This is a genomic window from Nocardioides sp. BGA-UO-ETr-FS32 (assembly GCF_059567905.1).
This window is the reverse complement of sequence record NZ_JCAQOX010000016.1, coordinates 1-56549: the sequence shown is the minus strand read 5'-3', so window position 1 is coordinate 56549 and position 56549 is coordinate 1. Positions and strand designations below refer to the sequence as shown.

Sequence of the window (56549 nt, the reverse complement as noted above, 5' to 3'; positions counted from 1 at the left end):
AGGTCAGCTCGGTCTGCACCCAGCCCGGCACGTCGGCCTCGCTCCACAGCCCGCAGGGCACGACGCCGCGCTCCTCGACGAGGGCGACGACACGCTCGTTGACCTCCTGGGGCGTGCCGGGCGCGTAGGCGAGGAAGGTCGCGATGTGCGGGACCTCGGGGAAGGTCCGGATCCCGCGCTCGCGGAGCGCGGCCGCGAGGTCGATCGCCCAGGCGCGGTAGGCGCCGAACCGCTCCACTCCGTCGCGTAGGCCCATCAGTCCGCCGACGGCGGCGGTCGTCATCGAGAAGATCGTGCCGCCCATCCGCTGGCGCCACGACCGCAGCTCACCGGCGAGGTCCTCGGGGCACACGACGAGCGCGCCGCTCGAGGCGCCGAGCCCCTTGTAGAGCGAGACGTACATCGAGTCGAACAGGTCGGCCGCTTCCGCGAGCGTGCGCTCCCAGTGGGGCACCGACTCCCAGATCCGGGCGCCGTCGGCGTGCAGCGGCACCCCGCGCTCGCGCGCCGCTGCGGACAGCTCGACGAGCTCGTCCCACGTCGGGAGCAGGCAGCCGGCGTCGCGCAGCGGCAGTTCGACCAGCGCTGCGCCGAGGCGTCCGCCGATGCGGGCGAGGGCCTCGGCCGTGGGCGTCTCCCGACCGGTGGTCAGCCACTCGAGCTCCAGGCCGAGCACCCGGCGCGGGCCGTCCTGCTCGTGGTGGACCAGGTGGGACAGGTCCGGCAGGGCGACGCGTCGCGAGCCCGAGCGGTCGCACCACGCGCGCAGGGCGGCCTGCTGGGCCATCACGCCGCTGGGGAACATCACGGCGGCCGGCTTGCCGAGCAGCTCGGCGACCTCCGCCTCGAGCTGCGCCACCGCCCCGCCCTCGCCGTAGCGGTCCCACGCGACGTCGTGCTCCTCTGCGTACGCCGCGAGGTCGCGGAACATCGCCGCGGGCGTCGACGGCGCGCGCCAGAAGATCGCCTCGGCGGAGGCCGATGCGGCACGGAAGCGGTCGCGGAGCTCGCTCACGCGGACGTCAGGCGTGGCGCTTGAACCAGTACGTCGTCTCCGGACCGGGGATCACCTGCACCAGCTCCCAGCCGTTGACCCCGAGGGTGGACAGCAGGTCCTCCCACGACTCGGTGCCCTCGACCAGCGCCTCCGGGTCGGCGTTGTAGCCGCCGACCTCCACGTTGCCCTGGTCGTCGACGGTGATCTCGAGGTGCGCCCATGAAGCCATGCGGCGATCCTGCCATGCCGACCCTCGGGCCGGTCAACGACCGAGCTGCCACTCCCCCAGCACCTGGCAGCTCCCCCACTCCCACCACGCGAGCTGGAGCCGGTCGAGGACGACGTCGACGGGCACCACGTCCGCGAGCAGCCGGGCGGTCGAGGTGAGGTCGACGGTGGGATCCACGGCGTCCGAGGCCGCGTCGACGGTGAGGTGCGGGCGTACGTCGTCGAACTCCCCGCCGTACGGCGGCCAGTCGGGAAAGGCGGCCACGAGCCGGGCGGTGAGGTCGCGCAGCGCGTCGTCGGGGTCCGGGACGAGGTGGATGATCCCGTTGGGGAACTGCGCGAGACGCTCGAGGCGTACGGCGACCGGTGCCGTCGCTGCGGCGATCGCGCCGACCCGGTCCAGCGTCTCCCGCGACGGTGCCGGGTCGAAGGGTCCGAGCGCGGTGATGTGCGCGTGCCCGAACCGTGGGTCGCGCGACACGAACCCACCGTCGTAGTGCGCCGTCCGGGCACGCACCCAGACCTCCAGCGCGGGCACCGGGAGCTGGAGGACGGAGTGGCCGGGCACGCGGCAAGACTGGCAGGCCCGCCGTGGACGGACGTCACTAGGCTGGTCCGGCCATGGACCAGTCGTCGCGCATCGCCCCGCCCTCACCCGACATCGCCGCCCTCGCGCGGCAGCGCCTGGCCGCGCTCGCCACGCCCCCGGGAGCCCTCGGCCGGATCGGTGAGATCGGCGCCTGGGTCGCCGCGGCGCAGGGCGAGGTGCCGCCGCGTCCGCTGACCGACGTACGCCTCGTGGTGTTCGCCGGTGACCACGGCGTCGCCGCGCACGGGGTCTCGGCCTACCCCGCCGCCGTCACCGAGGCCATGGTGCGCACGATCGTGGCGGGACAGGCCGGTGTGTCCGCGCTGGCCCGCGAGCACGACGTACGGGTGAGCCTGCTCGACGTCGCGGTCGACGCGGACCTGTCCGACCTGCCGGCCGAGGTCACGGCACGCAAGGTACGTCGTGGCTCGGGCGCGATCCACCTCGAGGACGCGCTCACCCGCGACGAGGTCGAGCGCTCCCTGGCGCTGGGTGCCGTGGTAGCGGGCGAGCACGTCGACGACGGCGCACAGCTGCTGATGACCGGCGACCTAGGCATCGGCAACACCACGCCGGCCGCCGCGCTCGTCGCGGCCCTCCTCGGCCTGCCCGCCGACGAGGTCACCGGCCGCGGCACCGGCATCGACGACGACGGCTGGATCCGCAAGCGCGACGTCGTGGCAGCCGCCCTGACCCGGACCGAGGGCCGCGCCGAGGACCCGGTCGACCTGCTCGCCGCGCTCGGCAGCGCCGACCTCGCCGCGGCCGTGGGCTTCCTGGTCGAGGCGTCCGCCCGGGGCGTGCCGGTGCTCCTCGACGGTCTCATGTCCGTGGCGTGCGCGGTCGTCGCGCAGGCGGTCGCGCCCGGTGCGGCCGCCTGGTGGGTCGCCGGCCATCGCTCGACCGAGCCCGCGCAGGCCCACGCCCTCAAGTCGCTGGGCCTCGAGCCCCTGCTCGACGTCGGCATGCGCCTCGGCGAGGGCTCCGGCGCCGTGGCTGCGTTGCCCGTCCTCCGCTCGGGCGTCGCCGTGCTGCGCGACGTGGCGCTGCTGTCCGACATCCTGCCGGGCTGAGGACGTGCTCCTGCGCGACGCGTGGCTCTTCGGCACGGGCACGCTGACGGCGGTACGCGTCCCGCCGCCCAGCGTGGTGGACCGCAGGGTCGCCGGGCTCGGGATGGCGCTCGCGCCGCTCGCCGCGCTGCCCCTCGGGTTCGCCGCGGCGGCGATCGTCGTGCTGGCCGACCTGGTCGGCATGCCGCCGCTCCCCACGGCGTACGTCGTCGTGCTCGCGCTCGCCCTCGGCACGCGGGCGTTCCACTGGGACGGGCTCGCCGACACCGCCGACGGGCTGACCGCGTCCTACTCCCCCGCCCGCTCGCTCGAGGTGATGCGCACCGGACCGGTTGGTCCGGCTGGCGTGGTCGCCGTCGTGCTGGTGGCAGGCCTGCAGGCGGCGGGCCTGCAGGCGGTCGTGCGCCACGAGCACGCCTGGTGGGTGGTCGGGCTGCTGGTGTGCGCCTCGCGCGCATCGCTGGCCCTCGCATGCGTACGCGGTGTGCCCGCAGCGCGACCCGACGGTCTCGGCGCCACCTGCATCGGCGCAGTGCCCGTCGTCGGGGCGATCGCGACGCTGGTGCTCGCCGCCGTGGCGGTGGCCCTCTCCGGCCGCGGGCTCGACGCCCAGTGGTCGCTGCTGCTGGGGCTGGTGGCGATGGTGGCCGTCGTGGTCGCACTGCTGCTGCGGTGCGTACGCCGTCTCGGCGGGATCACCGGGGACGTGCTCGGCGCGGCGGTGGAGGTCTCCTTCGCCGTGCTGGTGCTGGCAGCGGCGACTGCCTGAGCAGGCTCTGACAGGATGCGCGCCATGCGGATCCTGGTCACCGGCGGCGTGCGGTCCGGCAAGTCGACCCACGCCGAGGAGCTGATCGGCGGTGCCCCCGCCACCTACGTCGCCACCGGTACGCCGCCCGACCGCGAGCAGGACCCCGACTGGGCGGCCCGGATCGACGCCCACCGTGCCCGTCGCCCCGACTCGTGGGGAACCGTGGAGACGCAGGACCTCGCCGGCGTGCTGGCCGGGGCCCGCGACCCGCTGCTCGTCGACTGCCTGGGCACCTGGCTCACCGCGGTCATCGACGCCGCGGACGCGTGGGACCACGACTCCGATGCCGTCCACGACCTCGTGCTCGCCCGTACGGACGAGGTGGTCGACGCGCTCGGCCGGTGCGAGCACGACGTCGTGCTGGTGACCAACGAAGTGGGCCTGGGCGTGGTGCCCGAGCACCGCTCCGGTCGGCTCTTCCGCGACCTGCTCGGACTGGTGAACCAGCGCGTGGCGGCCGCGTGCGACGAGGTCCACCTGGTGGTGGCCGGCCGCGTCCTGCGGCTGTGACCGACCACGACGAGGTCGTCCGCCTCTACGGCCCGTGGCGTCCCCGTACGCCCCGCGACGCCGCCGCCCTGCTCGAGGGCTATCCGCGCCAGTGGTGGATCGCCGGCGGCTGGGCGGTCGAGGTGTTCACTGGCGTTCCTCGGCCGCACGACGACGTCGACCCGAGCATCCTGCGCTCCGACGTCCACGACCTGCGTCGTCACGTCGCCGGGCGTCTCGACGTCTGGCAGGCGGACAGCGGCACCCTGACGCCGGTCGTCGACGACTCGGACTCCTTGACCGAGACGTGCGAGAACCTCTGGCTCCGACGGAGCGGCGGCGACCCGTGGGAGTACGACGTCATCCTGATGAGCGCGACGCCGACGACCTGGACCTACAAGCGCGACGCCAGGATCAGCCGCCCGCTCGACGACATCCTGTGGACCCTCGACGGCATCCGCTACCTCCGGCCCGAGGTGCAGCTGCTGCACAAGGCGCCCGGCCTGAGGCCGAAGGACCAGCTCGACTTCGAGGCGTGCGCGCCGATGCTGGACGTCGAGGCTCGCGGGTGGTTGCGGTCGGCGCTCGAGCTGGCGCACCCCGGGCACGCCTGGCTCGCCGGCCTCTAGCCTGCCGGGTCGCTCGTCGAGCAGCTCGTCCCTCTTCGCTGGTCGAGCAGCTCGTCCCTCTTCGCTGGTCGAGCAGCTCGTCCCTCTTCGCTGGTCGAGTAGCCCGCGAGGAACGAGCGGGCGTATCGAGACCCACCCGCTCGCTGGTCGAGTAGCACGCGAGCGCAGCGAGCGGCGTATCGAGACCCCTCGACGTCCTGTTCGAAATCAGTTCTCCACAACCCCGTCTGCGCAGGTCAGAGTGTCGGTGGCCCCATCTAGAATCAACCCATGACCACCGACCTCACCGACCTCGACGCAGCCGGCCTCCTCGCCGCCGCGACCGAGGCCCAGCGAGCCGCCCGGCTCGCCGAGGTCCACACGCTCGACGTCCTCGCAGCCTGGGCCGCAGCCCACTCCACCGACCCCACCGACGGCCCCGAGGGCCACATCGCCCGCCGCGTCGGCAACGTGCTGCGCCAGCTCGGCGGCGACGGCACCCCCGGCATCCAGGACTTCAGCCTCGCCCGCAGCACCGGGGTCACCGCGACGTCCAACGCCATCGCCGACGTCCTCGACCTCCAGCACCGCCTCCCCCTTACCTGGGCCGTCTGCCGCCGGGGCGAGTGCGAGCCCTGGGTCGCCCGCCGGATCGCGAAGCTCTCCCGCCACCTGCCCCTCGCGGTGGTCGGCGTGGTCGACTCCGCGGTCTCCCGGATGATCGCCCGAGAGGCCCCCGGCCGCGTGCTGCAGGTCGCCGAGGCCAAGATCATCGAGGCCGACCCGGACCTGCACGAGGAGCGCTGCGAGGCCGAACGCTCCCGCCGCTACCTCGGCCTCGGCCGCACCGACGAGCACGGCCTGCGCACCCTCATCGCCCGCCTCGAAGCCGGCGACGCCGCAGCCGTCGACGCCGTCGTGCACCGCGTCGCCGAGATCATCGCCCCAGCCCACCCCGAAGCCGGTCCCGACGAGCTCCGCGCCCTCGCCTTCGGCTGGCTCGCCCGCCCCGCCGAGCTCTTCGCGTTGCTGCTCGAACACGCTGAGGCACCCGCTCCCACGACCGACACCGAGCCCGACGTCGAGCCGGAGCAGGCGGACGAGTCGGAACCCGAGCGGGACCAGGCGGCCCCGTCGAGGGCGTACGCGTTCCCCGCCGACCTCCTGACCGCCCTGCGCGACATCGACCTGACTCCGCTGAAGCCGAGGGCCGTGCTCCACGTCCACCTCCACGAAGCAGCGCTTGCGAGTGACGGGGTGGCCCGCGTCGAGGGGCTCGGGCCCGTCACGATGACCCGGCTCGCGGAGCTCCTGCGCCACCACACCGTGCAGGTCCAGCCCGTCAAGGACCTCTCCAACCGGGTCCGCTACACCGCCTACGAGCACCCCGAGACCCTGCGTGACCAGGTCCACCTCGTCACCGGCGGCGACTACTGGCCCTGGGCGACCTCGACCAACCGAGCAGTCGACCTCGACCACCCCACTCCCTACCAGCACCACGGCACGGGCGACGACAGTCGAGAACCGCCGCCGGGACAGACCGGCCCCCACAACTCCGGCCCACTCGGCCGACGCCACCACCGCTGGAAGACCCACGCGGGCTACCAGTCACGCCAGTGCGGCGAAGGACGCTACGTCTGGCTCACCCCACACGGCCTCGCGTTCCTCGTCGACCACACCGGCACCCGACGCGTCCACCCCGAAAAGGCCCGGATGATCCTCGAAGCACCACCCGGTGTGGACCTCTACATCGGGTAGGCGTCGACTTCGACGAGGACCGGCAAGGGGCATCGCTGGAGATGTCGGCGTCCTCAGTCACACCGAGGCGTCGGCAAGTCAGCTCAGAAGTAGCAGCGGCGGACGCGCCGAAGACTCGACACCGCTCAGCGACCGATCCGCGTGCATCGCGGCGAATACGATCACTGAGCCCCTCATCGTCTGCCTCGGCTCAGCTGTGCGGTGGCCGTGACGCATCAGGCGCATCACAGCGATCGCACTGATCGCGGCAGATCCGGATGTGCAGCGGGGTCTGCGGGACGGGCGAGACAGCCGCTTGACTCTCGCAACCCGACGAACGCCGACAACTAACTATGAGGTCGGCGCGTCTTAGCAAGGACCGTCGCACGCGACGTACCGTCACCGACACGCTGCCCACCATCATCGGGTGGCTCACCCAAGGGGGAACCGTGCTTCGACGTTCGACCACGCTTGTTGTCACCGCGCTTGTTACGGGGGCGCTGAGCGCACCGTCGTCGGCGGCTTCGGACACTGCCCAGACCTGTCAAGGCCGCCCGGCCACGATCGTCGGGACTGGCCCGGACATTCAGGGCACGCCGGGTGATGACGTCATCGTCACCGGCACCTCCCAGGTCGCCTACGCTCTCGCTGGGAACGACCTGGTGTGCGTGAGCCCGACCGCCTTGCGCGTGTACGCGGGCGACGGCGATGACGTGGTGGACGCGTCCGAGGCTGGGACACAGATTGGTGCCTTTCTAGGTGCTGGTCTCGACCGCTACCTCGGGGGACCTGGCAACAACGGTCCCGTCTCAGCCGCGCTCAATCAAAACGTGGTGTACGCGGACGGCACGGATGACACCGTGACAGACGCCGACTGGGCGATCCTGACCGTCACCGCGCCGGTGACCGGGACACCCGGCACCTACACCGGTGGCGGGATCGCCGTCTGGTCGGCCGACCATGACGTAGAGATCGACCTGGAGACCAACATGGTGACGGTCGGCGGGGTCCATGCGGTCAACCTGTCTGGCATCGACGGCGCGAGCGTAGTCGCGCCGCGCGCGGTGTTGCGAGGCAACGCCGAGGACAACCTCCTATTCGGTTTGGGATGCGATGTGCTGTTCGTCGGAAAGGGCGGAAACGACCGCCTCAGCGGTGGAGATGGGAACGAGGACGGCCCCGAGGCCCAGCTCAAATCGGAGTGCGAGGGCATGAAAGCCACGATGCGTGGTGGATCCGGCGACGACAACATCAGGGGGTGGCTGGGCCGCAACCGGCTGGTCGGGAACGCAGGCAACGACGAACTCCAAGGTCGCTCCCGATCAGACGTGCTTCTCGGTGGCAGCGGCCGCGACGACCTCAGGGGCGGCGATGGGTCGGACATGCTCCGCGGAGGCGGCGGTCGCGACACCGCCGACGGGGAGATTGGCCGCCAGGACCGCTGCGTTGCCGAACGCGAGCGTCGCTGCGAACGCTGAAGCCACGAGGGCTGACGATCGCCCTGGGCGCTCATCGGCAGATCCGAGCGGTCGCCCGAGCCAATGGCTTGTCGGAGCGGCCCACTGCGAGATGAGCCCGATCGGGCGCGAGGGGGCGAGAGAAGCCCCCTCCTTCCGGGTGGCGTGGCGACTGGGACGACCAGATCGGGGAACTAGGTGTGGGACCGGCAGGTGATGCCGGCACTCAGCCACAAGCCAGTGACACAAGAAAGGGGTGACCGATCATGATCCTGGATCTCATCGTGCTCATCATCATCGGAGCGATCATCGGTCTGCTCGGGAAGTTCGTCGCTCCGGGCGACAAGGACAACATTCCGATCTGGCTCACGATCCTCTGCGGCATCGGCGGCGTGCTGCTGGGCTACTGGATCTACTCGTTCTTCGGCGGCAACGGCTCGGGCGGCGTCGACTGGGTCCGTTGGATCGTCGCGATCCTGACTGCTGCCGTCCTGGTCGTGATCGCCTCGACCGCCACCGGTCGCAACACCGGGACCCGCTCGCGGCTCTGAGGCGAGCGAGCTGTACCACGAACGAGGCCCCGCACCTGAACAGGGCGGGGCCTCGTTGCGGCTCGCCGCGACGAGGCCCGGTCGACGTCCCTGCATCCTGCGCACGGCCTCGACAGCCGCCCGCTCACGACACCAGGACGAACGCCCCCAACGCCACCAGCCACGACGCGAACGACCCGAGCAGGAAGTACTCGGTCATCTCGTGGACCGTCTGCTGCTCGTCGCGCGAGGACAGCTCGGGGAAGCGCAGCAGGCCCTTCGCCGCCACGACCACGCTGGCCGCGGTGACCTGGCCACCGAGCGCGAGGGCCAGGATGAAGACCCGCTCGAGCGGGCCGAGCAGGCGGCCGCCCTTGAGCTGCGTCGGCGGCATCTGGCCGTCGGCGCGTGGGTTGATGGTCCCGGTGGACTTGAGGACGAGCCGGACCAGCACGTTGCCCGTGGACAGCTGGATCATGAAGGCGCCGAGCAGCAGCAGGAAGCGGTCGGCCTCCAGCCCTTCGAGCGCAGGTAGGGACACCGAGCCGAGCCAGCGCCCCAGCTGCCCACCCGACTCGGGCGCGAGCCCCGAGCACGCCACCGCCGCGAGGAGCGCGACGACGAACAGCGCGAGCGGCACGCGCGCCGGCTTGGGCCCGGGATGGCCGAAGCCCCACGTCACCGTCAGTCCCCACAGGAGGACGACGACCGCGATCACCAGCAGCGCGACCACGTCGCGACCGGAGGTGAGCCCGGCGAGCACGCCCACGACGAGCGCGGCGAGCGCGCCGACGCACTCGGGCAGGTAGCGCGTACGGCGCACCGCGTGGGTGAGGTCGGTGACGGCGAACCCGATCAGCAGGATCCCGAGCCAGCTCATCGGTCTCCTTCCGGGGCGAGCAGGTCGTGGGCCGCGACGATCGCCGCCAGCCCGTCGGCGCGCACCCGCTGTGACACCGCGGACGCGCTGATCCCCAGCGCTTCGGCGAGGTCGCGCTGGGTCTCGTGGGACAGCAGACCACGCAGCACCGACACCGAGCGCTCCGACAGGCCGCTGACCCGTTCGTCGCGCAGGACCAGGCCGGCATTCACCAGCGCGGGGTCGGCACCGCCCTCCGCGCCGTCGGCCACGACGTACGCCGTACGCAGCCACCTCTGCGCCGGCGTCTCGGCAGCCCGCTCGGCCGCGTCGATCGCCGCACGGGCGGCCCACCAGCCCGGGCCGTCCTCGATGCCCGCCTCGTCGAGCACGGTGGTCTCGCCCCAGCCGATGCCGTGGCGCACGTCGTGGGTCGGCCACAGCCGCACCCGGACGAGCAGCGTGGCGCGCACGGCCTCCCCCACGGTCGCGAACGTGCCCTGGTACTCGTCGCCCGCGGTGATCCAGAGGCCGCGTACGGGCGAGACCAGGTCGTTCACCTCGGCGAGCACGCTTCCCAGGCGCTGGTGCAGGTCGCCCCGATCCAGCGATGCTCGCGAGCCCACGAGGTCCCCGATGACGGTGGCGACGGCGGTCATCACCCCATCGTGAAGGTTATCGCTTCATTTGTCCAACATGAAGGTCATTGCTTCATCTCGTCGCGAGTGAAGTCATGTGCTTCACTCCCAGAACACCCGCTCAACCACCGCGTGCGCCCGGCGCGTCGTGCGGAGGTAGTCGTTGACCATCTGGTCCGACGAGCCCTGCGGATAGCCCAGCACCCCCGCGACCGCGGCCCGCTCCTGCGCGTCGCGCGGCAGCTGGTCGTACGGCTTGCCCCGCACGAGCGTCACGGCGTTGCGGACCCGGCTCACCAGCCGCCACGCCTCGGCGAGCGTCTCCGCGTCCTCCGCGGTGATCAGCCCGGCCGCGGCGGCCGCCTCGAGGGCCGGGAGCGTCTGCGGCGTCCGCAGCTCCACGACCCGTCCCGCGTGGCGCATCTGCAGCAGCTGCACCGTCCACTCGACGTCGGCCAACCCGCCACGGCCGAGCTTGAGGTGCGTGTGCCGGTCGGCGCCTCTGGGCAGGCGCTCGTCGTCGACGCGGGCCTTGATGCGCCGCACCTCGACCACGTCGGCGTCCGGCAGTCCGTCGACCGGGAAGCGCAGCGGGTCGATCAGCTCGGTGAACCGGGCGCGCAGGGCCTCGTCGCCGGCGACCGCGTCGGCGCGCAGCAGGGCCTGGAACTCCCACACGCTCGACCACTTCGCGTAGTAGGCGGCGTACGACTCCACCGTGCGCACCATCGGACCGTTCTTGCCCTCCGGCCTCAGGTCAGGGTCGACCTCCAGCGGCGGGTCGCTGGCGGGCAGCGACAGCAGCCGCCGCAGTTCCGAGACCACGGCCGTCGCGAAGGACGACGCGGCCTGGGCCTCGACCCCCTCGATCGGCTCGTGCACGAACATCACGTCGGCATCGCTGCCGTAGGACAGCTCGAACCCGCCGTAGCGCCCCATCGCGATCACCGCGATCCGGCTCGGCGCGGCGTCGAGGCCGCGCTGGCGGCGAACGGACTCGGTGGCGATGTCGAGCGTGGCCTGGAGGGTCGCGTCGGTGAGCCGGCTCAGGCCCTGCCCGACCAGGGCGACGTCGGTGCCGGCCACGAGCTCACCGCACGCGATGCGCAGCAGCTCGCGGCGGCGTACGGCCCGCACCGCGACGGCCGCGGCCTCGGGCGACTCGGCCCGCTCGACCAGCGCCTGCATCTCGGTGAGCACCGTCTCGGCGCTCAGCGGGACGAGCGACTCCCCCAGCATCTTCACGCCCTGCGGCTCCCGCTCCAGCAGGTCGGTGGCGTAGCGCGACGTGCCGAGGATCTGGGCGAGCCGCTGGGCCACCTCCCCCTCGTCGCGCAGCATCGTGAGGTACCACGGCGTACGCCCCAGGCTCTCGCTGATCCGGCGGAACCCGAACAGCCCGGCGTCGGGGTCGGGCGAGTCGGCGAACCACTCCAGCAGCACCGGCAGCAGGGTCCGCTGGATGTCGGAGGTGCGCGAGACCCCGCTGGTCAGTGCCTCGAGGTGGCGCAGCGCCGCCCGCGGGTCGGCGTAGCCGAGCGCGGCCAGACGCTCCTCGGCGGCCTCCAGCGACAGTCGCGCCTCGGTGCCAGCCAGCTTGGCGACGGCGCCGAGCAGCGGCCGGTAGAAGAGCTTCTCGTGGAGGCGGCGCACCTCGCGGCGGTGGTAGCGCCACTGCTTGTCGAGCTGCGCTGCCGGCTCGGCCAGGTGGCCCAGCGAGCGACCCAACCGCCGCAGGGAGGCCTCGTCCTCGGGGACGACGTGCGTACGCCGGAGCTGGTACAGCTGGATGCGGTGCTCCAGCGTGCGCAGGAAGGAGTACGCCTCGTGGAGCCGCTCGCCGTCCTCGCGACCGACGTAGCCGCCCTGGGTCAGCGCCGCGAGCGCGCTGAGGGTCGCCCCCTCCCGGAGGGAGGTGTCGGCGCGCCCGTGGACCAGCTGGAGCAGCTGCACCGCGAACTCGACGTCGCGCAGGCCGCCCGACCCGAGCTTGAGCTGGCGCTCGGCCTCGTGGGCCGGGATGTGGTCGACCACCCGGCGCCGCATCGCCTGGACGTCGGCGACGAAGCCGTCCCGCTCGGCCGCGCTCCACACCAGCGGGGCGACCATCTCGCAGTAGCGCCGGCCGAGGTCGGGATCACCGGCGACGGGTCTGGCCTTGAGCAGCGCCTGGAACTCCCAGGTCTTGGCCCACTTCTCGTAGTAGCCCTGGTGGCTGGCCAGCGTCCTGACCAGCGGCCCCTGGCTGCCCTCGGGGCGCAGGTTGGCGTCGACCGGCCAGATGGTGCCCTCGCGGGTGTGGTCGGAGCAGATCCGCATCAGCTGCGAGGCGAGCTGGGTCGCCGCCCGCAGCGCGGTGCCGTCGTCGACCTCACCGGACTCCGAGGGAGCCGGCTCGTAGACGAAGACCACGTCGACGTCGGAGATGTAGTTGAGCTCGTGCCCGCCGCACTTGCCCATCGCGATGACCGCGAGCCTCGCCGCGCGCGCGGTCTCGCCGACCCGCGCCCGGGCGATCGCCAGGGCGGCGTCGAGCGTCGCGGCGGCGAGGTCGGAGATCTCGGCGGCGGCGTCGTCGATGCCGACGTGGTGGGCGAGGTCGCGGGAGGCGAGCCGCAGCAGGATCCGGCGGTACTCCACCCGCAACGCGTCGACCGCCTCCGCGTCCGGCAGCCCCGCGACCGGCTCGGTGGCGTCGGGGTCGGCGCCGACCGCGGACAGCATCGCCTGGCGCACGGCGTACGCCGCGGGGCGTGTGGTGCCCAGCGTCGGGTCGGTCAGCTCGCGCCACTGCTCGGGGTGGCGGACGAGGTGGTGGGTGAGGGCGGTGCTGGCGCCCAGCACGCTGCACAGCCGCATGGCCGTGCCCTCGTCGTCGGCCACCTCGGCGAGCATCTCGCGGCCCGCGCCCTCGGCGTCCTCGTCGAGCACCTCGGCGAGGCGCAGCAGGCCCTCGAGGGCGGCGTCGGGGTCCGCGGTCGCGGCGAGCTTGTCGGTCAGCGGGCGGCCGGCGTCACCGAGCCGCTCGATGCCGCGCGCGGCGGCGGCGCCGTCGACGAACCCCTTGCGCACGTACGAACCGCTCGAGCTCATCGCGCCTCGTCCTCCGTGTGGGCTGCCACGAGGGCCGCGAAGCGTGCGGCCAGCGGTTGCCAGTGCGCCGCCAGCTCGGGGCCGGCCTCCTCGATGGCCGCGAGCACGGCCTGCTCGTCGAAGCCGCGCGCCACCTCGTCCTCCCGATCGGTCTCGACCCACCGCCGGATGATGCCGGCGTCGGCCTCGGGATGGGCCTGGATGCCCCACGCGCGGGGGCCGAAGCGTGCGACCTGCACCTCGCCGTCGGGCGAGCGTGCGAGCACCACGGCACCTGCGGGGAGCGTCACCACGACATCGTTGTTCCAGTGGATCGCCCGCTCGCCGCCCCGATGCCCACCGACGTGCCCACCGACCCAGTCGTCCGACGCCGCCTCCCCGGTCCAGCCGACCGGCTGGAGCCCGACGGTCTGCCCGCGCGGGTTGCGCTCGACCACGCCTCCCAGCGCGGAGGCGACGAGCTGGTGCCCGAGACAGATCCCCAGCAGCGGCGTCCCGGCCGCGACAGCCTCGCGGATGACCGCCTTGAGGGGCGTCAGCCACGGGTACGCGTCGTCGTCATTCGCCCCCATCTCGCCGCCGAGCACGAGCACCCCGTCGTACGACGTCAGCGCGGGCAGCGCGTCACCGGCGTACGGCCGGCAGACCTCCAGCACGCATCCGGCCCCGACCAGCCAGTCCCCGAACAGGGCGGGCGGGCAGGAGTCCTCGTGCTCGACGACGAGGATGCGGGGTCCCGCCATCTCAGAGGACCGGCAGCATCCGGTCGCGCTCGTAGGCGGAGACCTGGGTGCGGTACTCCTCCCACTCGGCACGCTTGTTGCGCAGGAAGAAGTCGAAGACGTGCTCGCCCAGGGTCTCGGCGAGGAGCTCGGAGTCCTCGGCGATGCCGATCGCGTCCCACAGGCTGCGGGGCAGCGGCGTGATGCCGAGGGCCTTGCGCTCGCGCTCGGTGAGCGACCAGACGTCGTCCTCGGCCTCGCGCGGCAGCTCGTAGCCCTCTTCGATGCCCTTCATGCCGGCACCCAGCACCACGGCGAACGCGAGGTAGGGGTTGCAGGCGGCGTCGATGGTGCGCAGCTCGATGCGCGTCGACTGGCCCTTGTTGGGCTTGTACATCGGGACCCGGACCATGGCGGACCGGTTGTTGTGGCCCCAGCACACGCCCGACGGGGCCTCGCCGCCGCCGAGCAGGCGCTTGTAGGAGTTGACGAACTGGTTGGTGACCACGCTGATCTCGCTGGCGTGGCGCAGGATGCCCGCGATGAACTGACGTCCGGTCTTCGACAGCTGGTACTCGGCGCCGGCCTCGAAGAAGGCGTTGCGGTCGCCCTCGAACAGCGACACGTGCGTGTGCATGCCCGAGCCCGGGTGGGTGGTGTAGGGCTTGGGCATGAAGGAGGCCCAGATGCCCTGGCCGAGGGCGACCTCCCGGATGACGGTGCGGAAGGTCATGATGTTGTCGGCCGTGGTGAGCGCGTCGGCGTAGCGCAGGTCGATCTCCTGCTGACCCGGCCCGCCCTCGTGGTGGCTGAACTCCACCGAGATGCCCATCGCCTCGAGCATCGTGATCGCCTCGCGGCGGAAGTCGGCGCCGCGCGACTGCGCGGTGTGGTCGAAGAAGCCGCTGCGGTCGACCGGCTGCGGCTCGTCGCCCTTCCCGGGCATGTCCTTGAACAGGTAGAACTCGATCTCGGGGTGCGTGTAGAAGGTGAACCCGCGGTCGGCGGCCTTGCTGAGCGTGCGCTTGAGGACGTGGCGCGGGTCGGCGTACGAGGGGCTGCCGTCGGGCATCACGATGTCGCAGAACATCCGGGCCGTCGCCGGTCCGCCGTCGTCGCCGGTGCGCCACGGCAGGATCTGGAACGTCGAGGCGTCGGGGTGGGCGAGCATGTCGGACTCGTAGACGCGGGCGAAGCCCTCGATGGCCGACCCGTCGAAGCCGATGCCCTCCTCGAAGGCGTTCTCCAGCTCGGCCGGGGCCACGCTCACGCTCTTGAGGAAGCCCAGCACGTCGGTGAACCACAGCCGGACGAACCGGACGTCACGCTCCTCGAGCGCGCGGAGTACGAAGTCCTCTTGCTTGCCCATGGCCACAGCCTAGGGGTCGGGCACGGCCGTTCCCGTCGGTGGTTGAGGTGTGAGCCGAGCGAGCCTCGAAACCCCAGGACGCATCAGCGACAGATGTTGACGTCCTGCGAGCCGAGGACGCCGCCCCAGACCTCGCGCATCGGCGCGAGCCAGCCCTGGGTCGTCGGGACGAAGGCGATGCTGCCGTCGACCCTCTTCCTCACGCCGTCCACGCGGACCTTCTCGACCGCGAGGGGGACGGTGACCTCGCTGCTGCGTACGCCCTCCCAGCAGGCGGACGCCTTCTTCTTCGTCACGGCCTCCTCGAGGGTGACGGTGTCGCCGACGCCCTCGCCGTTGTAGCGCCAGGCGACGGTCGTGGCGTAGCCGGTGTGGCCCTCCCACGGCGCGCGGACGGTGACGGACATCCCCCAGGTACGCCTGGTCGCGACGCGGAAGGTGACCCGGCCGTCGCGCACCTCCTTGGTCCGCGACTGCCAGACGTGGACGACGTCGGCGTCGAGCGTGCTGCGGGCGTTGACGAGCTGGACCTCGCAGCCCTCGCAGTCGTCGACGGTGAAGGTGAGGCTCGTACGCGCCGCCGCGCGGTCCACGACCTGCGCGTGGGCGGACGGCGCCGTGGCGGCCAGCGATCCCGCGAGCAGGGCGGCGCCCGCGATCGTCGACGTGAGCTGGGTGGTGCGGATGGTCATGTCTCTCTCCCCCTGTGGTGTCTGTCGCTGACTGGACGCACCTCGGCACGGGGAGGTTGCACCGGATCTCGCAGAGTCCCCGCTCAGGCGGGGAGTCCGTCACTTCGAGGCCTCTACAACCCCCTGCAGGTGTCGGACTTCCCCTCCAGGTGCCGTCAGGAGGCGGGCACGTCCCGCTCGATCTCGGCCAACCAGGCCGTGCCCTTGGCGTCGCTGGGCATCCGCCAGTCGCCGCGCGGGCTCATCGTCCCGCTCGGGCTCACCTTGGGACCGTTGGGCAGCGCCGAGCGCTTGAACTGGTTGGCGAAGAACCGCTTCACGAAGACCTGCAGCCAGGTGCGCACGGCCTCGAGGTCGTACGCCACCCGCGCGTCGGCGGGGAACCCGGGCGGCCACTCCCCCGCGTCGGGGTCCTTCCATGCGTGCCAGGCCAGGAAGGCGATCTTGCGCGGCCGGAAGCCGTGCCGGACCACCATCGCCAGCGTGAAGTCCTGGAGGTTGTAGGGGCCGACCGTGTCCTGCGTCGCCTGCGGCTTCTTGCCCTCCTCGGTCGGGATCAGCTCGGGCGTGATCTCCTGCTGGAGGATCTCGACCAGCACCTCGTTGGCCGCCTCCTCGAACTCCCCGTGGCTGATCACCCAGCGGATCAGGTGCTGCACGAGCGTCTTCGGCACGCCGGCGTTGACGGTGTAGTGCGACATCTGGTCGCCGACCCCGTACGTGCACCACCCGAGCGCCAGCTCGGACAGGTCGCCGGTGCCGACGACGATGCCGCCGCGCTGGTTGGCGAGGCGGAAGAGGTAGTCGTAGCGCAGACCGGCCTGGACGTTCTCGAAGGTGACGTCGTAGACCTTCTCGCCGCGGCCGTAGGGGTGGCCGAGGTCCTTCAGCATCTGCTCGGCCGCCGGCCGGATGTCGAGCTCCTCGAAGGTGACGCCGAGCGCCTCCGACAGCCGGGTGGCGTACGACTTGGTGGTCGCCCCGGTCGCGAAGCCGGGCATCGTGAAGGCGAGCACGTCGCTGCGTGGCCGGCCGAGCCGGTCCATGGCCTTGCACGCCACGATCAGCGCGTGCGTGGAGTCGAGGCCGCCGCTGACGCCGATCACGGCCTTCGGCGCGCCGATGGCGTTGAGGCGCTGCTCGAGGCCGGAGACCTGGATGTTGTAGGCCTCGTAGCAGTCGAGCTCGAGGCGCTCGGGGTCGTCGGGGACGAACGGGTAGCGGTCGACCTTGCGCCGCAGGCCGATGTCACCGCCGGGCGGCTCGAGCTCCCACTCGACCGTCCGGAACCGGTTGGTCCGCTCGTGGTGCGTGCGCCGGTTGTCGTCGAAGGAGCCCTGCCGCAGCCGCTCCTGGCGGATCAGGTCGAGGTCGACGTCGACGACCGTACGGCGCGGCCCGTCGGGGAACCGCTCGCCCTCGCCGAGCAGCGAGCCGCACTCGTAGACCAGCGTCTGGCCGTCCCAGCTGAGGTCGGTGGTCGACTCGCCCTGACCGGCCGCGGCATAGACGTACGCCGCCGCGCACCGCGCGCTCGCGCTGCGGACCAGCAGCCGACGGTCCTCGGCACGCGCGACGGTGATCGGCGAGCCGCTGAGGTTGGCGAGCACCGTCGCCCCGGCCAGCGCGGCCTCGGCGCTGGGCGGCACGGGCACCCACATGTCCTCGCAGACCTCGACGTGGAGGTCGAGGCCGGGGACGTCGAGGCAGCGGAAGACCAGGTCCGGCCCGAAGCGGACGTCCTGCCCGGCCAGCGTCACCCACTCCAACTCGCGGTCGTCACCGGGCGCGAACCAGCGACGCTCGTAGAACTCGCGGTAGTTGGGCAGGTAGGACTTCGGCGCCACCCCGAGTATCGAGCCGCGGTGCACCACGACCGCACAGTTGTAGACCCGGTTGCCCTGCACGACCGGCGCCCCCACGACGAGCACCGTCATCAGGTCGGCGCTCGCCGCGACGATCTCGGCGACGGCCTCCTCGGTCGTCGCCAGCAGGGTGTCCTGGAGGAACAGGTCGTCGACGGAGTAGCCGGTCAGGCACAGCTCGGGGAACACCGCCACCGCGACGTGGTCGTCGTGGCAGGCGCGGGCCTGCTCGATGACCTCGGCAGCGTTGGCGAGCGGATCGGCGAGGTGCACCGGCAGGGTGACGGCCGCGACGCGGGCGAAGCCCTGCGCATAGGCGGAGTAGAAGTCCACGCGCTCACTCTAGGGAACCGTCGGGACGCTCCCCACCGCCAACCGGGCGGCCTTGGGGAACCAACGGCACGCGAATCCGGGCTACGGGGGTGCTGATCGTTCCCCGAGCGGTGACATCAGTCGATCGAAACCCCATGGACCAATCCGCACGTACGGCGACACGATGCCTCCATGGCGCTCGACATCAGCACGTGCACGACCGACGAGGACTACGACGCCTGGCGGCAGGTGCGGATCGCGGTGATTCCCTACGAACGCACCCAGTCCGTCGCCGAGCTCCGCGAGCACGACACCCCCGAACGGCTGCTCGTGCTGGCCCGCGAGGACGGCGTCGTTGTGGGCTCCGGCATGGCCAATCGGGCCGAGAGCACCGGCTCGGGCAGCGTCATCCCGCGGGTCCTTCCCGAGCACCGCCGGCGCGGCGTCGGCACGGCGCTCCTGGACCGGCTGGTCGCGCACGTCGAGGAGCTGGGCTACCCGATGCTGCGCTCCGGCGCCGACGACGACGAGTCCCTCGCCTTCGCCCGGCACCACGGGTTCGAGGAGGTCAACCGCGAGGTCGAGCAGACCTTCCGGATCGACGGCCCCGTGGAGCCGACACCTCGGCCGGCCGGCATCGAGGTCGTCACCGAGCAGGACCGTCCCGGCCTGTGGGAGGCGGCGTACGAGCGCTTCGGGCTGGAGGCGCTGGCCGGCTTCGCGGTCGACACGCCCCTCGACGTCTCCCCCGAGAGCTGGGTCCGCTCCTGGCTCGGCGACCCGATGTTCCTCGCCCTCCACGACGGCGAGGTGGTCGGGTGCGCTGGCCTGGGCCTCGACCCCGACCAGCCGACCCGTGCCGAGAACGGCCTCACCGCCGTACGCGGTGACTGGCGCGGCCGCGGACTGGCCGTGCACCTCAAGCTCGTCACCCTCGCGTGGGCGGCCGACCACGGCATCAGCGAGGTCTACACCTGGACCCAGGACGGCAACGCCGCCATGCGGTCGCTCAACACGCGCCTGGGCTACGCCACGACGCGGGTCGGGATCCAGCTGTCCCGCCCCACCCGCCGCGGCTGAGCGACCCTTTACCGAGCGCCCGCCCGCCCGTAGCGTCACGCTCGTGCGCCCCACACTCCGCACCACCTCGGTGTCCCTGTCCCTCGCCGCCCTCGCCTGTGGCCTGCTCGCCGGCCTGCCGCCGTCGGTCGCCGACACCGGCGGCCGGGTGGCCGACGTGCGTACGGAGGCGCGCTCGGACCCCCGCGTTGCGACCGCCGTCCCGCGGCTGCGCGTACGCACCGTCGCCCGCGGTCTCGAGCACGCGTGGGACGTCCAGCAGGCTCCCGGCGGGCGCCTCGTCGTGTCCGAGCGCGACCGCGCCCGGCTGAGCGTCGTGCGCAAGGGCAAGCGGCGCACCCTGGCCGACCTGTCGCGGCAGATCTGGGTCTCGGGCGAGACCGGCCTGATGTCGATCGCGGTGGACCCCGACCGACGGACCCTGTGGGCGTGCCACGGTGCGTCGCCCCGCGGCAGCAACGAGGTGAGGGTGACCCGCTGGAAGGTCGACCGCAGGTGGCGCTCGCTGTCGAGGCCTCGCCTGGTCCTCGGCGGCCTGCCCGCCACGTCGGGACGCCACGGCGGCTGCCGGTTGATGCTCGACCGCGACAGCGAGGCCCTCTACGTCGGCACCGGTGATGCCGCCGTCGGCACCAACCCGCGCGACCTCGACTCGCTGGGCGGCAAGGTGCTGCGGGTGCACCGGCGCACGGGTGCCGCGATGCCCGGCAACCCGTTCGCCGACGCCGGCGGCGACCGGCGGCTCGTGTGGACGTACGGCCATCGCAACGTGCAGGGCCTGGCCCAGCGGGCGGACGGGTCAGTGTGGTCCGTCGAGCACGGCAGCTTCCGTGACGACGAGGTCAACCGCCTGGTCGCCGGGGGCGACTACGGCTGGAACCCCGTCCCGGGCTACGACGAGTCGGTGCCCATGACGGACCAGTCGCTGCCCGGCGAGCAGCAAGAGGCTGCCTGGTCGTCGGGCGAACCGACCCTCGCCACCTCCGGTGCCGCCTGGGTGAGCGGGCCGCAGTGGGGTCGGCTCGACGGCACGCTCGCGGTGGCGGCGCTGAAGGCCTCCGAGGTGCTCTTCCTACGTTTCGACGCGTCCGGCGAGCTCCGCTCGGTCACCCGCCCGCGCCGGCTGGCCGGCCTGGGCCGACTCCGGTCCGTCACCTCCACCCGCAACGGCGACCTGCTCCTCACGACCGACAACGGCGGCCGCGACCGCGTGCTGCGCGTGTCCCCTCGCTGACCCGGCTGCTGGCCGTCGTCCGACGCGGGAGGTTTGAGCGGGCGCCGGTCACGGAAGAAGACCCCCATGACGCCTCCCGCGACCGGCCCGGGTGCCCCTGATCCGCTCCAGGCCGACCCGATGCTCCGCGTGCTGCGCGAGCGGCACCCCGAGGTCGACATCGTCGTGCTGCCGCAGGGTGCGCCCGCGCGCCGGGCTCCCGAGGTCGATCCGCCGGGTCGTGACGCCCTCGCCGGAGACCTCGAGCGCGACCTCGACGACCTGCTCGAGCGGCTCGAACGGCTCGGGTCCGACGCCCCGCTCGGCTCGGTCCAGCGCGACCACCGCTGGCACACCGACGAGTGGGACCAGACCTGGTACGAGGCCGTGGCGGTGGTCGAGGACCTGGCGCCGGGCGGCAACGTCGCGCTCCTCCGGGCGACCGGCCAGGCCCTCGTCGACCTCGGCTGGCAGGCGCGACCCGTCCCCGGCGACCGGCCCCGCCTCGTCGCCCGCCGGCGCGACGGCGCCGAGGCCGCTGCCGCCGTGCGGCCCACCTCGCTCGTCCTCACGCTCCGGACCGCGAAGGTCCGCGCCGTCGAGGAGGTCACCCGATGACGCTCCAGATGTGGACCGCCACGCTCCAGAGGGCCCGTACGGCGTGGGAGGAGCAGGCCGAGGGCCTCGACGGCCCCCGCAAGAACCTCGCCCAGGCCGACCCGGCCCTCCTCGGCGATGCGGTGCAGGCCGCGGCCGACGCCTTCCTCACCACCTGGGAGCAGCGCACCGTCGCGCTGCGTGACCAGGCGTCCGGCCACGCCGACGCGCTGGCCCAGACGATGTACGACTTCCTCCTCACCGACCAGGACAGCGTGCAGGCCACCCAGCAGCTGCTGCTGTGGGAGGACCGCGGCACCACGCCCGTGCAGGCGGTGGGCCCGTGACCACGATCGCCGTCCCGGCCTGGCTCCCGACCGAGCCCGAGCTGCGGGTGACGGAAGCCTCCGGCGCCGTGCTCACGGACGTACGCGCTGCCGCGACCGCGGTCGACGACGTCGCCGACTGGGCCCGCGCCAACGGGGCGCCCACCGACTTCAGCGGCAGCGCGGCCGACGCCGCCGACCACGCCGTCACCCGCTTCGCCCGCGACACCGACGCAGTGGGCGCCGCCCTCGAGCGCGGCGCGCTCGCGATCGACGAGTTCCTCACCCAGATGCGCCAGCGCCGCACCGAGCGCGAGGAGCTGATGGAGCGTCGTCAGCGGCTCAACAGCGACCGCGAGGCACTGCTGCAGCGCATCGAGACCGCCACCGAGGACCAGGTCCCGGCCCTGCAGGCCGAGGCGGCCCAGCTGCGCGCGGCCTTCGACACCTACCACCAGGACCTCCAGGCCTGGCGCGACCGCGTCGACGCCGACGAGCAGCGCTGCGTACGCGCCCTGGCGGCCGTCGACGAGCTCGCCGAGGGCCGTACTGCCGCCGCCGACCCGTCCCGCGCCGACACCGCAGTGCTCGCCTCGGAGCTGCGCCGCCTCGGCACCGACGCCGACGCGGTCAACGCCTGGTGGAACGGCCTCTCCCAGGCCGAGCGCAACGCCCTGCTCATCAGCGACCCGGGACTCGTCGGCAACACCAACGGCGTGCCGACCGGCGACCGGGACGAGGCCAACTCCGCCGCCGTGCAGCGCGACCTCGAGTACCTCCTCGCCCGGCAGGCGGCCGGCGACACGCTGAGCTCGTCGGAGCAGCGCTGGCTCGAGAACGCCCAGTCCATCCAGGAGGCCGTCGACCAGGCGTCGTCCCCCACGTGGGCAGGCCTCGGTGTCGACGCCTTCATCATGGCCTACCAGCCGCACGCGTTCGGCGGCGACGGCATCGCCGCCGTCGCCTACGGCGACCCCGACACCGCCGACCACACGGCCGTCTACGTGCCGGGCATCATGCAGGACGGCACCCAGATCGACGAGAACGGCAGCCAGGCCCTCAACCTCTACGAGGAGACGGTCAACCAGATGGCCGCCGAGGTGCCTCCCCGCGAGGGCTCGGTGTCGACCATCGCGTGGATCGGCTACGACTCCCCCAACTTCAACCCCGAGTCGTTGGGGCCCCTGGACGTCGGCGACTCGATCGGCGACGTGTCGCACACGGTCACCGAGGCCAACGCGGCGGCGGGCGGCCTGGCGCTCTCGCAGTTCGTCGACGGCCTCAACAGCACCCACAGCAGCGGGGACCAGCCCCACCTGACGGTGATCGGCCACAGCTACGGCTCGACCACCTCGTCGTACGCCGCGGCCGGGGGCATGGACGCCGACAGTCTCGTCCTCATCGGCAGCCCGGGTGCCAGCGAGGGCGTGGACCACGTCTCCGACCTCGACATGCCGACGGGGCAGGTGTTCGTGGGTGCCGCCGACCACGACCCCGTCTCCTGGCTCGGCGGCGAGGACGGCGTGTTCCCGGGGACGTGGGACGACAGCCTCGGCCTCGGTGCCGACCCGGCCCAGCACGACTTCGGCGCGATCAACTTCGCCGTCGACAACGGCCAGGAGTTCCACGGCACCGGGTTGTTCACCACTGGCTTCATGGAGAACCACGTCAACTACTTCGACGACCCCAGCGCCACCCACGACAACGCCGCGCTCGTCAACATGGCCAACATCGTCTCGGGCAACACCGACGCCGTCGAGGACACCGGCGGTCGCACCCAGGAGGCCCACGACTACCTCTACGACTGGGTCGGCGGCGAGGTGCAGCACCACGTGGTCGACCCCGTCGTCGAGACCTACGAGGGGGTCCGCGACGGCGTGGTCGAGACGTACGAGGGGGTCCGCGACGGCGTGGTCGAGACCTACGAGGGTGTCCGCGACGGGGTCGGTGACGCGGTGGACGGCGCTCGCGACGCTTGGGACGACCTCTGGCCGGACCACTGGCCGTGAGGGCTACGGTGACTGCCATGCGCGCCACGCTCACCGTCCTCACGCTGGTCGCCCTGGTCGTCGGCGCCACGTCCTGCAGCCTGGGCTCCGACGAGGTTCCGGCCCGCGACCGGGAGAAGCAGGTGGTCGACGCGGTCTCCGAGGCCGTCCCGCTCGTCGAGCAGGCGCTCGGCGCGACGAAGGTGGAGGTCGGCGGCGGCTGGGGCTCCTGCCCGAGCGGGGTCGGGCACGTCTACTCCGGTGGCGGCACGATCACGGCGCCCGCGGGTGACGCCGCCACGCAGCTCGACGCCGTCCGTACGGCGCTGACCGACGCCGGCTTCGAGGACGGCACGCAGGTCGACGGGCACGTGAGCGTGAGCCGCGGCGAGGTCGACCTGGACTTCCAGCCCTCCGCAGCCCGCGGCCAGGGCGCCTGGGCGGTCAGCTTCAGCGGTCCCTGCAAGCGCTACGGCGGCGACGACGAGGACTACGTCCAGGAGCAGGGTCTCGCGCCCGAGACGACGCTGCTGCCGTGACCGCCGCGCACCGGGGTGACCACCGCCACAGCGCCGTACGCCCTGCGCCGGACTAGCCTGATCGTGGTCCGTGGACTCCATCAGGGAGCTGCGAGATGACGAGGAGCGAGCGATGACGACACCGTCCGAGGAGACCGCCCCCTACGGCTCCGGCCCCGCAGCACCGGTTGCGCCGGCGAAGCGCGTACGCACCCATCACCTGCGGGAGATGAAGGAGCGTGGCGAGAAGATCACCATGCTGACGGCCTACGACATGTACACCGCGGCCACCTTCGACGAGGCCGGCATCGACCTCCTGCTGGTCGGCGACTCGGCCTCCAACAACGTCCTCGGCAACGAGACCTCGCTGCCGGTGACGGTCGACGAGCTGCTGCCGCTGACGCGCGCGGTGGCGCGCTCGGTCAAGCGGGCCATGGTCGTCGGCGACCTGCCCTTCGGCAGCTACCAGGCCTCGCCCGAACAGGGCTACCTCACCGCCGTCCGCTTCATGAAGGAGGCAGGCGCACACTGCGTGAAGCTCGAGGGCGGTGCCGAGATGGTGCCGGTGATCGAGAAGTGCACCCGGGGCGGGATCCCCGTCATGGCGCACATCGGCTTCACCCCGCAGTCCGAGCACACGCTCGGCGGCTACCGCGTGCAGGGCCGCGGAGACGCGAGCGACCGGGTCATCGCCGACGCCCGCGCCGTGCAGGAGGCGGGGGCCTTCGCGGTCGTGATGGAGATGGTCCCCGGCGACGTCGCCGAGCGGATCAGCAAGGAGCTGACCATCCCGACGATCGGCATCGGCGCAGGCGCCGGCTGCGACGGACAGGTGCTGGTGTGGCAGGACGCCTTCGGCCTGCGGACGGGACGGATGGCGCGCTTCGTCAAGCAGTACGCCGACGTGCACGGGGTGCTCCTCGACGCCGCGCGGGCGTACGCCGACGACGTGCGCGGCGGCACCTTCCCGGGCCCCGAGCACACGTTCTGAGCGATCAGCTCCACCCCAGGTAGCGCGCGCCGCCCACCACGGTGCCGAACCACACCAACGCGACCGCGACGGGCAGCACCACGACCGCTCGCGGGCGGCGGGTGAACCAGGCGATCGCGAGCACCAGCGCGACGAGCCACACGAGCGCGAGCCCGAGCATCGCCCACCACGGCGCACCGACCGCGACGCTCGTCGCGCCGATCAGGAAGGCGACGCACGCCAGCCCCACCAGGCCTGCGAAGGGCCAGGGCGAGAGCGGCGTAGGAGGTCGGTGATCGGGCACCGCGCCACGCTAGCGGGTGACAACGACGGGCGAGCACGCAAGGATCGGGTCTCCCAGGAGGCGAGGAGTGAGCTGTGAGCGAGACCCCGGCCAACACGACGACGGCTGCCGAGACGACGACGGCTGCGAAGAAGACGACCCCGGCGAAGAAGACGACGGCCAAGAAGTCGACGGCCAAGAAGTCGGCGCCCGCCAAGAAGTCGGCGCCCGCCAAGAAGGCCGCCGCGAAGAAGGCACCTGCCAAGAAGACCACCGCAGCGAAGAAGACCACCCCGGCGAAGAAGACGACGGCCAAGAAGTCGGCTCCCGCCAAGAAGTCCGCTCCCGCCAAGAAGACAGCCGCCAAGAAGGCGCCGGCCACGAAGTCCGCGCCCGCAGCTCCGAGGCCGGTCGCCAGCGCAGCCCGGAAGTCCCCTGCCGAGCGGGCCGTCGACGTCGGCGCGCAGGCGCTCAGCACGGCAGCGCTCATCCAGAAGGTCGCCCAGGAGACCGCGGAGCGGGTGGCCGCCGAGACGGCTGCGCGGGTGAGCCAGCAGTACGAGACGGCGATCTCCGAGCTCACGAAGACGCTGGACAAGAACACGAAGCGCGCGTTGAAGAGCGTGCGCGCCGCTGCCGACATCGCTCAGTCGGCCTCGCCCATCAAGGGCAAGAAGTCGAAGAAGAAGTAGCGGTCAGCTGTCCGGCGTCCCGTCGGCGAGACCGTCGCCGGACGCCGGGCCGTCGTCGTTCCACTTCGGGTCGTTGTCCCACTCCTCGTTGCGCTCCTCGACCTTCTCGAGTGCGCGGGACGCCTCGGCCGACGAGGCGTACGGGCCGAGCCGGTCGGCGTTCTTGCACCCGTCACGTCCCTCGACGGTGTGGTGCGTCAGGCAGAACCAGTATTCGTTCTCGCTCATGCGCCGAAACTACACTCGCGTGGTGCCTGCCGTATCCCCCGCAGAGGTGTCTGCGCGTCGTGCCGTGCCCGCCCACATCGCCCGCCCGGAGTACGTCGACCGGCCCGCGCCGGCGCGCTTCACCGGCGAGGAGGTCAAGGACGCCGAGACGATCGAGCGGATGCGGGTCGCCGGCCGGCTCGCCGCCGAGGCCCGCGAGCTCGTCGGCTCGCACGTCGTGCCCGGCGTGACCACCGACGAGCTGGACCGCATCGGCCACGAGTTCCTGTGCGACCACGGGGCCTACCCCTCCACGCTCGGCTACCGCGGCTTCCCCAAGTCGCTGTGCTCGAGCGTCAACGAGGTGATCTGCCACGGCATCCCCGACTCCCGCGTGGTCGAGGACGGCGACATCGTCAATATCGACATCACCGCCTTCATCGGCGGCGTGCACGGCGACACCAACGCCACCTTCCTCGCCGGCGACGTCGACGAGGAGTCGCGCCTGCTCGTCGAGCGCACCAAGGAGTCGCTCGACCGCGCGATCAAGGCGGTCAAGCCCGGGCGTCGCGTCAACATCATCGGCCGCGTCATCGAGGCGTACGCCAAGCGCTTCGGCTACGGCGTCGTGCGCGACTTCACCGGCCACGGCATCGGCACGGCGTTCCACTCCGGCCTGGTCATCCCGCACTACGACGACGAGCGCTTCGACGACGAGATCCGCGTCGGGATGACCTTCACCATCGAGCCGATGCTCAACCTCGGGACGCCCGACTACGACATGTGGGACGACGGCTGGACGGTCGTGACCAAGGACCGCCGCCGCTCCGCGCAGTTCGAGCACACCCTCCTCGTGACCGAGGATGGCGCCGAGGTGCTCACGCACCCCTAGACTCAGGCCGGAGTGGGTCGGCCGGGCGGCCGCGGTCCGTCACCTCCGATTCGTCGGGGTGCGGGTCGAGGAAGGTCCGGGCTCCACAGGGCAGGGTGGTGGCCAACAGCCACCCGGGGAAACCCGCGGGATCAGTGCCACAGAGAACAGACCGCCGCCTCCTCCGGGAGGAGGTAAGGGTGAAACGGTGGTGCAAGAGACCACCAGTGCGCCGGGCGACCGGCGCAGCTAGGCAAACCCCACCCGGAGCAAGATCAGACAGGATGCGTCCGAGGGCGGCCCGCCCGAGCATCCGGGTAGATCGCACCAGGCGGCCGGCAACGGTCGTCGCAGATGGATGGTCGCCCCTGCGCAAGCAGGACAGAACCCGGCCTACAGGCCGGCCCACTCCCACCCCGGCGCGTCGGACGACCAGAAGTCGGGTCGTACGACCTTCACGAGCGTGACCCGTAGTGACATCGCCAGGTCGTGGTCGTCCGACGCGCCTGTGGATGAGCGGAGCGGCGACCCGTCGAGTCAGGGCACGCTGGCCCCATGGACCCGGTCGTCGCCCTGGAGCGCCTCGGCGGCCATGCCTCGGCTCGGCAGCTGCTGCGGCTCTCGACGCGCCGACGGCTGCGCAAGGCGTTGAAGCGAGGTCGGCTGCTTCGGCCGTCACGCGGTTGCTATGTGCTTCCGACGGCCGCCGAGGCGCGCGTTGCCGGGGCGCAGCTGACGGCAGTTGTCTGCCTCCGTAGCGCGGCTGCCCACCACGGATGGGAGCTCAAGGTCCAACCCGAACTTCCGGAGCTGATGGTGCGTCGTGGTCGCAAGCTCACCAGTGAGCAGCGCGCTGGGGCCGTTGTTCGCTGGGCCAACCTCGCCGAGGACCAGGTTCGCGACGGGGTGACCACGCCGCTTCGCACGGTGCTCGACTGCGCCCGCGCCCTTCCCTTCGACGAGGCCCTCGCCATCGCGGACTCCGCTCTCCGATCCGGGCTCGTGACACGTGAGGACCTCGACGGGATCGACGTACGCGGCGCGGGTGCAGCAGCCGTACGTCAGGTGCTCGCCCACGCCGACGGGCGCGCCGCCAATCCGTTCGAGTCGGTGCTGCGTGCCCTGTGCATCGAGGCTGGCCTGGCGGTCGAGCCGCAGGCGCTCGTCGACCTCGGCACAGGAGCGGTCCGGCCCGATCTCGTGTGTCACGTGCTACGGCTGGCCGTGGAGGCGGACTCCTGGACGTTCCACGCCTCACGCAAGGCACACCGTCGCGACTGCGCCCGCTACAACCTGCTCGTCATCCGGGGATGGCGCGTGCTCCGCTTCACGTGGGAGCAGGTGATGCACGACCAGGCCTATGTCCGTTGGGTGCTTTCCGAGCTGCTGCGGCCTGTCGGACGACCAGAAGTCGGTCACGACCTCGCACGGCCCGCCTGAGGTCGTCGGACGATCACAGTTCTGGTCGTCCGACGCGCCGGCCGGGCCAGTAGCGACACGCCGTCACTCACGCCAGCCGGAACTCCACCTTGCGGGCCCTCGGGTCGGCGGCCACCAGCTCGACGGCGACCTCCTCGCCGAGGGGCAGCTCAGCGGCCCCGGTGACCGTGGCCTCGATGGCGGGGTCCTCGATGGTGATGTCCCCCCGGCGCCGGTCCTTCTCGTCGAGGTCGACGACGACAGCGGTGAACCGCTCCCCCACCCGGTCGTGGAGCAGCTCGGCCTCGCAGAGGTCGACGATCGCGTTCTCGTACTGGTTGGCGCGGCGCCCGGAGCCCGCCATGGTGTCGGGCAGCTGGTGCATCGCGTCGACGACCCACGCGGGGACCTCGGTGCCGGCGCACAGCGCCACGCAGACCTCCCCGGCGTAGCGGTCGGCCAGCCGGCGCAGCGGCGCGGTGACGTGGGCGTACTCCGAGGCGAGCGCGGAGTGCTGCGCCTGCTCCGGCAGCTCGCCGTTGAAGGTGACGTAGCCCGCGCCGCGCAGCAGCCGGGTGCACGCGACGATCATCGCGGCGTGGTTCGGCCGCGAGGGATCGAGCGTGCGGATGAAGTCGGGGTAGAGCTGCTCGGCCGGCCACTCGATGTCGAGCGCGCGGGCGGTGCGGTGCAGGCGCTGTACGTCGCGGGGGTCCGCCGGCGGCAGCGTGCGGAGGATGCCGACCCGGGCATAGACCATCAGCGACGCGGCCGCCATGCCGGTGAGCAGCGAGATCTGGGCGTTCCACGTCTCGACCGGCGTCAGCCGGCGGAACTCCAGCTCCCAGTGGCCGTCGCCGTTCTCGACGAGCTCCTGCTCGGGCAGCGGCAGCGAGACGCCTCCCCGCGCGGCCTCGCGGGCGAGCCGGAGCTCGCCGACCTCGCGGAGCAGCTCGATCAGCTCAGGGGCCCGTCCGGCGTCGAGGTCGGCCTGGACCGCGTCGTACGCCAGCTTGGCGCGCGAGCGCACCAGGGCACGCTCCACCTGGACCTCGGTCCCCTCCCCCGTGTCGTCGACGTGGATGGTCCACAGCAGCGCTGGACGGACCTCGTCGGGCAGCAGCGAGGCCGCCCCCTCGCTGAGCACGGGCGGGTGCAGCGGGACCTTGGAGTCCGCGCCGTAGAGCGTCTCGCCGCGACGGTTGGCCTCCACGTCGACCGGGTCCCCGGGCGCCACGAAGGCGCCGACGTCCGCGATGGCGTAGTGCACGACGTAGCCGTCGCCCGAGCGCTCGATGTGCATCGCCTGGTCGAGGTCGCGCGCCGACTCCGGGTCGATGGTCACGAGCTCGATGTCGGTGCGGTCCAGCTCGGGCAGTCGCGGCGCGGCCGCTGCTGCTGCCGCCGCTCGCTCGACCGCCTCGGGGAACTGCGCCGAGACCTCCAGCTCCTGCTGGATGGCGGCGATGCCCTCTCGCATCTCCTGGGCGCTGACGCTGTCACCCGTCGACCGGACCTTCACCACACGGTTGCTCGGCATACCCGGACCCTAGCCGGGAGGTGGAGGCAGCCGCTGCCTACGCTTGCGCGCGTGCTGATCCTGCTGCCGCCCAGCGAGGGCAAGACCGCTCCGCGCCGCGGCAAGTCCCTCGACCTCGCCGCACTGTCCTCGCCCGCGCTCACCCCGACGCGCACGTCGCTGCTGGAGGCGCTCACGACCCTCTGCCGTGACGACCCGGACAAGGCGGTCGAGGTGCTCGGTCTCGGACCCGCCCAGCGCGACCTCGTGCAGCGCAACGCGACGCTCGAGGCGGCGCCGACCGCGCGCGCCGACGCGATCTACACCGGCGTCCTCTACGACGCGCTCGACTTCGACACGCTGACCCCCGCAGCCCGTCGGCGCGCCACCTCGCGCGTCGCCGTGACCACCTCGCTCTTCGGGATCGTGCGGCCCGGCGACCGGATCCCGGCCTACCGGCTCTCCGGCGACGCAGCGCTGCCCGGCGTCGGGTCGGTCGCCGGCGCGTGGCGCGAGGTGCTCGGTGACGCGATCACCGAGGCGGTGCGCGGCGGACTGCTCGTCGACCTGCGCTCCAGCACGTACGCCGCCTTCTGGCGGCCGACCAAGGAGCTGTCACGCCGGGTGGCGACCGTCCGCGTGCTCCACGAGGCAGACGGCAGGCGCAGCGTGGTGAGCCACTTCAACAAGGCGACCAAGGGCCGCATCGTGCGCGCGCTGCTCGAGGACGGCGCCGACCCGCGTACGCCCGGCGCGCTCGCCAACACGCTCACCCGCCTCGGCTGGACGGTCGAGGTCGGCGAGCCGACGCCGAAGGGCACCCAGCTCGACGTCGTGGTCACGCAGGTCTGACCCGCCCGTCCGGACCGGTCAGCGCAGCGGGATCACGTCGGTCGCCTCGAGCGGGTCCATCCCGCACAGGGCGAGCAGGTCGGCGATGATCGACCGCACCTGCGCCAGGATCACCTCGGCCGACAGGTCGTCGCTGTGCTCGACCTGCGCGGTGGCGTGGCCCAGCGCGATCAGGTCCTCGATCACCGCCGTGGCCATCCGGTCGGCCACCAGCTCGTCGGCCACCCGTTCGGCCAGCGCGGCGAGGTCGCGCATCAGGGAGGCGTACGACCTCGGCACGGGCTCGCGCCGGTAGCAGGCGACCGCCACCCGGCGTACGACCACGCGCGTGTTGCGGAGAGCCACGTCGAGCGGCTCGACGAGCTCGGCGAGCTGGCGCTGGTGCTCGCCGTGCCGCCGCCGGAACGGCGAGGAGCTGACCACGGAGAGCCCCTCCTCCGACGCCGCCCGCAGCTCACCGATCAGGATGTCGGTCGAGCGGGCGTCGCGCAGGACCGCCAGCGCACGCTCGACGTCTCCGTCACCGAGGCGGTCGGCCGAGGACCGCAGCAGCTCGGCGATCTTGCGCACCACCACGCCCGCCTGGTCGCGCGGCTTGCGGAGCGGAGCGCGCGGCACGACGGTCGCGGCGACCAGCGCCACCGCTCCGCCGATGATCGCGTCGGTCCACCGCAGGAACGCGTCTCCCGGAGCCGGGGCGAGCGCGGCGACGACGATCCCCTGCACGGCGGCCTGGATGATCAGCAGCTGCCCGGCGTCGAGGAGCAGGGCGATCGACATCCCGGCGGCGACGATCAGGGCGATCTGGAGGCCGCCCGACCCGATGAGGTGGGTGGTGACGTCCCCGAGGAACACCCCGAGGGCGACGCCGACGGTCACCTCGGCGACGCGGCGCTGCCGCTGTCCGTAGGACATGCCGAGGGAGACCACCGCGGCGATCGGCGCGAAGAACGGCAGGTGGTGGTCGAAGACGTCGGCGGCGAGCCACCACGCGACCCCGGCCGCGATCGCGCACTGTCCGATGACCCAGCCCTTGGCGCGCAGCCGGGTGACGCGGGCGCGCAGCGACGTACGCCCACGCGCCGCCACCAGCTCCGCGTCGAAGCGCATCGCGGGTCGGCCCCTCAGAGTCCCGACTCGTCGGTGCGCACCAGGATGCGCTGGCACTCCTCGCACCGGATGACCTCGTCGGCAGGGGCGGAGCGGATCCGGGACAGCTCGGAGGCGTCGAGGGTCATGTTGCAGCCGCCGCACTGGCGGGTGCGCAGCAGCGCCGCGCCGATGCCCTTCTGCTCGCGCAGCCGCTCGTAGAGCGCCATCAGGTCGTCGGGCAGGCCGGCGGTCGCGGGCCCGCGGGCGGACGACACCTCGTCGAGCGAGCGGTCGATCGTGGCGCGCTTCTCGTCGCGGGCAGCGACGAGCTCGGCGAGCCTCGCGTCGATGTCGTCCGCGCGGATGGCGAGCCCGTCGAGGACCTGCTGGGCCTCCTCGAGCTTCTCCATCACCTCGAGCTCGGCGTCCTCCAGCGTGGAGATGCGGCGCTCGAGGGACACGAGCTCGTGCTGCATCCGCTCGAGGTCCTTGGGGTTGGTGATCTGCCCGGCGTCCATCCGGGTGCGGTCGCGCTCGCGGCGGGTCTTGACCTGCTCGACCTCACGGTCGGCCTTGGCCTGCTCCACGGTGAGGTCGTCGACGACGATGCGGGCGTCGCGCACCTGGTCGGTGAGCGCGGTGCGCTCGGTCTCCAGCGCGCTGATCTCGGCGAGCTCGGGGAGGTTGGCTCGCTGGTGCCGCAGCTGCGCGACACGCCTGTCGAGCTCGGCGACGTCGAGGAGCGCGAGCTGGTGGGTGGGATCGGCCTTCAACGGCTCTCCTGCTTCGACTTCGGATGCGATCTAGGGGCGGAACGTCCACGGGTCGGTGCACCGCGTGCTGACCCGGGTGCCGACCCTATCGCCCAGCGCCGCGCGGAGCCGAGCCTCCACCACCGGCAGCCAGGTCCACTCAGCCGCCCAGTGCGCCACGTCGACCAGCGCGGGTCCGCCGTGCTCGAGGAACTCCCCCGCCCGGTGGTGCCGCAGGTCGCTCGTGACGTAGGCGTCGACGTCGCTGCGGGCGAGCTCGTCGAGCAGGAAGTCGCCCGCCCCGCCGCACACCGCGACGCGCCGCACCACCCGATCGGGGTCACCTGCGACGCGTACGCCGTGGGCCGTCGCGGGCAGCGCCGCAGCCACGCGGGCGGCGAACTCGTCGAGGGTCGTCTCCTCGACGGTGCCCACGCGCCCGGTGCCCGTGCCCCCCAGACCGGGGTCGGCGAGCGGGAGGACGTCGAAGGCCGGCTCCTCGTAGGGGTGCGCGGCGAGCAGCGCCCGCACCACCGCCGTACGCCGGGAGCGCGGCACGATCGCCTCGACCCGGGCCTCGTCCACGACCTCGAGGTCGCCGACCCGACCGACGACGGGCGAGGCCCCGTCCAGCGGTCGGAACCGACCCTCCCCGGTCGCGGTCCAGGTGCAGGAGTCGTAGTCGCCGAGCCGGCCCGCACCGGCGTCGGTCATCGCGGTCCGTACGGCGTCGACGTCGGCCAGCGGCACGAAGGCGACCACCTTGTCGAGCGGCTCGGCAGGAGCGGGCCTGATGGGCGCGAGGTCGGACAGCCCCAGGGCGAGGGCCAGGGACTCCGAGACGCCCGAGTCGGCCTGGTCGGCGTTGGTGTGCGCGGTGAGGAGCGCGCAGCCGCCCGCGGTCAGGGTGTGCAGGGTCCGGCCCTTGGGCGTGGTCGCGGCGACCGAGCTGACGGCCGACAGGAACAGCGGGTGGTGCACCACCAGCAGGTCGGCGCCCCACTCGACCGCCTCGCGGGCGACCTCGACGGTCGGGTCGACCGCGAACATCACCCGGCCGACGTCGGCGTCCGGATCACCCGCCACGAGCCCGACGGCGTCCCAGGAGTCGGCGGTGCCGGGCGGGTACCAGGTGTGCAGCAGGTCGACGACATCGGCGAGGCTGGGCATGCGCGCAGGCTAGACGACGGGACTAGTTGACCTGTCGCCCCTGACCCTCCCAGTAGGGCTGGCGCAGCTTGAACTTCTGCAGCTTGCCGGTCGCCGTGCGGGCCAGCTCGTCGCGGAACTCTATCGACGTCGGCGCCTTGTAGCCGGCCGCCTTGTCCTTGCACCAGGCGATCAGCTCGGCCTCCGTCTCGGGGCTGCCGCTCGCGCCGTCGGCCAGCACGACCAGCGCCTTGATCGTCTCGCCCCACTTCTCGCTGGGCACGCCGATGACCGCGACCTCGGCCACGGCCGGGTGGGAGAACAGCACGTCCTCGACCTCGATGGAGGAGACGTTCTCGCCGCCGGTGATGATGACGTCCTTCTTGCGGTCGCTGATCGTGAGGTAGCCGTCGTCGCCGACCACTCCCCCGTCGCCGGTGTGGAACCACCCGTCGACCAGCGCCTTCTCCGTCTCGTCGGGCCGCTCCCAGTAGCCCTCGAGGATGACGTTGGAGCGCGCCAGCACCTCGCCGTGCTCGTCCGTGCGCAGGCGTACGCCGATGGCCGGCGCCCCCGCCCGCACCAGCCTCGCCGCCCGTTCCTCCGCGGGCAGGTCGTCCCACTCGGCGCGACCACGGTTGACCGTCAGCAGGGGCGAGGTCTCGGTGAGGCCGTAGATCTGCACGAACTCCCAGCCGAGCTCCTCCTCGACGCGCACGACCGTCTTCGTCGGCGGCGGGGCGCCGGCCATGATGATCCGCACCCGGTCCCGGCCGGGGATCTCGCCCTCCCACTCCTGCGCCGCGTCGAGCACCGCGGCGGCGACTGCTGGCGCCGCACACATGACGGTCACCCCGTGCTGCTCGACCCGCCGCAGGATCTCGGCGCCGTCGACCTTGCGGAGCACCACCTGCGGCACCCCGAGGCCGGTCATCGCGAACGGCATCCCCCAGCCGTTGGCGTGGAACATCGGCAGCGTGTGGAGGTAGACGTCGCGATCGCTGACCCCGGCGTGCAGGCCGAAGGTCACCGCGTTGGTCCACAGGTTGCGGTGGGTCAGCTGCACGCCCTTGGGCCGCGCCGTGGTCCCGGAGGTGTAGTTGATCGTCGCGGTCGCGTTCTCGTCGGGCTCCCACTCACGCGGCTCGACCCCGGGCGCGGCGAACATCGACTCGTCCTCGCCCAGCACGAACCGGTGCTCGACGTCGATGTCGCGGACCGAGTCGACGAGCTCGGGGTCGACGTAGAGCACCCGCGCACCGGAGTGGGCCACGATGTAGGAGATCTCGTCGGGTCGCAGGCGGAAGTTGATCGGCACCAGGACCCGGCCCGACCCGCACACGCCGAAGAACGACGTCAGCAGCCGCGCCGAGTTGTGGCTCAGGACCGCGACGCGGTCGCCGACCTCCAAGCCCAGCTCGTCGAGCCTCGCTGCCTGCCGGCGAGAGAGGGCGTACGCCTCGGCGTAGGTCAGGGTGCCCAGCGACTCGGCCGGCTGGTCGGGCTCGTCGACGAACCCTGGCCGCTCGCCGTAGACGGCCGCAGCACGCTCGATGAAGTCGGTGACGCTGAAGGGGACGATCATGCGCCCACTGTGGCACGCGTCACCCACGACGACGAGAGGGTCGCCGAGCGTGCTGCGACGGACGGCACCTCGGCCGCGACGAACGGATCCTAAGAGCCTTCTCATCCGCGTCTCACGCACCCGCCACGATCGACGGCCACGATCACCGGCATGGGACAGGTGACCAGGGCGCTGCTGCTCCTGGCGGTCGTGGTGCCGGTGACGGCCTACGTCGCCGGGTCGCTGGCCTCACCCGGGACACCCCCGCCCGCCGACCACAGCCCGGTCATCCTGCGCGACGCCCCGGCCGACGAGCCGGAGACACCGGCACCGCCTGTCCCCGAACCCACCTCCAGCGGCGACCGCGAGCGCCGGGGAGAGTGCGACGGGAACGGCGACCGGGACCGCCGGCGCGACGGCTCCGACCGGGACGGGGGCGACGACGCCCGCGTCGTGACACCGAAGCCGACACCGGTCGGGGAGGATGACGACGACGAGTGGGACGACGACGGGCCTGATGATGACGACACCGACGACGAGCGGACCGACGGGGACGACTGAAGGTGCCCGTCGCCGCTCCACGCGTGTCTCCGTCCGGACCCGCATCACCGTCGTCATCGCCGTCCTCACGGCCGCCGCGATGACGGGCGCGGGCCTGCTCGTGTACGCCCTGGAGTCGGCGCGCATCGAGCGACAGGTCACCTCGCAGATCAGCCAGGAGATCGCGGAGTTCCGCAACCTGAAGCGGGACCCCAACACCGGCGAGCCGTTCGACGACGTCGGCCGCGTGCTCAACGTCTTCCTCACCCGCAACGTGCCCGACGACGACGAGATGCTCGTCGGCTACGTGCGTGGCGAGATCCCCGAGCGCACCGTCAACCGCTACGGCCAGGAGGTGCTCGACGAGCCCGCGTACCAGGAGGCCCTCGCCGACCTCGCCGGGGTCGGCGGCACCCGGATCATCGACTCGCCGACCTTCGGCGAGACGTGGGTGACCCTCGTGCCGGTCACCAACGCGCAGGGCGACGGTGCCCTCGTCATCGTCAACTTCCTGCGCGACGAGCACGAGGAGCTCAACGGCACGCTGCAGACCTACACGCTGATCGCGCTGCTCTCCCTCGGCCTGATCACCACCATCGCCGCCTTCCAGTCCGGCCGCCTGCTCGCGCCGCTGCGCACCCTCGAGAGCACCGCCCGCGAGATCACCGCCACGGACCTCTCGCGGCGCATCCCCGAGCGCGGCAACGACGACATCACCGCGCTCACCCGCACCATCAACGGCATGCTGGAGCGCCTCGACGGCGGCTTCGCGGCACAGCGTCAGTTCCTCGACGACGCCGGCCACGAGCTCAAGACCCCGCTCACCGTCGTCCGCGGACACCTCGAGCTGCTCGACGGCGAAGACCCGGACGAGCTCGCCCAGACCCGCGAGCTGCTCCTCGACGAGGTCGACCGGATGTCACGCCTCGTCGGCGACCTGATGCTGCTCGCCAAGAGCCGACGTCCCGACTTCCTGGTCCTCGGCGAGGTCGACCTGACCGCGCTCACCCAGTCCGTGCTGGCCAAGGCGACGGCGCTGGGCGACCGTGACTGGCAGCTCGACGCCATGGCGCGGGGCCGGACGGTGCTCGACGAGCAGCGCATCACCCAGGCGCTGCTGCAGCTCGCCGACAACGCGGTCAAGCACACCGACCCGGGCGCCGTGGTGGCGATCGGCTCGTCCCTCGACGACGGCGACGTGCGGCTCTGGGTCCGCGACACCGGTGACGGCATCCCGCCCGAGGACCGGGAGTCCGTGGTCGAGCGGTTCGGCCGCAGCCACGTGCGGGCGGGCGACGACGGCTTCGGGCTCGGGCTGAGCATCGTCAGCGCCATCACCGAGGCCCACGGGGGCACCGTACGGATCACCGACGCCGAGCCCCACGGGGCGCAGGTCGAGATCGTCCTGCCGACGCGGACGATGACCGGATGAGCAGTGGGACGAGCACGCACACGAGCGAGGAGACGACGTGGCCCAGATCCTGATCGTGGAGGACGAGGAGCGGATCGCCTCGTTCGTGGCCAAGGGCCTGCGCGCCGAGGGCCACCAGCCGACCGTGGCGGCCGACGGTCCGAGCGGACTCGACGAGGCGCTGTCGGGACGCTTCGACCTCATGGTGCTCGACATCGGGCTGCCCGGCATGGACGGCTTCGAGGTGCTCGACCAGCTCCGCTCGCAGGGCAGCCGCATGCCGGTCATCATCCTCACGGCCCGCGACTCCGTCACCGACACTGTCACCGCGCTCGACAGCGGCGCCGACGACTACATGGCCAAGCCCTTCCGGTTCGCCGAGCTGATGGCGCGCATCCGGCTCCGGCTGCGCTCCCTGGCCCCGGCGGACACACCGGCCAGCGGCGACGACCTCGTCGTCGGCACGCTGCGCCTCGACCGGCGTACGCGCCGCATCTCCGGCCCCCAGGGCGAGTCCGAGCTGTCGGCCCGCGAGTTCGCGCTGGCCGAGATCTTCCTGCTAAACCCCGGCCAGGTCCTCACCCGGGAGCAGCTGCTCGACCTGGTGTGGGGCTACGACTTCGACCCCGGCTCGAACGTCGTGGACGTCTACGTCGGCTACCTGCGCAAGAAGCTCGGCACCGGGTCGATCGCCACCGTCCGCGGCGTCGGCTACCGGCTCAACTCCGGATCTTCCTAGCCCCGGATCTTGAAGCCGGCCAGCGAGCCGCGCGGCAGGCCGGCCAGCACGGGCTCGAGCGCCTCGGCCACCTCGTGCGGCAGCGGGCGCGCGTCGGGGTCGACGCGCAGGCACGCCGCGATCACCTCGGCGACGACCGGGGGCACGTCGTCGGGCAGCGCGACGGGCGCGTCGACGAGCTGCGGGAAGCGCCGGCGTACGTCGCGTGCGTCGGCGTCGCCGTGCTCGAAGGGCCTGCGGCCGGCGACGGCGTGGAACAGCGTGGCGCCGAGTCCCCACACGTCGGACGCGAAGGACGGCACGGGACCGCCGTGCTCGTGCGAGGCTCCGGGGTCGCACTGCTCGGGTGCCATGTAGGCGTCGGTGCCGATCGGGTGGCGCAGGCGTCGCGCGTCCTCCTCCGGGCGAGCGACCGACAGGTCGATGAGCCGCGCCGGGGCGCCCATGATGACGTTGCTCGGCTTGATGTCGAGGTGGGTCCAGCCGATGTGGCGGAAGTAGTGCAGGGCCGCGGCGACGTCGATCGCCAGCGGCAGGTACTGCTGCTCCTGGAGCCGCCCGTATCGGCGGATCAGGCTGGACAGGCGTGGGCCGTCGATGTGCTCCAGCACGACGTGCGGGCGGTCACCGTCCTGTCCGTCGCGCAGCCCGCGGACCACCACGGGGTGGTTGACCGTGGCGAGGGCGAGGACCTCCCGGCGCAGCCCGCGCCGGGAGGACTCGTCCTCGACCTGGGAGGGGCGCAGGACCTTGACGACCACGGGCGACCAGGTCACCTCGTCGAAGCACAGCCAGGCCTCGTAGGCGGCTCCTCCGCCGAGCCGGCGCAGCGCGCCCAGCCCGGGCGCGAGCAGCTCACCCTCGTCCAGGTGCCAGCCGTCGTCGTGCGTGCCCATCTCGCCCCTCCCTGACCGCGCCGGTCAGCCGCGGGTGTCGTTGCGGCTGCGGTCGTTGGTCTTGTTGGCCGACCAGTCGCGCGTGCGGTCGCCACCGTCGCGGGTCCAGTCGCGGGTCTTGTCGCCACGGCTCTTGTCGCGGTCGCGGCTCACGTCGGTGACGCGGCTGTTGGTGTTGTCGTTGGTGTCGCGGCTCTGGTCGGTGTACGACGGGCTGTTGGTGTTCGTGTCGTCATCGTCGTCGTTCGTGTCGTCATCGTCGTCGTCGGCGACCAGGACCAGCGACGGCGCGTCGTCCTCGCGCTTGGCGGCCTCGTCGCTGCCTGCGGAGACGACCGGCGACGACATCCCGATCAGGCCGAAGGCGGTCAGACCGGCGACACCCAGCAGGGTGGTGGGAAGGATCTTCCTCATCGTGGTTCCTCTCGTCGGGGGCCGGTGCGGCCCCGGTGTACGAGAAGACTGGCGGCCCGCCGTGAGCCGACCGTGAGGCGCCGATGAGAGGGCTCTCATGCACGGTTGTCGAGGTGGGGGACCGGGTGCGTCGGGACGGTTTCGAACCGCCGACCGCTCGGGTGTAAACCGAGTGCTCTACCGCTGAGCTACCGACGCGCAGTGGCACACCCTACGGGACCCGGCACCTGCGGGAGAAATGAGTTGAGCCGCTGGCGTCTCGGGTCACCAGCGGCTCAACACGATGAAGATTACACCCCGGTCCAAGGGTGGTTCCAAGAATCCGGGAAAACGATCCAGATCTGTCTAGACCAGGTGTGTCTCGAGGGCGGCGTGCAGCTCGCGGAGGTGCTCGTCGAGGTCCCGACCGTCCGGGTTGGCGTTGTGCACCGCCCACCGCAGCCGGCCCTCGCGGTCCACGACGTACGACGAGCGCCGGGGCGCGCCGCGGCCGGTGTCGAAGACCTCGTAGGCCGTCGACACTGCGCCGTGCGGCCACCAGTCCGACAGCAACGGGAAGTTGAGTCCCTCCGACTCGGCGAAGGTGCGCAGCGCGTAGACGGAGTCGCAGGAGATCGCTAGGACCTCGGTGTCGAAGGTGAGGAACTCGTCGAGACGGTCGCGGACCCCCGACAGCTCCCCCGTGCACACGCCGGTGAACGCGAACGGGAAGAACATCAGCACGACCGCCTTGCGACCGCGGAAGTCGCTGAGCCCCACGTCCTGGCCGAACTGGTCGCGGAGCGTGAAGTCGGGTGCCTCGTCGCCGATGCACAGTCCTTCGCAGGTCACGCTGGTTCCTCGCCGTCCTTCTGGTGGTTGTCCCACTCGGCGAGCTCCCGCTTGAGGATCTTGCCGGTGGCGTTGCGGGGCAGCTCGTCGAGGAACACGATCTCGCGGGGCACCTTGAACCTCGCCAGGTTGGCCTTCACGTGGTCGCGCAGCTCGTCCTCCGACACCTCGCCGGTGCGCACCACGAAGGCGCGCAAGCGCTGACCATAGTCCTCGTCTGCGACACCCACTGCGGCGACCTCCCCCACCTGCTCGTGGGTGACCAGGCAGTCCTCGACCTCCTGCGGGAAGACGTTCTCCCCTCCGGAGACGATCATGTCGTCGTCACGGCCCGCCACGTGGAGTCGGCCGGCCTCGTCGTAGTAGCCCACGTCGCCCGAGGACATCAGGCCGTCCACGACCTCCTTGGACCCGCCGTTGGTGTAGCCCTCGAAGAGCAGCCCGTTGCCGACGAAGATCCGCCCGGTCTCGCCCCGGGGGAGCTCGCGACCGGCCTCGTCGAGGATCTTCACGACCGTCCCGTGGGGCGGCTTGCCGGCCGACGTCGGGTCCGCGCGCAGGTCCTCCGGCGTGGCGATCGAGGCGTACGCCACCTCGGTCGAGCCGTAGATGTTGTAGAGGTTGTCGCCGAAGCGGTCCATCCAGGCCCGGGCGAGCGTCGCGGGCAGCGCGGACCCGGACGAGGCGACGACCTCGACGCGGGACAGGTCGATCCCGTCGAGCACCTCCGGGTCGAGCGCGAGCATCCGCTGGAGCATCACCGGGATCACGACCATCGACTGGCACCGCTCGTCCTGTGCGGTCCGCAGGGCCGCCTCCGGGTCGAAGGTGCGCCGGAGCACGACGGTGGAGCCCAGCAGCATCGCGAGGGCGAGGTGCGCGAAGCCCCACGTGTGGAAGAGCGGCGCCGCGATGTGCGTACGCCACCCCGCCCGCAAAGGCATCCGCGAGAGGAGCGACACGGCCGCGTCGATGCCGGCCTCCTTGCGCGGGGCGCCCTTGGGCGTCCCGGTGGTGCCGGAGGTGAGGATCACGATCCGGGCGTGCCGCTGCGGTGGGTGCAGGTCAGCCTCGTCGTGGGCGGACACGAGCCGTTCGAGGGTCTCCGCGGAGCCGGGGTCGCCGTCGGTCCACGCCAGGACGCGCCGCTCGACCCGGGCACCGGCGAGCAGGCCGATGAACTCCTCGTCGTGGATGACCATGCTCGGCGCCTCGCGCTCGAGCACGTCGACCAGCTGCGGACCCGCGAAGGCGGTGTTGAGGTAGAGGATGTCGGCGCCCAGCTTGGCGACGGCGATCGAGGCGTCGATGAAGCCGCGGTGGTTGCGGCACATCACCGCCACGGAGTCCCCCTCGCGCACCCCGCGCTCGGACAGCGCGCGCGCCAGGGAGTTGGACCGGCGGTGCAGCTCCCCCCAGGTCAGCTCACCGAGCTCGTCGACGACGCCGACCTGGTGGGGCGCGCGGGCGGCAAGCGTCGCGAACCCGCCGGCCGGGCCCGTGCCCCAGCGCAGCACGACCCGCCCGATGTCGACGAGGGTGCGCGGGCCATAGGGGCGGATCACGCCGGCGCGCCCCAGCACGCCGAGCGTCGTGGCGACCCCGGAAGCCCGGGCCGCGAGGGACGTCGAGAGGTCAGGGCTCACGCGGGAGTCTTCGGAGCGACCAGCCGGGTGGCCTGCCAGTCCTTGCTGACCGCCGCGGTGGTCGTCTGCGACAGCCCGGCGATGGGCGCGGCCTCGGAGATGTCCGCGGCGTCCACCGTCCCGGGCCGTCCGACCTTCGGGGTCAGCAACCAGATCGAGCCGCCGCCGACGAGGTCGGTCAACGCGTCGACGAGGCCGTCGACGAGGTCGCCGTCGTCGTCGCGCCACCACAGCAGCACGGCGTCGACCACGTTGCCGTAGTCACCGTCGACCATGTCGGCGTCGATGCGGTCCTCGACCGCGACGCGCAGCTCGTCATCGGTGTCGTTGTCCCAGCCGAGTTCCTGGACGACCATGCCGGGCTTGAGCCCGAGCCGGTCCCCCGTGCCTGTCACCGGGGCAGAGTCGCCCACCGTCGAGCTCACGCATTGCCTCCAATGTCCGGGTGCGCCCGATCAGCTGGCTGGACAGCCACTTGGTCGGGCATGGTTGCGCACAGTCCACAGGAACACGGCAGGAGCCGCAACCCCGTCCCGCCCGACGAACGGGCAGCGACCCCGGATGCCCGCCTTTGCGGGACTACCCGCGGGTAGATTTCGTGGGGCGGGCTCGCGTGACACGATGAGCGGGTGAGTGACGCCGAGAAGTCCACCTCCATGTCCGACAAGGGCCAGCCCATCGTGTCGGTGATCCACGAGGGACTCCCCACCCAGCTGCCCGACATCGACCCCGACGAGACCCAGGAGTGGCTCGCGTCCTTCGACGCGATGCTCGACGACCGGGGCCGTGACCGGGCCCGCTACGTGATGCTCCGCCTCCTCGAGCGCGCGCGCGAGAAGCAGGTCGGGGTCCCGGCCCTGCGCTCGACCGACTACATCAACACCATTCCCCCGGAGCGCGAGCCCTGGTTCCCCGGCGACGAGGAGGTCGAGCGCCGGATCCGCGCGTTCATCCGCTGGAACGCCGCGGTCATGGTGTCCTCGGCCAACCGCAAGGGCCTCGAGGTCGGCGGCCACATCGCCACCTACCAGTCCTCCGCCAGCCTCTACGAGGTCGGCTTCAACCACTTCTTCCGCGGCAAGGACCACGAGGGCGGTGGCGACCAGCTCTACATCCAGGGCCACGGCTCGCCGGGCATCTACTCCCGCGCGTTCCTCGAGGGCCGGCTGAGCGAGGAGCAGCTCTACCGCTTCCGCCAGGAGGTCCAGCACGGCAAGGGCGCCGGTCTCCCGTCCTACCCCCACCCGCGCCTGATGCCGGACTTCTGGGAGTTCCCGACGGTCTCGATGGGCCTGACCGCCATCAGCTCGATCTACCAGGCCCGGTTCAACCGCTACCTCGACAACCGCGGCATCAAGGACACCAAGCAGCAGCGCGTGTGGGCGTTCATGGGCGACGGCGAGATGGCCGAGCCCGAGTCGCTCGGTGCGATCCGCGTCGCCGCGCGTGAGGAGCTCGACAACCTCACCTGGATCATCAACTGCAACCTCCAGCAGCTCGACGGCCCGGTCACGGGCAACGGCAAGATCATGCAGGAGCTCGAGGCCAACTTCCGCGGTGCCGGCTGGAACGTCATCAAGGTCGTGTGGGGTCGCGAGTGGGACGCCCTCCTCGCCAAGGACGTCGACGGCGTCCTCGTCAACAAGATGAACTCCACCCCCGACGGGCAGTTCCAGACCTACTCGACCGAGGACGGCGCCTACGTCCGCGAGAACTTCTTCGGTGGTGACCCGCGCCTGCGCAAGATGGTCGAGCACATGTCGGACACGCAGATCGAGAAGCTGCCCCGCGGCGGCCACGACTACCGCAAGGTCTACGCGGCGTTCGACGCCGCGACCAAGCACACCGGTCAGCCGACGGTGATCCTCGCCCACACCATCAAGGGCTGGACCATCGACGCGCTGGAGGGCAAGAACGCCACCCACCAGATGAAGAAGCTCACCCTTCCGGACCTCAAGAAGTTCCGCGACCGGCTGTACCTGCCGATCAGCGACCGCGACCTCGAGGAGTCCTACGAGAAGACCGGCGGCGCGCCGTTCTACCACCCCGGCGCGGAGTCCCCGGAGATCGAGTACATGCTCGAGCGCCGGCAGGCCCTCGGCGGTTCGGTGCCGCGCCGCGTCAACCGCGCCACCGCGCTCAAGCTGCCCGGCGACGAGCTCTACGCCGAGCTCAAGCAGGGCTCCGGCAAGAACAAGTTCGCCACGACGATGGCCGTCGTCCGGCTGCTCCGCGACTGGATGAAGGACCCGGAGATCGGCGAGCGGATCGTGCCGATCGCGCCCGACGAGTACCGCACCTTCGGCATGGACTCGATGTTCCCGAGCGCCAAGGTCTACAACCCCGGCGGCCAGCAGTACGACTCGGTCGACCGCAAGATGCTGCTCTCCTACAAGGAGTCCGCGCAGGGCCAGATGCTGCACGAGGGCATCTCCGAGGCGGGCGCGATGGCCTCGGCCACCGCCGCCGGCTCGGCCTACACCACGCACGGCGAGCACATGATCCCGTTCTACATCTTCTACTCGATGTTCGGGTTCCAGCGCACGGGCGACTCGATCTGGGCGATGGCCGACCAGCTCGCCCGCGGGTTCCTCATCGGTGCCACCGCCGGACGGACCACGCTCACCGGTGAGGGCCTCCAGCACGCCGACGGCCACTCGCCGCTGATCGCGGCGACCAACCCGGCCGTCGTCCACTACGACCCGGCCTTCTCCTACGAGATCAGCCACATCATGCAGGACGGCCTCCAGCGGATGTACGGCACGGGCGGGCCCAACGGTGACGGCGAGAACGTCATCTACTACCTCACCGTCTACAACGAGCCGGTCTCCATGCCGGCCGAGCCGTCCGACGTCGACGTCGAGGGCATCCTCAAGGGCATCCACCGGGTCTCGACCGCCGACGGTGAGGGCCCGCGGGTCCAGCTGATGGCGTCCGGCGTCGGCTACCCGTGGATCGAGGACGCCGCGCGGATGCTCGCCGAGGACTGGGGCGTGCAGGCCGACCTGTGGTCGGTCACCTCCTGGAACGAGCTCGCCCGCGACGGCGCAGCCGCCGAGCAGTGGAACCTGCTCAACCCGGGCGAGGACAAGCGCACCGCCTACGTCAGCGACAAGCTCGCGGGCGTGCAAGGTCCGGTCGTCGCGGTGTCCGACTACATGCGCGCCGTCCCGCTGCAGATCGCGCGCTGGGTGCCGGCCGACTACCGAGTCCTCGGTGCCGACGGGTTCGGCTTCGCCGACACCCGCCCCGCCGCCCGTCGTTTCTTCCACATCGACGCCGTCAGCGTCGTCGTGCAGGCCCTCCAGGCCCTCGCCGACGCCGGCGAGGTGCCGGTGGAGAAGGTCGTCGAGGCCGCCGGGCGCTACCGGATCGACGACCCGACCGCGACCAAGGACATCGAGCAGGAGGGCGGGGACGCCTGAGGCGTCGCTCGTCCGGCCACTGGTGGGTCACCGGGGTCCCTGCGGCGTTGTCGGCCGGAGGAGCGAAGCGGGGGAGGACGAGAACGTCGTGGGGTGGACTCACGCCTCCCGCGCGTAGGACGCGGGAGGGTGGCCCACCAGCTGCGTGAAGGCCCGGATCAGGTGGGACTGGTCGGCGTACCCCAGCCGCACCGCCAGCGCGGCCCAGTCCACGTCCTCCTCGCCGTGGGCGGCGGCCATGACGTCGAGCAGCCGGAAGCGCTGCACCACCCACTTCGGGCCGATCCCGACGTGCCCGCGGAACCAGCGCTGGAGCGTCCGCAGGCTCACCCCCGCCAGGTCGGCCAGCTGGTCGGCTCGCACGAGTGACGTGTCCTCCTCGGCCCGCTCGACGAGGGCAGCCAGCCGGCCCACCAGTGGGTCGTCCTCGCGGGGCAGCCCGGCGAGCCACCGGCCCAGCACTGCTGCGCCGTCCTCCGGGCGGTCGCAGGCGAGCACCTCGTCCGCCACCGCCCGGTCGTCGAGGCCCAGCACCTCGGACGCCGGCACCTCCCTCCCCTCCAGCGCCCCCACGTCACCGCGGAGCAACGGACGGAACCCGGCCGGACGGAATCCCGCCGCCACCGTGTGACCGACCCCCTCGAGACGACGGCGGAACATGCGCGGGTGGACACCGTGGACGAGGAGCCGAGGACCGCCCGCGACGGCCTCGGCCGAGACGTGCACGACCGGCCGCGGCACGACCTCCTGGTCGTACGGGTCGGGCACGTCCCAGCGGACCCACCAGAAGTAGTCCACGAGGTCGGCGAGATCGTTGCCGGGGTCGGCCCGACCCACCTCGATGCGCCGTTCCGCCCGGCTGGGCCGCACGACGGCAGCCTGCACGCGGCCGGATCGGGAGGGCACCCCGCCAGCCTAGGCCCCGCCAGCATTTGTCGCCTTTGTCCAAGCCCCGGCCTCCCGGCGCGGCCGACACTGTCGGGACCACGACGTACGAGCACAGGAGAGACAGTGGGCGAGGAGCAGACCGTACGCATCGCGATGGTGACCCTGGACTGCGCGGAGGTCGCGCCGTCCGCCGAGTTCTGGTCGACGTTCCTCGGCTGGGAGGTGGCCGCGAGCAGCGAGGACTACGCGATGCTCACCGCGCCCGGCGGCGGTCCTGCGCTGGGGCTCGGCCGTGTCGAGGGCCACCGGCCCCCGGCGTGGCCGGACGAGGGTGGCCGCAAGCAGTTCCACCTCGACCTCGCCGTGGACGACCTCGACGCCGCAGCAGGGCGCGCGGTCGGGCTCGGCGCCCGGCTGGCGGACCCGCAGCCCGGTGAGACCTGGCGGGTGCTGATCGACCCGGCCGGCCACCCGTTCTGCCTGACCGACGCCGCGAGCTGGAGCTAGCCCGGGCCGGGGCCCTTCAGGCGCTCGACGCGCGTCGTACGGAGTGCACCGGGGCGAGCGGTGACTCCCCCGCCTCGGCCTGCACCGGCGCCACCCGGGCGCCCTCGTCCAGCAGCTGGCGCCACCGCTCGCGGTCGTAGCGGCTCGGCTCGGTGGACCGCATGAAGTCGCGGACGATCTTCACGAACCGCTCGGGGTGGTCGCGGTGCGGGAAGTGTCCCGCGTTCGGGACGACCTCGATGCGGGCGGACGGCGCGAGGGCGCTCGCGTTGCTGGCGTGGCTGACCGGGATCACCATGTCGTCGGCACCCCAGATGACGCACATGGGCATGGCCTCGGTGAGGTAGGCGCGGTCGGACATCGTGACGATCTGGCCGCGCCAGTCGACGACGGCGCGGACGACGTGCCGGATGGCTGCGCGGGTGCGCGGGTCCTTGAACGAGTCATAGATGTCGGCGACCTCGCCGAGGTCGCGCACCTGGGGCATCCGGCTGCGGGCGAGCAGCCGCATGGTCGCCGTGGTGACGTGCCGCAGGCCGGGTGCGGAGAGCACCCCCATCACCTGGTGGAAGCCGGGCGTGGTGATGGCGCGGATGGCGGGGCTGACGTCCGGCCCCAGCCCGCCCGAGGCCACCAGCACCAGGCGCTCGGTCCGCTCGGGGTACTGGTAGGCGAACTGCATCGCCACCCCTCCGCCGAAGCTGTGGCCCACCACGGTCGCGGAGTCGACGCCCAGCACGGTCAGCAGGTCGCGCATGCCGTTGGCATAGCCGCCCACGCTGTAGTCGGCACGCGGCTTGTCCGAGGACCCGTGGCCGAGCAGGTCTGGCGCGATCACGGTGTGGGTGCGGGCCAGCGACTCCATGACCGGCGCCCACGTGGTGTGGTCGCAGCCCAGGCCGTGCAGCAGGAGCACGACCGGCCCGGAGCCCATGCGGACGTACGCGCGACGGTGACCGTGCACGGTGACGTGCTGCAGGTGCGGGCTGGTGCGACGGGGCACGGGGACTCCAACGGGGCGGGGGCAGGTGCCGGATTCAACCAGATGCCGCCACCCTCGCCACTGCCGGCCCGGCGCCGATGCCAAGTCGTGACCTCGGGCCCGCGTTCGTGGGAATCCCACTACGCGCCGGCCCCCACTAGAGTCGCTCCATGTCTCCGTCCCGACGCCGCGCCGCCGAGGCCCTGCGCAACTCGACGGGGGCACTGAGCACCGCAGCGACCGGCCGGATGTCGACCGACCTGCCCTGGTTCGACGACCTCAGTGCCCAGGACCGTTCGTGGGTCGGGCTCATCGTGCAGGCCGGCATCCGGGGCTTCGTCGACTGGTACGACCAGGAGGTCGAGGCCTCGGCGCACGACCCCCTCGACGTGGTGGTCTTCGGGGCGGCACCGCGCGAGCTCACCGGCGTCATCTCGCTCCAGCAGACCGTGGAGCTGGTGCGGCTCAGCATCCGGGTCGTCGAGACCACCATCGACGCCCTGCTCGACCCCGAGGACGCCCGCGAGGTCCACGACGCCGTGCTGCTCTACGCCCGCGAGGTCGCGTTCGCCACGGCCGCCGTCTACGCCCGGGCCGCGGAGTCCCGCGGCGCCTGGGACGCACGCTTGGAAGCGCTGGTCGTCGACGCCGTGGTCCGGGCCGAGGCCGACGAGACCGTGCTCTCCCGGGCCAGCGCGCTGGGCTGGGGCGCCCACGGCGACGTCGCGGTCGTGCTGGGCGCCGTGCCGCCCCACCGCGCGGAGCTCGACGTCTTCGAGTCCGTACGCCGCTCCGCCCGAGCCGGAGGGATGGACGCCCTGTGCGCCATCCAGGGCGACCGGTTGGTCGTCGTGCTTGGCGGTGTGAGCGACCCGCTCCCGGCCGCGACGAGGCTGCTCGACCACTTCGGCGACGGCCCGGTCGTCGTCGGCCCGGTCACCGCCGACCTGGCCCATGCCAGCGCATCGGCGCGGGCAGCCCTGTCGGCGCACCGCGCGGCCAGCGGCTGGCCGGACGCACCGCGCCCGGTGTCGAGCCGCGACCTCCTCCCCGAGCGCGTCCTCGCCGGCGACGGCCACGCGCGACGCCACCTGGTCGACGAGGTCTACCTGCCGCTCATGGCCATGCGCGGGACGCTGCTGGAGACCCTCGGCGCCTGGTTCGAGCACGGCTCGTCGATCGAGGCGACCGCCCGCGCGCTCTTCGTGCACCCCAACACGGTGCGCTACCGGCTCCGTCAGGTCACCGACGTCACCGGCTGGTCGCCCACCCGGCCGCGCGAGGCGTTCACCCTCCAGCTGGCGCTGATCCTAGGGCGCCAGTCGGGTCGTACGGAACTGTAGGAACCCTACAAAAATCTGGGGGTGAGTTTCGTCGGCGTCTGACCCGCGACCCTCGTCGTGGAAGCGGCAGAGTGGGTCCCGTGCTCGTCATCGTCGCCCCAGGCCAAGGGGCCCAGACCCCAGGTTTCCTCACGCCCTGGCTGGAGGACCCCGTCTTCGCGGCGCGGTTCGACTGGCTGGCCACCGTGGCCGGCATCGACCTGGCCCACTACGGCACCGAGGCCGACGCCGAGACCATCCGTGACACCAAGGTCGCCCAGCCCCTGCTGGTCGCGACCGGCCTGATCGCGGCGCTCGACCTCTTCCCGCACCCGGCCGACGCGTTCTCCCGCATCGGCGCCGTCGCCGGGCACAGCGTCGGCGAGCTCACTGCGGCGGCCGGCGCCCGTGCGATCACCGCCGAGCAGGCGATGGTCCTGGTGCGCGAGCGCGGCAACGCGATGGCGGACGCCGCGGCCATCACCGCCACGGGGATGACCGCCGTCCTCGGCGGCGACCGCGAGGAGGTCCTCGCCTCGGTCGAGCGCCACGGCCTCACCGCGGCCAACGACAACGGCCCCGGCCAGGTCGTGGCCGCCGGCACGATGGAGCAGCTCGCCGCGTTCGCCGAGGATCCCCCGGCCAAGGCCCGCCTGATGCCGCTGAGCGTCGCCGGCGCGTTCCACACCAGTCACATGGGTCCGGCCGTCGACCGGCTGGCCTCGCTCGCCCGGTCGGTCTCGACCCACGACCCACGCACGCCGGTCATCTCCAACCGCGACGGCCAGGTCGTCCACGACGGTCGCGACGTGCTGCGCCGCATCGTCGGCCAGATCGCCAACCCGGTGCGCTGGGACCTGTGCATGGAGACGATGTCCGACCTCGGCGTCACCGGCATCCTCGAGATGCCGCCGGCCGGCACCCTCACCGGCATCGCCAAGCGGGCCCTCAAGGGCGTCGAGACCTTCGCCCTCAAGACTCCCGACCAGCTCGACGCCGCCCGCGAGTTCTGCGACAAGCACGGCGAGGCGTCGATGATCGAGACCACGCCCACGTGGCGCATGATCGTGTCCCCGGCGAAGGGCACGTTCCACCTCTCGTCCGAGGCGGTCGAGCGCGACGTGCTCGAGCCCGGCGTCGTGATCGGTGCCGTCGCCAGCCTGCGCGACCGCACCGAGATCACCGCCCCGCACGGCGGCTCGGTCGTCGAGTGGCTCGTCGAGGACGGCGACCTGGTCTCCCCCGGCCAGCCCCTGCTGCGCCTGCACCCGGAAGGTTCGAGCTGATGGCCACGATCACCACCACGACGGGGGCGCCCCACGCGGCCATCCTCGGCATCGGCGCCTACCGCCCCGTCCGCGTCGTCCCCAACGCCGACGTCGTCGACGCGATCGACTCCAGCGACGAGTGGATCCAGCAGCGTTCCGGCATCAAGACCCGCCGCTGGGCCGGTCCTGAGGAGTCGGTCCAGATGATGTCGGTCGAGGCGTCCCGGATCGCCCTCGAGCGCGCCGGGCTCGATGCCGGCCAGATCGACTGCGTGGTCGTCGCCACGGTCAGCCACCTGCTCCAGACGCCGGCCGTCGCCACCGCCATCGCGCACGAGCTCGGCACCAACCAGGCGGCCGCCTTCGACATCTCGGCGGCCTGCTCGGGCTTCTGCCACGGCATCTCGCTCGCCTCCGACTTCGTCCGCGCCGGCAGCGCCCGCCACGTCCTGGTCATCGGGGTCGAGCGCCTCACCGACATCCTCGACCTCACCGACCGCGGCACCGCCTTCATCTTCGCCGACGGCGCGGGCGCGGCGGTCGTCGGACCCAGCGACACCCCGGGCATCGGTCCGGTCGTGTGGGGCTCCGACGGCGAGCAGTTCGACCTGATCCGGCAGCGGGAGGACTGGCGCGACGTCGTCGGCAGCCCCGAGGTCCCCGGCAGCGGCGTGATGCCGCACCTGGTGATGCAGGGCAACCCGGTGTTCCGCTGGGCGTCCTTCGCCATGGCCAAGATCGGCCAGCAGGCGCTCGACAGCGCAGGCATCGGCCTCGACGAGCTCGACGTCTTCGTCCCGCACCAGGCCAACATGCGGATCATCGACGCGATGGCACGGTCCATGAAGCTGCCCGACACCGTACGGATCGCCCGTGACGTCGCCGACCAGGGCAACACCTCGGCAGCATCGGTCCCGCTCGCCCTCGATCGGATGATCGCCGAGGGCGAGGCCAGGTCCGGTGACACGGCTCTGCTCATCGCGTTCGGCGCCGGGCTCTCGTACGCCGCCCAGGTCGTCACCGTCCCCTAGCCCCGGACCACCCCGGTTCCAGACCACCCCAAGCACCACCCCCAACAAGAAGGGAAGGCCCATGGCCACCACCGAAGAAATCCGCGCTGACCTCGCCGACATCGTCAACGAGGTCGCCGGCGTCGACGCCGACGACGTCCAGCTGGACAAGTCCTTCGTGGACGACCTCGACGTCGACTCGCTCTCCATGGTCGAGGTCGTCGTGGCCGCCGAGGAGAAGTTCGGCGTGACCATCCCCGACGACGAGGTCAAGAACCTCAAGACCGTCGGCGACGCCGTCGCCTACATCGAGCGCGCCCAGGGCTGAGCCCTCTCCCACGTCACGGGGGCCGCCGTCCAGCCCGGCCCCCGTGACCCAGGAACCCCCCGAACCCCGCGAGAAACGGAACCCCATCCAATGCCCTCGACCCGCGTAGTCGTCACCGGCCTCGGCACCACCTCCCCCGTCGGAGGCGACGTCGCCTCCACGTGGCAGGCCCTGCTGGCCGGCACCTCCGGCATCTCGCACCTCACCGACGAGTGGGTCGAGCAGCTGCCGGTGAAGATCGGTGGCCGCGTGGCCGTCGAGCCGTCCGAGGTGCTCGACCGCGTCAAGGCACGGCGCCTCGACCGGTCCAGCCAGTTCGCCATGGTCGCCGCCGAGCAGGCGTGGGCAGACGCCGGCCTCGAGGGCTCCGGCCTCGAGCCCGAGCGCCTTGCCGTGGCCGTCGCGTCCGGCATCGGCGGGGTGACCACCCTGCTCGCCAACTACGACACGCTCCTCGAGAAGGGTGCCCGCCGGGTGTCCCCGCTCGCGGTCCCGATGCTCATGCCCAACGCGCCGGCGGCCAACGTCAGCCTCAAGTACGGCGCCCGGGCAGCAGTCCACGCGCCCACGTCGGCCTGCGCGTCCGGCAACGAGGCCATCGCCATGGCCATCGACATGATCCGCCTCGGCCGCGCCGACGTGGTGCTCGCCGGCGGCACCGAGGCCGCGATCCACCCGCTGCCGATGGCCGCATTCGCCAACATGATGGCGCTGTCCAAGACCGGGAGCGAGGAGGGTGGCGACCCGACGCGGGTCTCGCGCCCCTGGGACACCGCGCGCGACGGCTTCGTGCTCGGCGAGGGCGGAGCCATCCTGGTCCTCGAGTCCGAGGAGCACGCGCGCGCCCGCGGCGCCAAGATCTACGCCGAGGTGCGCGGCGCCGGCATCAGCAACGACGCCCACGACATCGCCCAGCCCGACCCCGAGGGTCGCGGCGGCACCCGTGCCATCAAGATGGCGCTGCGCGAGGGCGACGTGGACCCCGCGACCGTCGTCCACGTCAACGCGCACGCCACCTCCACGCCCAAGGGCGACATCGCCGAGGGCCTCATGCTGCACGCCGTCCTCGGCGAGCACGTCGACCGCTGCGTGGTGACCAGCACGAAGTCGATGACCGGCCACCTGCTCGGCGGCGCCGGCGCCCTCGAGGCCGTCGCCACCGTGATGGCCCTGCACGACCGGGTCAGCCCACCGACGATCAACCTCGACGACAAGGACCCCGAGGTCGACCTCGACATCCCGACGTCGCGACGCGACCTCCCGGAGGGCGACATCGTCGCGCTCAACAACTCCTTCGGCTTCGGCGGCGCCAACGTCGCGGTCGCCTTCAGCAGCGTCTGAGCACTCCGAAGGACCATAGATGACGACCACCGCCGCCAGGCCCGCGAGGCTCTCCCGCGAGGAGGACCCCCGCAACCCGGTCCACCGCCTCACCGCCCTCTTCGACGAGGGCACGCTCGAGCTGCTCACCCCCGACGACGACTCGGGGATGCTGGCAGCGGTGGGACGCGTCGACGGCACCTCCGTGGTCGCGTTCTGCAGCGACGCCACCGTCATGGGCGGCGCCATGGGCGACCTGGGGTGCCGCGTGGTCGTCGACGCCTACCACCGGGCGATCACCGACGGCGTGCCGATCATCGGGCTCTGGCACTCCGGCGGCGCCCGCCTGGCCGAGGGCGTCCTCTCCCTCCACGCCGTGGGCCGCATCTTCCAGGTGATGACCCAGGCGTCGGGCGTGATCCCGCAGATCTCGGTGGTCCTCGGTCCCGCCGCGGGCGGCGCGGCCTACGGCCCCGCACTCACCGACGTGGTCATCCTCGGCCCCGAGGGCCGCATCTTCGTCACCGGTCCCGACGTGGTCCGCTCAGTCACCGGCGAGGACGTCGACATGCTGCGCCTCGGCGGCCCCGAGCCGCACGGCCGCCGCTCCGGTGTCGTCCACATCCTCACCGAGTCCGAGCGCGAGGCCCTCGACCGGGCCCGTACGGTCGCCTCCCTCCTCGGGGCCCAGCACAGCCTCGACGTCGACGCCGTCGAGGACCGCGACCTCGAGGCTCTCCTGCCGGAGTCCAAGAAGCGCGCCTACGACGTGCACCCCCTCGTCGAGGGAGTGCTCGACGAGGGCACGATGCAGGAGCTGCACGCCCGCTGGGCGCCCAACATCGTCACCGCACTCGGACGCTTCGGCGGACGCACGGTCGGCGTGGTGGCCAACAACCCGCTGCGCCTCGGCGGCTGCCTCGACTCGCTGTCGGCCGAGAAGGCCTCCCGCTTCGTCCGGATGTGCGACGCCTTCGGTGTGCCACTGATCGTGCTCGTGGACGTCCCCGGATACCTCCCCGGCGTGGGCCAGGAGTGGGACGGAGTCGTACGCCGTGGCGCCAAGCTGCTGCACGCCTTCGGCGAGTGCGTGGTCCCGCGGGTGACGCTGGTGACCCGCAAGACCTACGGCGGCGCCTACATCGCCATGAACGCCCGCTCGCTCGGCGCCACGCGCGTGCTGGCGTGGCCCGGTGCCGAGGTGGCGGTGATGGGAGCCGTGGCCGCGATCCGCATCCTGCATCGCCGCAAGCTGGCCGAGGTGTCGCCCGAGATCCGCCCGCAGGTCGAGACGGAGCTCGCAGCCGAGCACGAACGCATCGCCGGCGGCGTCGACAAGGCCGTCGAGATCGGCGTCGTGGACGAGGTCGTCGAGCCCAGCCGCACCCGGAGCGCGATCGCCCACGCGATGCGCCACGAGATCGACACGGCCGGCGTACGACGCGGACGGCACGGCAACATCCCGCTCTGAGGCCGGTCCCGACGTAACGCACGTCACAGTGGGTCGTTGGACACCTCGAACCCCTCGGAGGTGTCATGTTGTCGACCCTGCTCGCGACCGTCGCGCTGACCGCGACGAGCCTGCTCCCCCTGCCACTCCCCCTGCCCACCGATCCCGGCGACGAGTCTCCCGTCCAGGCCGACCCGGTCGTCCTGTCAGGCGCCCTCAGCGCCCCCGACGGTCGTCTGAAGCGGGGCTGCAAGGATTATGCGTACGCCTACTCGGTCACCACGGAGTCGGAGGACTGGACCTTCGACATCACCATGCAGGACCGCAACGGCCGGGGCGTCAACGCGCAGTCCCTGATCGGCCCCAACGACCCCGAGTCCGGCGTGCTGACCTATCGGCTGTGCCGCGGGGCGACGGCGCCCGGGCGCTTCACGCTGATGGGCGTGCTCACGTCCTACGAGGGGACCGCCAGCGAGACCTCGGTGCGGGTCACCGAGACGTTCCGGCTGCGCAAGCGCAACCGGTAGGTCGTCACACCACCTGGTGCAGCCACCGCACCGGGGCACCCTCGCCCGCGTGGCGGAAGGTCTCCAGCTCGTCGTCCCACGGCTTGCCGAGGAGGTTGTCGATCTCGAGCAGGAGCGTGGTGTCGCCCAGCGCTGCCTTGACCACGGCGGCCCTGAGCCGGTCCTCGGGGATGAGGATGTCTCCGTGCGGCCCGGTGATGGCGTGGAAGATGCCCAGGTCGGGCGTGCACGAGAACCGGGTGCCCTCTGACGAGCTCGTCGGCTCCTCGGTGATCTCGAAGCGCAGGTGGTTCCAGCCGCGCAGCGCCGACGCGACAGCGGCGGCGGTGCCGGCTGCGCCGGTCCACGACAGCTCCGCGCGGTAGGAACCCGGCTGGGCAGGCTGAGGCGTCCAGTCGAGCGAGACGGCAACCCCGAGGACTCCACCCACGGCCCACTCGATGTGCGGGCAGAGGGCGGAGGGAGCAGAGTGCACGTAAAGAATGCCCCTCGTACCCGGGCCGTCCGGGCGGGAAGCAATGCGTGTGGTCACCGTGACCTCCTTGAGTTCCGACGCTCCAGATGCGCCTTCCCCAGCGGTCTGTCGTCAGTGCTCAACAAGAGTCGAGTGACACGTATGTGATTAGTGACCCCATTGTGGCCCATGTGGCGCCGGAACGCCAGCATGTCGCGCCGGTCGGTCAGGACTGCCGGCGCTCCAGGAGGTCCGCGCGCTCGGCGGCGTCGGTGAGCTCGTCGGAGTCGATCGCGTGCGTGCGGTGGAACCAGGCGAGCGCATCGGCGTCACGGCCGGCTGCCTCGAGCGTGTCGGCGTACGCGTAGCGCAGCCGCACCACCCACGCAGATCGGCTCTTCGACGTCAGCGGTGCGAGCTCGAGCGTACGCAGCGCAGCGTCGAGCTGCCCCATGTCGCGCCGCGCTCCCGCTTCGACCAGCGTCATCTCAGCCTTGGCCTCGGAGCTGAAGTTGGCGACCGACGGGCTCTTGGCCAGCTTGATCGCCTGCTCCGGGTTGCCCAGCGCCCGGTGGCAGTCCGCCATGATGGGCAGGTAGTCCGTCGCACCGTTCATCCGCTTCGCGGCACGCAGCTCCGAGAGCGCCTCGGCGTAGTGCCCGGCAGCGTAGGCGGTCTCCCCCGCAGCCTCACGCACCACCGCGATGCGCGACGCGCGAGCGCGGGCAGCGAGGGCGTGCCGATAGGCCAGCTCCGGGTCATCGTCGATGAACGTGCCCGCCGCTGCGAGGTGGCGCGCCACGCGGGCTGCGAGCTTCTCCGGCAGGCCCTTCAGCTGGGCGCGCACACCGCGGTCGAGCTCGGCACCGGTGATGTCCTCGGGCAGGTCGGGGCCGTCGTACGCGGCCTGGTCCGTGGTGCGCGGCTTCTCCTCCGTACGCCCGCGGAATCCCCGCTGGTCGGAGCTCGAGGGACGCTTGCCCCCGGGCCGGCCGCCGGACGCTCCGCCCGAGGGCTTCCCGCCGGTGGACTTCCCACCCTGGTATCCGCCTCGCGACGAGCCGCCCCTGCCGGGGGGCTGGTCGTCGCGGGCGCCGCGCCCGCGGGGCGAGGAGCCACTGCGGCCGCCACCGGACGAGCTGCCTCGCCCCGCACCGGATCCACCTCGTGCCGGACGCTGTCCTCGACGGTCCTCGGCCACAGCCGCACTCTCCTTCTTCCTGCGTCGGCCCCCGTCCCCGGGGCAACCGTACTCACTCCACGCCATGAAATGGCACAGGGGCCACCAGATTCCTGGTGGCCCCTGCCAAATGTTTGTCCGGCGGCGTCCTACTCTCCCACAACCTCTCGGTTGCAGTACCATCGGCGCTGAAAGGCTTAACTTCCGGGTTCGGTATGGGACCGGGTGTTTCCCGTTTCGCTATGGCCGC

56 protein-coding genes, 1 tRNA gene, 1 rRNA gene and 1 other RNA gene (1 of these 59 running past the window's edge) are annotated in these 56549 nt (G+C 72.1%); 31 read left to right on the top strand and 28 right to left on the bottom strand.

The window, feature by feature from the left end; genetic code table 11:
* The 3 genes in view from AC57BS_RS17970 to AC57BS_RS17960 are tightly spaced (at most 33 nt apart) and all read right to left on the bottom strand, a layout consistent with a single transcriptional unit that may run on beyond the window.
* On the bottom strand, positions 1–1015 hold the 5' portion of the coding sequence (locus AC57BS_RS17970) for a threonine aldolase family protein (RefSeq protein ID WP_496412814.1). The gene continues 86 nt to the left of window position 1, outside the view; only the first 1015 of its 1101 coding nucleotides appear in the window; the start codon lies at positions 1013–1015; its stop codon lies beyond the left edge, outside the window.
* 7 nt (positions 1016–1022) lie between these two features.
* The gene (locus AC57BS_RS17965) at positions 1023–1226 is read right to left on the bottom strand and encodes a hypothetical protein (RefSeq protein ID WP_129456469.1); all 204 of its coding nucleotides are present in this window, start codon (positions 1224–1226) and stop codon (positions 1023–1025) included.
* Positions 1227–1259: 33 nt separating this feature from the next.
* Positions 1260–1793, bottom strand: coding sequence for a 2'-5' RNA ligase family protein (locus AC57BS_RS17960; RefSeq protein ID WP_496412813.1), 534 nt, complete (start codon positions 1791–1793; stop codon positions 1260–1262).
* Positions 1794–1846: 53 nt separating this feature from the next.
* Here AC57BS_RS17960 and cobT point away from each other — a divergent pair, with 53 nt between their 5' ends.
* The 7 genes from cobT (at position 1847) to AC57BS_RS17925 (ending at position 8540) form a co-directional block, all read left to right on the top strand.
* Positions 1847–2887: a nicotinate-nucleotide--dimethylbenzimidazole phosphoribosyltransferase gene (gene cobT, locus AC57BS_RS17955; RefSeq protein WP_496412812.1), complete on the top strand. Its 1041-nt coding sequence runs from the start codon at positions 1847–1849 to the stop codon at positions 2885–2887.
* Positions 2888–2891: 4 nt separating this feature from the next.
* Entirely contained in the window at positions 2892–3656 is a 765-nt protein-coding gene (locus AC57BS_RS17950; protein WP_496412811.1) for an adenosylcobinamide-GDP ribazoletransferase, read from the top strand.
* A 24-nt stretch (positions 3657–3680) separates the two neighbouring features.
* On the top strand, positions 3681–4208 hold the full coding sequence (gene cobU, locus AC57BS_RS17945; RefSeq protein WP_496412810.1) for a bifunctional adenosylcobinamide kinase/adenosylcobinamide-phosphate guanylyltransferase: 528 nt from the start codon (positions 3681–3683) through the stop codon (positions 4206–4208).
* Positions 4205–4816, top strand: a complete 612-nt coding sequence (locus tag AC57BS_RS17940) for a hypothetical protein (protein WP_496412809.1) — start codon at positions 4205–4207, stop codon at positions 4814–4816. The genes cobU and AC57BS_RS17940 overlap by 4 nt, the downstream gene beginning before the upstream one ends.
* Before the next feature lie 270 nt (positions 4817–5086).
* A complete protein-coding gene (locus AC57BS_RS17935; RefSeq protein ID WP_496412808.1) occupies positions 5087–6553 on the top strand; it encodes a hypothetical protein in 1467 nt (488 codons plus the stop codon).
* Positions 6554–6981: 428 nt separating this feature from the next.
* Entirely contained in the window at positions 6982–8010 is a 1029-nt protein-coding gene (locus AC57BS_RS17930; RefSeq protein ID WP_496412807.1) for a calcium-binding protein, read from the top strand.
* Positions 8011–8255: 245 nt separating this feature from the next.
* Positions 8256–8540 carry a GlsB/YeaQ/YmgE family stress response membrane protein gene (locus AC57BS_RS17925; protein ID WP_496412806.1) on the top strand — a complete coding sequence of 95 codons (285 nt, stop codon included), beginning with the start codon at positions 8256–8258 and terminating at the stop codon, positions 8538–8540.
* Positions 8541–8664: 124 nt separating this feature from the next.
* Here AC57BS_RS17925 and AC57BS_RS17920 read toward each other — a convergent pair whose 3' ends face one another.
* From AC57BS_RS17920 to AC57BS_RS17890, 7 genes are all read right to left on the bottom strand, one after another.
* Positions 8665–9399, bottom strand: a complete 735-nt coding sequence (locus tag AC57BS_RS17920; RefSeq protein WP_496412805.1) for a hypothetical protein — start codon at positions 9397–9399, stop codon at positions 8665–8667.
* Positions 9396–10037 carry a SatD family protein gene (locus tag AC57BS_RS17915; RefSeq protein WP_496412804.1) on the bottom strand — a complete coding sequence of 214 codons (642 nt, stop codon included), beginning with the start codon at positions 10035–10037 and terminating at the stop codon, positions 9396–9398. Before AC57BS_RS17915 ends, AC57BS_RS17920 begins: the two co-directional genes overlap by 4 nt.
* A gap of 81 nt (positions 10038–10118) precedes the next feature.
* The gene (locus AC57BS_RS17910; protein ID WP_496412803.1) at positions 10119–13109 is read right to left on the bottom strand and encodes a bifunctional [glutamine synthetase] adenylyltransferase/[glutamine synthetase]-adenylyl-L-tyrosine phosphorylase; all 2991 of its coding nucleotides are present in this window, start codon (positions 13107–13109) and stop codon (positions 10119–10121) included.
* Entirely contained in the window at positions 13106–13852 is a 747-nt protein-coding gene (locus AC57BS_RS17905; RefSeq protein WP_496412802.1) for a type 1 glutamine amidotransferase, read from the bottom strand. The genes AC57BS_RS17910 and AC57BS_RS17905 overlap by 4 nt, the downstream gene beginning before the upstream one ends.
* Before the next feature lies 1 nt (position 13853).
* Positions 13854–15200, bottom strand: a complete 1347-nt coding sequence (locus AC57BS_RS17900) for a glutamine synthetase family protein (protein ID WP_496412801.1) — start codon at positions 15198–15200, stop codon at positions 13854–13856.
* Positions 15201–15283: 83 nt separating this feature from the next.
* Positions 15284–15892: a hypothetical protein gene (locus AC57BS_RS17895; RefSeq protein ID WP_496412800.1), complete on the bottom strand. Its 609-nt coding sequence runs from the start codon at positions 15890–15892 to the stop codon at positions 15284–15286.
* 155 nt (positions 15893–16047) lie between these two features.
* The gene (locus tag AC57BS_RS17890; protein WP_496412799.1) at positions 16048–18090 is read right to left on the bottom strand and encodes an NAD(+) synthase; all 2043 of its coding nucleotides are present in this window, start codon (positions 18088–18090) and stop codon (positions 16048–16050) included.
* 171 nt (positions 18091–18261) lie between these two features.
* On the opposite strand from AC57BS_RS17890, the gene AC57BS_RS17885 reads away from it, so the two are divergent.
* The 7 genes from AC57BS_RS17885 (at position 18262) to panB (ending at position 24782) form a co-directional block, all read left to right on the top strand.
* Positions 18262–19149, top strand: a complete 888-nt coding sequence (locus tag AC57BS_RS17885) for a GNAT family N-acetyltransferase (protein ID WP_496412798.1) — start codon at positions 18262–18264, stop codon at positions 19147–19149.
* Between the two features lie 43 nt (positions 19150–19192).
* Positions 19193–20383: a PQQ-dependent sugar dehydrogenase gene (locus AC57BS_RS17880; RefSeq protein WP_496412797.1), complete on the top strand. Its 1191-nt coding sequence runs from the start codon at positions 19193–19195 to the stop codon at positions 20381–20383.
* 66 nt (positions 20384–20449) lie between these two features.
* Positions 20450–20980 carry a hypothetical protein gene (locus AC57BS_RS17875; RefSeq protein WP_496412796.1) on the top strand — a complete coding sequence of 177 codons (531 nt, stop codon included), beginning with the start codon at positions 20450–20452 and terminating at the stop codon, positions 20978–20980.
* On the top strand, positions 20977–21306 hold the full coding sequence (locus AC57BS_RS17870) for a hypothetical protein (protein ID WP_496412795.1): 330 nt from the start codon (positions 20977–20979) through the stop codon (positions 21304–21306). Before AC57BS_RS17875 ends, AC57BS_RS17870 begins: the two co-directional genes overlap by 4 nt.
* Positions 21303–23294, top strand: coding sequence for an alpha/beta hydrolase (locus tag AC57BS_RS17865; RefSeq protein WP_496412794.1), 1992 nt, complete (start codon positions 21303–21305; stop codon positions 23292–23294). The genes AC57BS_RS17870 and AC57BS_RS17865 overlap by 4 nt, the downstream gene beginning before the upstream one ends.
* A 17-nt stretch (positions 23295–23311) precedes the next feature.
* Positions 23312–23812, top strand: a complete 501-nt coding sequence (locus AC57BS_RS17860) for a lipoprotein LppJ family protein (protein ID WP_496412793.1) — start codon at positions 23312–23314, stop codon at positions 23810–23812.
* A gap of 112 nt (positions 23813–23924) precedes the next feature.
* On the top strand, positions 23925–24782 hold the full coding sequence (panB, locus tag AC57BS_RS17855) for a 3-methyl-2-oxobutanoate hydroxymethyltransferase (protein WP_496412792.1): 858 nt from the start codon (positions 23925–23927) through the stop codon (positions 24780–24782).
* Between the two features lie 4 nt (positions 24783–24786).
* On the opposite strand, the gene AC57BS_RS17850 is transcribed toward panB, so the two are convergent.
* Positions 24787–25065, bottom strand: a complete 279-nt coding sequence (locus tag AC57BS_RS17850) for a hypothetical protein (RefSeq protein ID WP_496412791.1) — start codon at positions 25063–25065, stop codon at positions 24787–24789.
* A gap of 74 nt (positions 25066–25139) precedes the next feature.
* Between AC57BS_RS17850 and AC57BS_RS17845 the strand changes: the two genes are divergently transcribed.
* Positions 25140–25736 (top strand): hypothetical protein, encoded by a 597-nt coding sequence (locus AC57BS_RS17845; protein WP_496412790.1) that lies wholly within the window; start codon positions 25140–25142, stop codon positions 25734–25736.
* Between the two features lie 3 nt (positions 25737–25739).
* Here AC57BS_RS17845 and AC57BS_RS17840 read toward each other — a convergent pair whose 3' ends face one another.
* A complete protein-coding gene (locus AC57BS_RS17840) occupies positions 25740–25964 on the bottom strand; it encodes a hypothetical protein (protein ID WP_496412789.1) in 225 nt (74 codons plus the stop codon).
* Between AC57BS_RS17840 and map the strand changes: the two genes are divergently transcribed.
* From map to AC57BS_RS17825, 3 genes are all read left to right on the top strand, one after another.
* Positions 25963–26835 carry a type I methionyl aminopeptidase gene (gene map, locus AC57BS_RS17835; RefSeq protein WP_496412788.1) on the top strand — a complete coding sequence of 291 codons (873 nt, stop codon included), beginning with the start codon at positions 25963–25965 and terminating at the stop codon, positions 26833–26835. The two genes, AC57BS_RS17840 and map, sit on opposite strands and share 2 nt — an antisense overlap.
* Before the next feature lie 13 nt (positions 26836–26848).
* An RNA gene (gene rnpB / locus AC57BS_RS17830) (RNase P RNA component class A) lies at positions 26849–27226 on the top strand.
* 494 nt (positions 27227–27720) lie between these two features.
* A complete protein-coding gene (locus tag AC57BS_RS17825) occupies positions 27721–28254 on the top strand; it encodes an endonuclease domain-containing protein (protein ID WP_496412787.1) in 534 nt (177 codons plus the stop codon).
* A gap of 67 nt (positions 28255–28321) precedes the next feature.
* Here the strand turns inward: AC57BS_RS17825 and AC57BS_RS17820 are convergent, their stop codons facing one another.
* Positions 28322–29773, bottom strand: coding sequence for an RNB domain-containing ribonuclease (locus AC57BS_RS17820; protein ID WP_496412786.1), 1452 nt, complete (start codon positions 29771–29773; stop codon positions 28322–28324).
* A gap of 51 nt (positions 29774–29824) precedes the next feature.
* Here AC57BS_RS17820 and yaaA point away from each other — a divergent pair, with 51 nt between their 5' ends.
* A complete protein-coding gene (gene yaaA / locus AC57BS_RS17815; RefSeq protein WP_496412785.1) occupies positions 29825–30604 on the top strand; it encodes a peroxide stress protein YaaA in 780 nt (259 codons plus the stop codon).
* 18 nt (positions 30605–30622) lie between these two features.
* Here yaaA and AC57BS_RS17810 read toward each other — a convergent pair whose 3' ends face one another.
* The 4 genes from AC57BS_RS17810 to AC57BS_RS17795 are packed head-to-tail and all read right to left on the bottom strand — an operon-like array spanning position 30623 to position 35182.
* Positions 30623–31714 (bottom strand): FUSC family protein, encoded by a 1092-nt coding sequence (locus tag AC57BS_RS17810; RefSeq protein ID WP_496412784.1) that lies wholly within the window; start codon positions 31712–31714, stop codon positions 30623–30625.
* Between the two features lie 14 nt (positions 31715–31728).
* A complete protein-coding gene (locus AC57BS_RS17805; RefSeq protein WP_496412783.1) occupies positions 31729–32469 on the bottom strand; it encodes a zinc ribbon domain-containing protein in 741 nt (246 codons plus the stop codon).
* A 30-nt stretch (positions 32470–32499) separates the two neighbouring features.
* Positions 32500–33618: a Nif3-like dinuclear metal center hexameric protein gene (locus AC57BS_RS17800; RefSeq protein ID WP_496412782.1), complete on the bottom strand. Its 1119-nt coding sequence runs from the start codon at positions 33616–33618 to the stop codon at positions 32500–32502.
* Positions 33619–33640: 22 nt separating this feature from the next.
* On the bottom strand, positions 33641–35182 hold the full coding sequence (locus tag AC57BS_RS17795) for an AMP-binding protein (RefSeq protein WP_496412781.1): 1542 nt from the start codon (positions 35180–35182) through the stop codon (positions 33641–33643).
* 150 nt (positions 35183–35332) lie between these two features.
* On the opposite strand from AC57BS_RS17795, the gene AC57BS_RS17790 reads away from it, so the two are divergent.
* From AC57BS_RS17790 to AC57BS_RS17780, 3 genes are read left to right on the top strand one after another with little or no spacing between them, the layout of a single operon-like run.
* The gene (locus AC57BS_RS17790; protein ID WP_496412780.1) at positions 35333–35722 is read left to right on the top strand and encodes a hypothetical protein; all 390 of its coding nucleotides are present in this window, start codon (positions 35333–35335) and stop codon (positions 35720–35722) included.
* Positions 35679–37133, top strand: a complete 1455-nt coding sequence (locus AC57BS_RS17785; RefSeq protein ID WP_496412779.1) for a sensor histidine kinase — start codon at positions 35679–35681, stop codon at positions 37131–37133. Before AC57BS_RS17790 ends, AC57BS_RS17785 begins: the two co-directional genes overlap by 44 nt.
* Positions 37134–37170: 37 nt before the next feature.
* Positions 37171–37851 (top strand): response regulator transcription factor, encoded by a 681-nt coding sequence (locus AC57BS_RS17780; RefSeq protein ID WP_496412778.1) that lies wholly within the window; start codon positions 37171–37173, stop codon positions 37849–37851.
* Here AC57BS_RS17780 and AC57BS_RS17775 read toward each other — a convergent pair.
* The 6 genes from AC57BS_RS17775 to AC57BS_RS17750 form a co-directional block, all read right to left on the bottom strand.
* The gene (locus tag AC57BS_RS17775; RefSeq protein WP_496412777.1) at positions 37848–38747 is read right to left on the bottom strand and encodes a serine/threonine-protein kinase; all 900 of its coding nucleotides are present in this window, start codon (positions 38745–38747) and stop codon (positions 37848–37850) included. The genes AC57BS_RS17780 and AC57BS_RS17775 overlap by 4 nt on opposite strands.
* A gap of 24 nt (positions 38748–38771) precedes the next feature.
* Entirely contained in the window at positions 38772–39161 is a 390-nt protein-coding gene (locus tag AC57BS_RS17770; RefSeq protein WP_496412776.1) for a hypothetical protein, read from the bottom strand.
* Positions 39162–39287: 126 nt separating this feature from the next.
* A tRNA-Val gene (locus AC57BS_RS17765) sits at positions 39288–39359 on the bottom strand.
* A gap of 147 nt (positions 39360–39506) precedes the next feature.
* Complete coding sequence (locus AC57BS_RS17760; protein ID WP_496412775.1) at positions 39507–39992, bottom strand: peroxiredoxin; 486 nt, start codon at positions 39990–39992, stop codon at positions 39507–39509.
* On the bottom strand, positions 39989–41638 hold the full coding sequence (locus AC57BS_RS17755) for an AMP-binding protein (protein WP_496412774.1): 1650 nt from the start codon (positions 41636–41638) through the stop codon (positions 39989–39991). Before AC57BS_RS17755 ends, AC57BS_RS17760 begins: the two co-directional genes overlap by 4 nt.
* A complete protein-coding gene (locus AC57BS_RS17750) occupies positions 41635–42033 on the bottom strand; it encodes a DUF3052 domain-containing protein (RefSeq protein ID WP_496412773.1) in 399 nt (132 codons plus the stop codon). The genes AC57BS_RS17755 and AC57BS_RS17750 overlap by 4 nt, the downstream gene beginning before the upstream one ends.
* Positions 42034–42294: 261 nt before the next feature.
* Here AC57BS_RS17750 and aceE point away from each other — a divergent pair, with 261 nt between their 5' ends.
* Entirely contained in the window at positions 42295–45063 is a 2769-nt protein-coding gene (gene aceE / locus AC57BS_RS17745; RefSeq protein WP_496413227.1) for a pyruvate dehydrogenase (acetyl-transferring), homodimeric type, read from the top strand.
* A gap of 99 nt (positions 45064–45162) precedes the next feature.
* Here the strand turns inward: aceE and AC57BS_RS17740 are convergent, their stop codons facing one another.
* A complete protein-coding gene (locus AC57BS_RS17740) occupies positions 45163–45969 on the bottom strand; it encodes a helix-turn-helix domain-containing protein (RefSeq protein WP_496412772.1) in 807 nt (268 codons plus the stop codon).
* A 105-nt stretch (positions 45970–46074) separates the two neighbouring features.
* Between AC57BS_RS17740 and AC57BS_RS17735 the strand changes: the two genes are divergently transcribed.
* Positions 46075–46458 (top strand): VOC family protein, encoded by a 384-nt coding sequence (locus tag AC57BS_RS17735; RefSeq protein WP_496412771.1) that lies wholly within the window; start codon positions 46075–46077, stop codon positions 46456–46458.
* 16 nt (positions 46459–46474) lie between these two features.
* On the opposite strand, the gene AC57BS_RS17730 is transcribed toward AC57BS_RS17735, so the two are convergent.
* Positions 46475–47461, bottom strand: coding sequence for an alpha/beta fold hydrolase (locus AC57BS_RS17730; protein ID WP_496412770.1), 987 nt, complete (start codon positions 47459–47461; stop codon positions 46475–46477).
* A gap of 149 nt (positions 47462–47610) precedes the next feature.
* Between AC57BS_RS17730 and AC57BS_RS17725 the strand changes: the two genes are divergently transcribed.
* From AC57BS_RS17725 to AC57BS_RS17695, 7 genes are all read left to right on the top strand, one after another.
* Positions 47611–48783, top strand: coding sequence for a PucR family transcriptional regulator (locus AC57BS_RS17725; RefSeq protein WP_496412769.1), 1173 nt, complete (start codon positions 47611–47613; stop codon positions 48781–48783).
* An 80-nt stretch (positions 48784–48863) separates the two neighbouring features.
* Positions 48864–50048, top strand: coding sequence for an acyltransferase domain-containing protein (locus AC57BS_RS17720; protein ID WP_496412768.1), 1185 nt, complete (start codon positions 48864–48866; stop codon positions 50046–50048).
* The gene (locus tag AC57BS_RS17715) at positions 50048–51061 is read left to right on the top strand and encodes a beta-ketoacyl-ACP synthase III (RefSeq protein WP_496412767.1); all 1014 of its coding nucleotides are present in this window, start codon (positions 50048–50050) and stop codon (positions 51059–51061) included. Before AC57BS_RS17720 ends, AC57BS_RS17715 begins: the two co-directional genes overlap by 1 nt.
* Before the next feature lie 61 nt (positions 51062–51122).
* Positions 51123–51368 (top strand): acyl carrier protein, encoded by a 246-nt coding sequence (locus tag AC57BS_RS17710; RefSeq protein ID WP_129456799.1) that lies wholly within the window; start codon positions 51123–51125, stop codon positions 51366–51368.
* Between the two features lie 90 nt (positions 51369–51458).
* Positions 51459–52709, top strand: a complete 1251-nt coding sequence (fabF, locus tag AC57BS_RS17705) for a beta-ketoacyl-ACP synthase II (protein ID WP_496412766.1) — start codon at positions 51459–51461, stop codon at positions 52707–52709.
* Positions 52710–52728: 19 nt separating this feature from the next.
* Positions 52729–54159, top strand: coding sequence for an acyl-CoA carboxylase subunit beta (locus tag AC57BS_RS17700; protein WP_496412765.1), 1431 nt, complete (start codon positions 52729–52731; stop codon positions 54157–54159).
* A gap of 65 nt (positions 54160–54224) precedes the next feature.
* Positions 54225–54665: a hypothetical protein gene (locus AC57BS_RS17695; RefSeq protein ID WP_496412764.1), complete on the top strand. Its 441-nt coding sequence runs from the start codon at positions 54225–54227 to the stop codon at positions 54663–54665.
* A 4-nt stretch (positions 54666–54669) separates the two neighbouring features.
* Here the strand turns inward: AC57BS_RS17695 and AC57BS_RS17690 are convergent, their stop codons facing one another.
* From AC57BS_RS17690 to rrf, 3 genes are all read right to left on the bottom strand, one after another.
* Positions 54670–55197: a DUF3145 domain-containing protein gene (locus AC57BS_RS17690; protein WP_496412763.1), complete on the bottom strand. Its 528-nt coding sequence runs from the start codon at positions 55195–55197 to the stop codon at positions 54670–54672.
* Between the two features lie 148 nt (positions 55198–55345).
* Positions 55346–56320, bottom strand: a complete 975-nt coding sequence (locus AC57BS_RS17685) for a tetratricopeptide repeat protein (protein WP_496412762.1) — start codon at positions 56318–56320, stop codon at positions 55346–55348.
* Positions 56321–56435: 115 nt separating this feature from the next.
* Positions 56436–56549 (bottom strand): 5S ribosomal RNA (gene rrf / locus AC57BS_RS17680); the annotation flags it as partial.

Coding starts and splice junctions, on each gene's coding strand:
- AC57BS_RS17965 (WP_129456469.1), bottom strand. CDS start 1,226: ATGGCTTCATGGGCGCACCTCGAGATCACCGTCGACGACCAGGGCAAC.
- cobT (WP_496412812.1), top strand. CDS start 1,847: ATGGACCAGTCGTCGCGCATCGCCCCGCCCTCACCCGACATCGCCGCC.
- cobU (WP_496412810.1), top strand. CDS start 3,681: ATGCGGATCCTGGTCACCGGCGGCGTGCGGTCCGGCAAGTCGACCCAC.
- AC57BS_RS17935 (WP_496412808.1), top strand. CDS start 5,087: ATGACCACCGACCTCACCGACCTCGACGCAGCCGGCCTCCTCGCCGCC.
- AC57BS_RS17925 (WP_496412806.1), top strand. CDS start 8,256: ATGATCCTGGATCTCATCGTGCTCATCATCATCGGAGCGATCATCGGT.
- AC57BS_RS17920 (WP_496412805.1), bottom strand. CDS start 9,399: ATGAGCTGGCTCGGGATCCTGCTGATCGGGTTCGCCGTCACCGACCTC.
- AC57BS_RS17915 (WP_496412804.1), bottom strand. CDS start 10,037: ATGACCGCCGTCGCCACCGTCATCGGGGACCTCGTGGGCTCGCGAGCA.
- AC57BS_RS17910 (WP_496412803.1), bottom strand. CDS start 13,109: ATGAGCTCGAGCGGTTCGTACGTGCGCAAGGGGTTCGTCGACGGCGCC.
- AC57BS_RS17905 (WP_496412802.1), bottom strand. CDS start 13,852: ATGGCGGGACCCCGCATCCTCGTCGTCGAGCACGAGGACTCCTGCCCG.
- AC57BS_RS17900 (WP_496412801.1), bottom strand. CDS start 15,200: ATGGGCAAGCAAGAGGACTTCGTACTCCGCGCGCTCGAGGAGCGTGAC.
- AC57BS_RS17895 (WP_496412800.1), bottom strand. CDS start 15,892: ATGACCATCCGCACCACCCAGCTCACGTCGACGATCGCGGGCGCCGCC.
- AC57BS_RS17885 (WP_496412798.1), top strand. CDS start 18,262: ATGGCGCTCGACATCAGCACGTGCACGACCGACGAGGACTACGACGCC.
- AC57BS_RS17875 (WP_496412796.1), top strand. CDS start 20,450: ATGACGCCTCCCGCGACCGGCCCGGGTGCCCCTGATCCGCTCCAGGCC.
- AC57BS_RS17870 (WP_496412795.1), top strand. CDS start 20,977: ATGACGCTCCAGATGTGGACCGCCACGCTCCAGAGGGCCCGTACGGCG.
- AC57BS_RS17860 (WP_496412793.1), top strand. CDS start 23,312: ATGCGCGCCACGCTCACCGTCCTCACGCTGGTCGCCCTGGTCGTCGGC.
- panB (WP_496412792.1), top strand. CDS start 23,925: ATGACGACACCGTCCGAGGAGACCGCCCCCTACGGCTCCGGCCCCGCA.
- map (WP_496412788.1), top strand. CDS start 25,963: ATGCGCCGAAACTACACTCGCGTGGTGCCTGCCGTATCCCCCGCAGAG.
- AC57BS_RS17840 (WP_496412789.1), bottom strand. CDS start 25,964: ATGAGCGAGAACGAATACTGGTTCTGCCTGACGCACCACACCGTCGAG.
- AC57BS_RS17820 (WP_496412786.1), bottom strand. CDS start 29,773: ATGCCGAGCAACCGTGTGGTGAAGGTCCGGTCGACGGGTGACAGCGTC.
- AC57BS_RS17810 (WP_496412784.1), bottom strand. CDS start 31,714: ATGCGCTTCGACGCGGAGCTGGTGGCGGCGCGTGGGCGTACGTCGCTG.
- AC57BS_RS17800 (WP_496412782.1), bottom strand. CDS start 33,618: ATGCCCAGCCTCGCCGATGTCGTCGACCTGCTGCACACCTGGTACCCG.
- AC57BS_RS17795 (WP_496412781.1), bottom strand. CDS start 35,182: ATGATCGTCCCCTTCAGCGTCACCGACTTCATCGAGCGTGCTGCGGCC.
- AC57BS_RS17790 (WP_496412780.1), top strand. CDS start 35,333: ATGGGACAGGTGACCAGGGCGCTGCTGCTCCTGGCGGTCGTGGTGCCG.
- AC57BS_RS17785 (WP_496412779.1), top strand. CDS start 35,679: ATGATGACGACACCGACGACGAGCGGACCGACGGGGACGACTGAAGGT.
- AC57BS_RS17775 (WP_496412777.1), bottom strand. CDS start 38,747: ATGGGCACGCACGACGACGGCTGGCACCTGGACGAGGGTGAGCTGCTC.
- AC57BS_RS17770 (WP_496412776.1), bottom strand. CDS start 39,161: ATGAGGAAGATCCTTCCCACCACCCTGCTGGGTGTCGCCGGTCTGACC.
- aceE (WP_496413227.1), top strand. CDS start 42,295: ATGTCCGACAAGGGCCAGCCCATCGTGTCGGTGATCCACGAGGGACTC.
- AC57BS_RS17725 (WP_496412769.1), top strand. CDS start 47,611: ATGTCTCCGTCCCGACGCCGCGCCGCCGAGGCCCTGCGCAACTCGACG.
- AC57BS_RS17715 (WP_496412767.1), top strand. CDS start 50,048: ATGGCCACGATCACCACCACGACGGGGGCGCCCCACGCGGCCATCCTC.
- AC57BS_RS17710 (WP_129456799.1), top strand. CDS start 51,123: ATGGCCACCACCGAAGAAATCCGCGCTGACCTCGCCGACATCGTCAAC.
- fabF (WP_496412766.1), top strand. CDS start 51,459: ATGCCCTCGACCCGCGTAGTCGTCACCGGCCTCGGCACCACCTCCCCC.
- AC57BS_RS17700 (WP_496412765.1), top strand. CDS start 52,729: ATGACGACCACCGCCGCCAGGCCCGCGAGGCTCTCCCGCGAGGAGGAC.
- AC57BS_RS17695 (WP_496412764.1), top strand. CDS start 54,225: ATGTTGTCGACCCTGCTCGCGACCGTCGCGCTGACCGCGACGAGCCTG.